General features: G+C 41.4%; 55 protein-coding genes, 3 pseudogenes and 1 riboswitch. Of the genes and pseudogenes, 43 read left to right on the top strand and 15 right to left on the bottom strand.

Features of this window, described 5'->3' with window-relative positions; all coding sequences use genetic code 11:
- Positions 1-731: 731 nt before the first annotated feature.
- Together AACQ83_RS15980 and AACQ83_RS15985 are read left to right on the top strand one after the other, a co-directional pair.
- Positions 732-2,282 carry a phosphoethanolamine transferase gene (locus tag AACQ83_RS15980; RefSeq protein WP_112878617.1) on the top strand — a complete coding sequence of 517 codons (1,551 nt, stop codon included), beginning with the start codon at positions 732-734 and terminating at the stop codon, positions 2,280-2,282.
- Between the two features lie 99 nt (positions 2,283-2,381).
- A complete protein-coding gene (locus tag AACQ83_RS15985; protein ID WP_112878618.1) occupies positions 2,382-3,287 on the top strand; it encodes a GNAT family N-acetyltransferase in 906 nt (301 codons plus the stop codon).
- A gap of 122 nt (positions 3,288-3,409) precedes the next feature.
- Here AACQ83_RS15985 and AACQ83_RS15990 read toward each other — a convergent pair whose 3' ends face one another.
- The 4 genes from AACQ83_RS15990 to AACQ83_RS16005 form a co-directional block, all read right to left on the bottom strand.
- Positions 3,410-4,036 (bottom strand): tail fiber assembly protein, encoded by a 627-nt coding sequence (locus AACQ83_RS15990; protein WP_112878619.1) that lies wholly within the window; start codon positions 4,034-4,036, stop codon positions 3,410-3,412.
- Positions 4,036-5,052: a phage tail protein gene (locus tag AACQ83_RS15995; protein ID WP_240000832.1), complete on the bottom strand. Its 1,017-nt coding sequence runs from the start codon at positions 5,050-5,052 to the stop codon at positions 4,036-4,038. The genes AACQ83_RS15990 and AACQ83_RS15995 overlap by 1 nt, the downstream gene beginning before the upstream one ends.
- A gap of 434 nt (positions 5,053-5,486) precedes the next feature.
- Positions 5,487-7,001, bottom strand: a complete 1,515-nt coding sequence (locus AACQ83_RS16000) for a trypsin-like serine peptidase (protein WP_112878620.1) — start codon at positions 6,999-7,001, stop codon at positions 5,487-5,489.
- Between the two features lie 422 nt (positions 7,002-7,423).
- Complete coding sequence (locus tag AACQ83_RS16005) at positions 7,424-8,020, bottom strand: TorD/DmsD family molecular chaperone (RefSeq protein ID WP_112878621.1); 597 nt, start codon at positions 8,018-8,020, stop codon at positions 7,424-7,426.
- Between the two features lie 461 nt (positions 8,021-8,481).
- Positions 8,482-8,667: riboswitch (cobalamin riboswitch) on the top strand.
- A 101-nt stretch (positions 8,668-8,768) separates the two neighbouring features.
- Here AACQ83_RS16005 and AACQ83_RS16010 point away from each other — a divergent pair.
- The 15 genes from AACQ83_RS16010 to cobS all read left to right on the top strand — a co-directional run bounded on the left by AACQ83_RS16010 (position 8,769) and on the right by cobS (position 21,802).
- On the top strand, positions 8,769-10,151 hold the full coding sequence (locus AACQ83_RS16010) for a cobyrinate a,c-diamide synthase (protein WP_112878622.1): 1,383 nt from the start codon (positions 8,769-8,771) through the stop codon (positions 10,149-10,151).
- Positions 10,148-11,107 (top strand): adenosylcobinamide-phosphate synthase CbiB, encoded by a 960-nt coding sequence (gene cbiB, locus AACQ83_RS16015; protein ID WP_112878623.1) that lies wholly within the window; start codon positions 10,148-10,150, stop codon positions 11,105-11,107. The genes AACQ83_RS16010 and cbiB overlap by 4 nt, the downstream gene beginning before the upstream one ends.
- Before the next feature lie 14 nt (positions 11,108-11,121).
- Positions 11,122-11,754, top strand: coding sequence for a cobalt-precorrin-8 methylmutase (locus tag AACQ83_RS16020; protein WP_112878624.1), 633 nt, complete (start codon positions 11,122-11,124; stop codon positions 11,752-11,754).
- Complete coding sequence (cbiD, locus tag AACQ83_RS16025; protein ID WP_112878625.1) at positions 11,751-12,887, top strand: cobalt-precorrin-5B (C(1))-methyltransferase CbiD; 1,137 nt, start codon at positions 11,751-11,753, stop codon at positions 12,885-12,887. The genes AACQ83_RS16020 and cbiD overlap by 4 nt, the downstream gene beginning before the upstream one ends.
- Entirely contained in the window at positions 12,884-13,486 is a 603-nt protein-coding gene (locus AACQ83_RS16030) for a cobalt-precorrin-7 (C(5))-methyltransferase (RefSeq protein ID WP_112878626.1), read from the top strand. The genes cbiD and AACQ83_RS16030 overlap by 4 nt, the downstream gene beginning before the upstream one ends.
- A complete protein-coding gene (locus AACQ83_RS16035; protein ID WP_112878627.1) occupies positions 13,476-14,045 on the top strand; it encodes a decarboxylating cobalt-precorrin-6B (C(15))-methyltransferase in 570 nt (189 codons plus the stop codon). Before AACQ83_RS16030 ends, AACQ83_RS16035 begins: the two co-directional genes overlap by 11 nt.
- Positions 14,038-14,811: a cobalt-precorrin-4 methyltransferase gene (locus tag AACQ83_RS16040; RefSeq protein ID WP_112878628.1), complete on the top strand. Its 774-nt coding sequence runs from the start codon at positions 14,038-14,040 to the stop codon at positions 14,809-14,811. Before AACQ83_RS16035 ends, AACQ83_RS16040 begins: the two co-directional genes overlap by 8 nt.
- Positions 14,792-15,853, top strand: coding sequence for a cobalt-precorrin 5A hydrolase (gene cbiG / locus AACQ83_RS16045; protein WP_112878629.1), 1,062 nt, complete (start codon positions 14,792-14,794; stop codon positions 15,851-15,853). Before AACQ83_RS16040 ends, cbiG begins: the two co-directional genes overlap by 20 nt.
- The gene (locus AACQ83_RS16050; RefSeq protein WP_112878630.1) at positions 15,847-16,572 is read left to right on the top strand and encodes a precorrin-3B C(17)-methyltransferase; all 726 of its coding nucleotides are present in this window, start codon (positions 15,847-15,849) and stop codon (positions 16,570-16,572) included. Before cbiG ends, AACQ83_RS16050 begins: the two co-directional genes overlap by 7 nt.
- Positions 16,569-17,354: a cobalt-precorrin-6A reductase gene (locus AACQ83_RS16055; RefSeq protein ID WP_112878631.1), complete on the top strand. Its 786-nt coding sequence runs from the start codon at positions 16,569-16,571 to the stop codon at positions 17,352-17,354. Before AACQ83_RS16050 ends, AACQ83_RS16055 begins: the two co-directional genes overlap by 4 nt.
- Before the next feature lie 13 nt (positions 17,355-17,367).
- Positions 17,368-18,162 (top strand): sirohydrochlorin cobaltochelatase, encoded by a 795-nt coding sequence (gene cbiK / locus AACQ83_RS16060; RefSeq protein ID WP_112878632.1) that lies wholly within the window; start codon positions 17,368-17,370, stop codon positions 18,160-18,162.
- Positions 18,162-18,875 (top strand): cobalt-factor II C(20)-methyltransferase, encoded by a 714-nt coding sequence (locus tag AACQ83_RS16065; RefSeq protein ID WP_112878633.1) that lies wholly within the window; start codon positions 18,162-18,164, stop codon positions 18,873-18,875. Before cbiK ends, AACQ83_RS16065 begins: the two co-directional genes overlap by 1 nt.
- A 103-nt stretch (positions 18,876-18,978) precedes the next feature.
- Positions 18,979-20,517, top strand: coding sequence for a cobyric acid synthase (locus AACQ83_RS16070; protein WP_112878670.1), 1,539 nt, complete (start codon positions 18,979-18,981; stop codon positions 20,515-20,517).
- Complete coding sequence (cobU, locus tag AACQ83_RS16075) at positions 20,514-21,059, top strand: bifunctional adenosylcobinamide kinase/adenosylcobinamide-phosphate guanylyltransferase (protein WP_112878634.1); 546 nt, start codon at positions 20,514-20,516, stop codon at positions 21,057-21,059. The genes AACQ83_RS16070 and cobU overlap by 4 nt, the downstream gene beginning before the upstream one ends.
- Entirely contained in the window at positions 21,056-21,802 is a 747-nt protein-coding gene (cobS, locus tag AACQ83_RS16080; protein WP_112878635.1) for an adenosylcobinamide-GDP ribazoletransferase, read from the top strand. Before cobU ends, cobS begins: the two co-directional genes overlap by 4 nt.
- Before the next feature lie 46 nt (positions 21,803-21,848).
- Here cobS and AACQ83_RS16085 read toward each other — a convergent pair whose 3' ends face one another.
- Positions 21,849-22,154, bottom strand: coding sequence for a HigA family addiction module antitoxin (locus tag AACQ83_RS16085; protein WP_015833758.1), 306 nt, complete (start codon positions 22,152-22,154; stop codon positions 21,849-21,851).
- Between the two features lie 323 nt (positions 22,155-22,477).
- On the opposite strand from AACQ83_RS16085, the gene AACQ83_RS16090 reads away from it, so the two are divergent.
- The 8 genes from AACQ83_RS16090 (at position 22,478) to AACQ83_RS16130 (ending at position 27,693) form a co-directional block, all read left to right on the top strand.
- On the top strand, positions 22,478-22,657 hold the full coding sequence (locus AACQ83_RS16090) for a helix-turn-helix domain-containing protein (protein ID WP_112878636.1): 180 nt from the start codon (positions 22,478-22,480) through the stop codon (positions 22,655-22,657).
- 43 nt (positions 22,658-22,700) lie between these two features.
- Positions 22,701-23,051 (top strand): hypothetical protein, encoded by a 351-nt coding sequence (locus AACQ83_RS16095; protein WP_112878637.1) that lies wholly within the window; start codon positions 22,701-22,703, stop codon positions 23,049-23,051.
- Positions 23,044-23,334, top strand: coding sequence for a hypothetical protein (locus tag AACQ83_RS16100; protein ID WP_052105928.1), 291 nt, complete (start codon positions 23,044-23,046; stop codon positions 23,332-23,334). The genes AACQ83_RS16095 and AACQ83_RS16100 overlap by 8 nt, the downstream gene beginning before the upstream one ends.
- A 323-nt stretch (positions 23,335-23,657) precedes the next feature.
- Positions 23,658-24,275 carry an adenosylcobalamin/alpha-ribazole phosphatase gene (locus tag AACQ83_RS16110; RefSeq protein WP_112878638.1) on the top strand — a complete coding sequence of 206 codons (618 nt, stop codon included), beginning with the start codon at positions 23,658-23,660 and terminating at the stop codon, positions 24,273-24,275.
- Between the two features lie 4 nt (positions 24,276-24,279).
- Complete coding sequence (cobT, locus tag AACQ83_RS16115; protein ID WP_112878639.1) at positions 24,280-25,329, top strand: nicotinate-nucleotide--dimethylbenzimidazole phosphoribosyltransferase; 1,050 nt, start codon at positions 24,280-24,282, stop codon at positions 25,327-25,329.
- A 255-nt stretch (positions 25,330-25,584) separates the two neighbouring features.
- Positions 25,585-25,899 (top strand): hypothetical protein, encoded by a 315-nt coding sequence (locus AACQ83_RS16120; RefSeq protein ID WP_112878640.1) that lies wholly within the window; start codon positions 25,585-25,587, stop codon positions 25,897-25,899.
- Positions 25,900-26,438: 539 nt separating this feature from the next.
- The gene (locus AACQ83_RS16125; protein WP_112878641.1) at positions 26,439-26,900 is read left to right on the top strand and encodes an Hcp family type VI secretion system effector; all 462 of its coding nucleotides are present in this window, start codon (positions 26,439-26,441) and stop codon (positions 26,898-26,900) included.
- Between the two features lie 7 nt (positions 26,901-26,907).
- On the top strand, positions 26,908-27,693 hold the full coding sequence (locus AACQ83_RS16130) for a DUF4225 domain-containing protein (protein ID WP_112878642.1): 786 nt from the start codon (positions 26,908-26,910) through the stop codon (positions 27,691-27,693).
- Here AACQ83_RS16130 and AACQ83_RS16135 read toward each other — a convergent pair.
- The 4 genes and pseudogenes from AACQ83_RS16135 to AACQ83_RS16150 form a co-directional block, all read right to left on the bottom strand.
- On the bottom strand, positions 27,681-28,085 hold the full coding sequence (locus AACQ83_RS16135; protein ID WP_112878643.1) for a hypothetical protein: 405 nt from the start codon (positions 28,083-28,085) through the stop codon (positions 27,681-27,683). The two genes, AACQ83_RS16130 and AACQ83_RS16135, sit on opposite strands and share 13 nt — an antisense overlap.
- A gap of 59 nt (positions 28,086-28,144) precedes the next feature.
- Complete coding sequence (locus AACQ83_RS16140; protein WP_112878644.1) at positions 28,145-28,540, bottom strand: hypothetical protein; 396 nt, start codon at positions 28,538-28,540, stop codon at positions 28,145-28,147.
- Positions 28,541-28,556: 16 nt separating this feature from the next.
- Complete coding sequence (locus AACQ83_RS16145) at positions 28,557-29,006, bottom strand: hypothetical protein (RefSeq protein WP_112878645.1); 450 nt, start codon at positions 29,004-29,006, stop codon at positions 28,557-28,559.
- 1,094 nt (positions 29,007-30,100) lie between these two features.
- Positions 30,101-30,482, bottom strand: a pseudogene (locus AACQ83_RS16150) (helix-turn-helix domain-containing protein).
- Positions 30,483-31,246: 764 nt separating this feature from the next.
- On the opposite strand from AACQ83_RS16150, the gene AACQ83_RS16155 reads away from it, so the two are divergent.
- On the top strand, positions 31,247-31,897 hold the full coding sequence (locus AACQ83_RS16155; RefSeq protein WP_112878647.1) for a hypothetical protein: 651 nt from the start codon (positions 31,247-31,249) through the stop codon (positions 31,895-31,897).
- Positions 31,898-32,114: 217 nt separating this feature from the next.
- Here the strand turns inward: AACQ83_RS16155 and eutC are convergent, their stop codons facing one another.
- From eutC to eutA, 3 genes are read right to left on the bottom strand one after another with little or no spacing between them, the layout of a single operon-like run.
- Positions 32,115-32,969 carry an ethanolamine ammonia-lyase subunit EutC gene (gene eutC / locus AACQ83_RS16160; protein ID WP_112878648.1) on the bottom strand — a complete coding sequence of 285 codons (855 nt, stop codon included), beginning with the start codon at positions 32,967-32,969 and terminating at the stop codon, positions 32,115-32,117.
- A gap of 22 nt (positions 32,970-32,991) precedes the next feature.
- Positions 32,992-34,353 (bottom strand): ethanolamine ammonia-lyase subunit EutB, encoded by a 1,362-nt coding sequence (locus AACQ83_RS16165; RefSeq protein ID WP_112878649.1) that lies wholly within the window; start codon positions 34,351-34,353, stop codon positions 32,992-32,994.
- A gap of 12 nt (positions 34,354-34,365) precedes the next feature.
- Positions 34,366-35,778, bottom strand: coding sequence for an ethanolamine ammonia-lyase reactivating factor EutA (gene eutA / locus AACQ83_RS16170; protein WP_112878650.1), 1,413 nt, complete (start codon positions 35,776-35,778; stop codon positions 34,366-34,368).
- A gap of 436 nt (positions 35,779-36,214) precedes the next feature.
- Here eutA and cobA point away from each other — a divergent pair, with 436 nt between their 5' ends.
- The 17 genes and pseudogenes from cobA to AACQ83_RS16255 all read left to right on the top strand — a co-directional run bounded on the left by cobA (position 36,215) and on the right by AACQ83_RS16255 (position 55,400).
- Positions 36,215-36,997: a uroporphyrinogen-III C-methyltransferase gene (gene cobA / locus AACQ83_RS16175; protein WP_112878671.1), complete on the top strand. Its 783-nt coding sequence runs from the start codon at positions 36,215-36,217 to the stop codon at positions 36,995-36,997.
- 31 nt (positions 36,998-37,028) lie between these two features.
- On the top strand, positions 37,029-38,102 hold the full coding sequence (gene cobD / locus AACQ83_RS16180) for a threonine-phosphate decarboxylase CobD (RefSeq protein ID WP_112878651.1): 1,074 nt from the start codon (positions 37,029-37,031) through the stop codon (positions 38,100-38,102).
- Positions 38,095-38,955 carry a GHMP family kinase ATP-binding protein gene (locus AACQ83_RS16185; protein ID WP_146747910.1) on the top strand — a complete coding sequence of 287 codons (861 nt, stop codon included), beginning with the start codon at positions 38,095-38,097 and terminating at the stop codon, positions 38,953-38,955. The genes cobD and AACQ83_RS16185 overlap by 8 nt, the downstream gene beginning before the upstream one ends.
- A gap of 19 nt (positions 38,956-38,974) precedes the next feature.
- A pseudogene (locus AACQ83_RS16190) lies at positions 38,975-39,604 on the top strand (NAD(P)-dependent oxidoreductase); the annotation flags it as partial.
- 69 nt (positions 39,605-39,673) lie between these two features.
- Positions 39,674-40,231, top strand: a complete 558-nt coding sequence (cobO, locus tag AACQ83_RS16195) for a cob(I)yrinic acid a,c-diamide adenosyltransferase (RefSeq protein ID WP_112878654.1) — start codon at positions 39,674-39,676, stop codon at positions 40,229-40,231.
- A 698-nt stretch (positions 40,232-40,929) separates the two neighbouring features.
- Complete coding sequence (locus AACQ83_RS16200; protein WP_112878655.1) at positions 40,930-41,568, top strand: hypothetical protein; 639 nt, start codon at positions 40,930-40,932, stop codon at positions 41,566-41,568.
- A 553-nt stretch (positions 41,569-42,121) separates the two neighbouring features.
- Positions 42,122-43,144 (top strand): hypothetical protein, encoded by a 1,023-nt coding sequence (locus AACQ83_RS16205; protein ID WP_240000833.1) that lies wholly within the window; start codon positions 42,122-42,124, stop codon positions 43,142-43,144.
- A gap of 810 nt (positions 43,145-43,954) precedes the next feature.
- The gene (locus AACQ83_RS16210) at positions 43,955-44,788 is read left to right on the top strand and encodes a gp53-like domain-containing protein (protein ID WP_240000834.1); all 834 of its coding nucleotides are present in this window, start codon (positions 43,955-43,957) and stop codon (positions 44,786-44,788) included.
- A gap of 468 nt (positions 44,789-45,256) precedes the next feature.
- Complete coding sequence (locus AACQ83_RS16215) at positions 45,257-46,171, top strand: tail fiber protein (protein WP_112878656.1); 915 nt, start codon at positions 45,257-45,259, stop codon at positions 46,169-46,171.
- A 4-nt stretch (positions 46,172-46,175) separates the two neighbouring features.
- Positions 46,176-46,727, top strand: a complete 552-nt coding sequence (locus AACQ83_RS16220) for a tail fiber assembly protein (RefSeq protein WP_112878657.1) — start codon at positions 46,176-46,178, stop codon at positions 46,725-46,727.
- A 440-nt stretch (positions 46,728-47,167) separates the two neighbouring features.
- Entirely contained in the window at positions 47,168-48,652 is a 1,485-nt protein-coding gene (locus AACQ83_RS16225; RefSeq protein WP_112878658.1) for a pyocin knob domain-containing protein, read from the top strand.
- A gap of 81 nt (positions 48,653-48,733) precedes the next feature.
- Positions 48,734-50,149 carry a tail fiber assembly protein gene (locus AACQ83_RS16230; protein ID WP_112878659.1) on the top strand — a complete coding sequence of 472 codons (1,416 nt, stop codon included), beginning with the start codon at positions 48,734-48,736 and terminating at the stop codon, positions 50,147-50,149.
- A 254-nt stretch (positions 50,150-50,403) separates the two neighbouring features.
- Complete coding sequence (locus AACQ83_RS16235) at positions 50,404-50,991, top strand: gp53-like domain-containing protein (RefSeq protein WP_112878660.1); 588 nt, start codon at positions 50,404-50,406, stop codon at positions 50,989-50,991.
- 2 nt (positions 50,992-50,993) lie between these two features.
- A complete protein-coding gene (locus tag AACQ83_RS16240; RefSeq protein ID WP_112878661.1) occupies positions 50,994-51,416 on the top strand; it encodes a tail fiber assembly protein in 423 nt (140 codons plus the stop codon).
- 539 nt (positions 51,417-51,955) lie between these two features.
- Entirely contained in the window at positions 51,956-52,618 is a 663-nt protein-coding gene (locus AACQ83_RS16245; RefSeq protein WP_112878662.1) for a DUF4431 domain-containing protein, read from the top strand.
- A 217-nt stretch (positions 52,619-52,835) separates the two neighbouring features.
- A pseudogene (locus AACQ83_RS16250) lies at positions 52,836-53,180 on the top strand (BRO-N domain-containing protein); the annotation flags it as partial.
- Between the two features lie 1,137 nt (positions 53,181-54,317).
- Positions 54,318-55,400 (top strand): tail fiber protein, encoded by a 1,083-nt coding sequence (locus AACQ83_RS16255; protein WP_112878664.1) that lies wholly within the window; start codon positions 54,318-54,320, stop codon positions 55,398-55,400.
- 572 nt (positions 55,401-55,972) lie between these two features.
- Here the strand turns inward: AACQ83_RS16255 and AACQ83_RS16260 are convergent.
- From AACQ83_RS16260 to AACQ83_RS16270, 3 genes are read right to left on the bottom strand one after another with little or no spacing between them, the layout of a single operon-like run.
- On the bottom strand, positions 55,973-57,151 hold the full coding sequence (locus AACQ83_RS16260) for a tyrosine-type recombinase/integrase (RefSeq protein WP_112878666.1): 1,179 nt from the start codon (positions 57,149-57,151) through the stop codon (positions 55,973-55,975).
- A 1-nt stretch (position 57,152) separates the two neighbouring features.
- Positions 57,153-57,371: a hypothetical protein gene (locus tag AACQ83_RS16265; RefSeq protein WP_112878667.1), complete on the bottom strand. Its 219-nt coding sequence runs from the start codon at positions 57,369-57,371 to the stop codon at positions 57,153-57,155.
- A 4-nt stretch (positions 57,372-57,375) separates the two neighbouring features.
- Positions 57,376-57,639: a hypothetical protein gene (locus AACQ83_RS16270; RefSeq protein ID WP_112878668.1), complete on the bottom strand. Its 264-nt coding sequence runs from the start codon at positions 57,637-57,639 to the stop codon at positions 57,376-57,378.
- Positions 57,640-57,671 lie beyond the last annotated feature (32 nt).

The raw sequence follows: 57,671 nt of genomic DNA on the forward strand, positions 1-57,671 counted from the left end.
TATTAGCTTGAACATCTATATCGTAACGGAAAGGTGTTTTTCTTGGTATAACCCTTGGCCTCCACCCGCATAGCGGGGGGTTTTATGTTTAAGAAGCTTACGCTACTTAAACTGGCTAAAGCCATAATCTAAATGGCCTGTATAAACAGGCCATCTCAGAATGTTAATAAGCTTTATACTTTCCCATTAACAATTTTTCATAGTATGAAATTTACTTGGGAATTTTATCTTATTTCACTGGACAGTTATGTGTATTTCATAATGTAATTTTCTTTGGTGAGAAAAATCCTGCTGTTTTTCTATTGAAAAATGCACAATTTAAATCACAGGCTCGATTATAACTCATCAACCCTCATCGATCTTTGGTAAACCAGTTTTTCAAAGTATTCAATAGGAATAAATACGGTAAAATTTAGTTACTCATATATTTAAGAACTATTTTATTTACTTTCTATTGCTACTATGATTTATTAGCATACGGTATTATGCGTACTTTTTCATACTGGGAGGTTGTAGTGATGCTTCTATGCTGTACGGGTCCATTTATATTATGGATAAAGTATTCAGGTTTAATCTGTAGCTAAGATTTATTTTATTCACATGATAAAAAATACATAGTATAGTATTGATAGAAAATTCGGTTGGATGAAGAAATTGAATCTTTGTTTTTCCTACTTTTCGAAAGCCAAACTGCGTTTTACCACTACACGATGTACTATTGATAGATAAATATGAAACTTACAAAAAACCACTTAATCAAACTATTACCAGTTGTTGCGCTCTTCATTTTTTGCCTTTTAGCTCATATAGCTTTAGGCTATCGCTTAAAAATAGCGTATGTGTTCGCTATGTTCTCTATTTTTCTATTGTTAAATAAAGTCACAATAGTTTATAGGCCCCTGCTTATCGTTCTTGGCATAGCAACTCTCGTTTATGCCCCTATCGGGATTACATATGGATCACCAAACTTCAACTCAATTCTTTCGTTATTCTATACAAATGAACAAGAGGCTAGTGAATTTATCTCTTCTATTCCAACTGAACACTATCTTTTTAGTGCGTTTATCTTGATCTTTTGTTTGTTCTCTCTAAAAGTAAGCATTAATTTACATAGAAATGTTAATGTTTTTCTGTTCTCTTTTGCATTAATTACGGTAATACACCACCCTTTAAAAGCTTTTATACAGGGTGAGGAATTTAATATCCTTGACTCTGGACTTCCTGAAATTAGAGTAGTCAAAGATGTCACTATCAACTTTATAAGGGTAAAAAGTGAATATAAAAAAATGCGACAAATACTAAGTGAGAAGGATACGTGGGGAACGGTATCGGCAAAATCAAAATATAGCACCTATATTGTTGTGATTGGAGAAAGTGTACGTAGAGATTTTATGAATGCCTATGGATTCCCGATACATAATACACCTTTTATGAGCACTGCCAATGGGACACTTTTTACGAATTATATCTCAGTAGGTCCATCAACCCAAATATCACTGGCAAACTCACTAGCAATGGTCAAAGATGGTAAAAATATTTTAAGCAATAATATTGTTACATTAGCAAAAAAAGCTGGCTTTTATACTTATTGGATATCAAATCAAGGTTCTATGGGGGTATTTGATACTCCGGTTGCCAGTATGGGAGCAAGGGCTGATTCTCCATTATTTATTAAAAAAGGTGAATCCAGTTCTGGTCTTAACAGAAATATGCCTGACACAAATATAATACCAATTGTGAAAAAAGCCTTAGAAGATAAGAGAGAAAAGAAGCTAATTGTTATCCATTTAATGGGGTCTCACTCCCCTGCTTGTATCAGAACAAATTATGAATACAAGGTGTTTTTTAAGTCAGAGCAGGTTTCTTGCTATATACAGAGTATTGAAAACACGGATGACTTGCTATCAATAATTACTGATGAAGCACAGAAAAATGAGAAGAGTTGGTCTTTGATGTATTTTGCTGATCACGGAGTATCTTTCTTTGAGAAAGATACTAAGAAGACGAGGCTTGCTCATAATGATAAATATAAGCAAAATTATCAGGTCCCTATGTTTATTACATCTTACGATGATACATCTCGTAATATTATTAACGCTCAACGCAATTCAATGAACTTCTTGACACTACTTTCAGAGTGGACAGGTATTAAAGAGTCTACAATCTCTGAAAATTGTAAAATGTTGTCTAATGAAATATGTAAAAACCAAGATGATGTCCTGGACTTTAATAATAAGGTCATGAAATATAGCTCATTACCAGAAGATAAAATTCCTAAATGAATTTTCATACTATGAAAAATATAAACAGGATATGTGTTGTACCTGATTTATAGATATGTCAATGCTCTATTATGAACTCTTTAAAGGATAAAAATTTAGATGAAAACATTACTACCTCTATTTGGATGGGAAGAAGCTAGTATTGACGATTATCGTGAATGTTACCGTATGTATGGTGGAGGATTGGCAACACACCCGATTGTTTTAGATTTCATTCATAAACATTTCAAATGTGGTGAAAAGTACTATGTGCGGAGGAATTCTGACAGATTATTGACTGCGGCCATATGCGTGTGGAGAGGGAAGTTCCTTGCAAATGATCCCTGTACTCCATTATCAAAATATATCCGTATAGCTATTCCTAATGATGAATTAATTATCTCTGCTGCTCGGGAATGCAGATTTATATTGCCTATCAAATCAAAATTTATATCTCCTTTAAATATAAAAAATGTGATTAATTCAACATATATATTTAACGCTAATAGAAGAGTGTGCATTGCTAAAGAGTTAGGTAACGAAGGAATATCAATAAAATCTCAAAATAAATATAAAGATCGATTGAAACGCTTCCTAAAGGCTGGAGGAAAAATTGTTGATTGTGAATCTTTCAGTCCAAGAGAAATAGCAGACATTTATTTTTCTCTTACTGAGAAAAGATGGGGTTCTTGTTGTGTGGATAGGGAACTAACTCAAGAATTGTTTGAACTAATCCAACCTCTCATATGGGGTAATATATTATTTTACAAAGATAAACCCTGCGCATTTCATTTTATTACAAAGACATTTACTTCTGAACACACTATATTTGAATTTATCCAAGCAGGAATGGATATATCAGATGAGTTGAGGAAACATTCTATTGGCTCCTTGCTAATTTGGAGCAATATAGAGAAGGCTCATTCTCAATATGAAAATGCCAGGTATTCCTTCGGCTGTCCATCTAGAGAATACAAACTCAGATGGTGTAACCTACAACCCATTGGCAGAATATTGAGTCTGTAAAATTAAAAAGATCTATCCCGGTGGATTACAAAATAACAATAACAGTATAATAGACCGAAGACAGACGAAATAAAACGCTTTACGATTGTCATTGGGCTGCGTATAAGCAGCCCCTATTGTTGTTATTCTGGAATCTCAGGCCATTTAATATCAGGAGCTATTGAAGTATCTACACGGCTTAATAATACTAAGTACTTTTTCCATTCAAGTAACAGTGCTTGTTCTTCTTCCGAAGCCAATTCAGCATCAATAGCATATTGGAGCAACGTAATGGTTTCATTAGCTTGTGTGCACAGTATACCGCGTAGTAGCTCTGCCTGCTCAATCTCACTGTCCTTTATTGCCGCTTTATCAGTCACCCACTTTGAGCCGTCCCATCTATCAAAATGAGTAGCAGGTTGTTTGAATGTCAATGTTTCCGGTAATTCACCCAGTTCAGTAATTCCTTGTGGCAGGCGAGTTTGTATGTTGTAAGCTGTTTTTCCACGGTAATCGGGTACAACTTCCCAGTGATCTCCGTTTACTGTGCGCCTAACAGCCATGGAATCGGATTCAGGAAGTGTCGGAGCATCTATATAGGAACTGGCCGGTATTCCTATCCCCTTCATCAGATATTCCGGTGTCGTGCCTATAAATTCCCCTGAATGAGGCGCTGCATGGTAGATTGTTAGCCAGCCGGCTTTTTCTGCCAACCCATCTTTACCCAATATCGCTGTTTCCGGTTCTAAAGAGTATTTTTGTTCTGTCATTATGCTGCCCTTACTATGTAGTTAAATGCAATGTTGCGAGGTCTGTTCTCTGAAGCAACAGGCACAACTCGTGAAGCATCAAATAGAATCCGTTTTTGCCAGACATCTGTATATTCATTTCCTGGAGCATTTTCACCTGAAAGAGAAAAACATCCTCCATAACTATTATTTCCACGTAAAATTGTACCTGGGGTATAACCAGTGATATTACGAATTGCGTCCCCTTGATAAGTTAAAACCCTACGACCACGATCAACACCGCGCCCATCATCCCAACCACGGATAAATTCACCACGCAAATCAGGAAGTACACCGGATGGATAAGCTATAGCTAATTGTGGATATAAAGTTTTATTAAATGATTGACCATTGCATGCGAGATATCCAGCAGGCACATTCGGTAACGGCCACGGAATTGGAGCACCAACTGGATAGATATCGCTTTCTTTTCCAGATAATAAATAAGAGTAGACTTTCCCCTTAACTGCCCCTTTAGGGATTTCTGATAACTCTGCCATCTTAATTAATTGATTAACAGTCGCATTATCTGACACAAAAGCATTTAAAATTATGTTTTGAGCAAAAGGGCCAATGAATATATAAATGTCATAGTTATCACCAGATGTATTAATGGTTGCTAAGTCAGTAGGTGCACTGGTATTAACTGTGTACATCACCGCATTGATTCCGGCAGGCGATCCATTTCCAGTTCTTAAAATTATATTAGCAATAGCGCATTGTTCAAAACTGCCCACGTTGTACCCGGAACCGCCAGCGATATTAATATTGATAGTGCTCATCACTTTCATTGTTACTTCAGCAATTTTTACCCAAGCTGATGTTTGTACTGTCAGGCTACTAATATATTGCTTACCCGGTAGGGCATTAGCCGCGCTATCAATAGTTTCTTTTAAACCCAAGTTCTTCACAAACTCACTTTTATTGGGAATGTCTGAGCCGTTCTGGTTCTTGGACAGTTTTTCATTCAGGGCATCAGTAACGACCAATTGACTCATCACCGTAGTTGTTGATGAGCCCGTTTGCTGTTCTATAAAACCAAGGTTTTTTATAATTCATTAATAGGTAGTAATCTTTGCCAAGACAGCTTCCTGGAGCATTGAACGAGGCTAAGATACAGTAAAAACTGGGCAGATTTGCGTATCAATAAATAACCAAAATGACGATTGAGTAGAAGAATATTGTGAGTGGCGAAAATGCAATCACATTTGGTTCATAAAACAGCCATTTGAAAGGTTAAATGCACTGGTAAAATACACAGCATTTCAAGTCTGTTAATTTATACAGTACACTTTTTCAAATTACGGAGCTTATTACATCGGGGAAAATTTATTGGTTAAGAAATATCAACAAACAAATTGTACTTATTAAATTTTCCATCAACCAAGATAAACACGAAAAAGGCCAGCAAATGCTGGCCAGTTTTAAAGATTTATTTGTTAACTTTAAAATCATTAAAAGATATTGGGCTTCTGTTACCCGCTTGATCTAAGCCATATACACAAAAGCGTACTGGAGAATCTTTCTTTTTAAGAGAAATTGGGATTCGTCTATAAATAGAGTAACCTGTGTCATCATCGCATTTTGTGGATTTTAATGGGCCTGATTTTACACGTAAGTCAACAATTTCATAGACGTTAAAAATAGGATCAACAATCCAACTATCTTCTGTTTCAAAAACTAATCTTGTTGTTGGTTTTATTGTCGGAGGTGTGTCATCAATTTCACGTAATTTTATTGATGCGTTAGACGTATTCTGCCAGTGTTTATTGGCAGAATGTTGTCCAATGACACACATAGCGTAAATCCCTTCTTTGGAAGGAACGGTAAGTTTATCCAGCGGTTGTGTAGTGACTGGAATAGGTTTGCTGTATCCTTCAGGATCTGAACAATCAATATTACTCGCAAGTCCTCCTTTATAGCGAATATTATCAAAACCCTGCTCCTCAAGATGTAAATTCCAAGTAGCAGGCTTGTTGTTAACTGTGCTCTTAGTAATCAGTGGGCCACCAGCGTTAATAGTGATCCCTTTTCCATCATCAAATTGACTTAAATCCAGTTTTCCATCAGGAGTAAATGCACGTGCAATTTTATCAATAGGAATGTAATAACTGGCACCTTCACGTGAAAAACCCTGATCCTTAATCAGTTCACAAGGTCGATTAAGACCACAACCCGTGTAATTTCGATCGACGGTGGTATTTAATACACCAATTATCTTGGATTGATCTTTCAATATAACCGGCGAACCAGATGTTCCTCCCGCAACACCGGCGCAATTAACCGAAACGGCCGGAGACCAAGCCCATGCACTTTCATACAAAAGCGAGGTTTTTCCTGTAATCGAGCAAGCCGAATAGCGTAGATAGCGTTTATCACCCGCTATGCCATTGGCCGGAATGTGAGCAAGTTCAATCGGCTGACTTACGGATGGTGCATAATCTTTTTGTAAAGTTACCGGCAGTATTCCGCGATTTGCCAACTCACCATAAGTTGCTTTAAGTCTGAAAACCGCAAGGTCACCACCTTTCATGGTTGCGTATAAAACCCTATCAACACCAACAGGTTGGTGTTTATTGATTAAGTCAATAAAGTAATTTGGTGTGTATGTCCAACCAGGACCTACAGGTTGATCAATCACGACTTCATTAGTATCTAATGAAGAGTCAAAACAATGGCCTGCGGAAAGAATAAGGGCTTGTTGATTGGCATCAGGGGTTTCTGAACCGGCAATAAGTGTCGCGGTACACAGACCACGACCGCTTAGTTTTCCCACATGCTTAAATCGCTCAGCGTCCGGATCGGTAGATTTTAATAGCGGAGCTTCGGTGCTGGTATTGTCTTGCAGATCAGCAATATGTTTGCTGTTATTTTCGGGAAGTGCTTGTACAAAACAACTTGTTGACATAATCCCTGTAATAAGTGTAGCTAAAAAGGTTTTTCTCATGTTTTTACCTCATGTTGTTTACATTTTTAATCTTTCCATGTAATGGAAACAGACATTCAATGAAGAAAAAATTATCGCTAAGTGTTTTTTAAAACTTTAATAAATCCTCTATATGAGTATTTAATGTTTACTAATTTATGAATTAATAGACAGTTTTTTTAGCGCATAAGATCATTCTATTGAGTGCCTGTTATCCATAGCCAATAATAAATAACATAAAAATCAGCTAAATAGTTTTATATACTGCAATAGAGCTATAACGTTCAATGGAACGAGAATTGGCTATAAAGGTTTTTCTGGTATAAATTCGTTGTTATAAAGGATGAGTTGATTAAATGAGAGTTGAACTCCAGGAGAATGTATATTTATTCGTTGTTACTAAATTTATCACCCGGAGCATTTGTTATGGAATAATAAAAGTGTTAGTAAAATAATTCTAGTCTTGCCGGAATGAGTTTTAATTCAGTTTGCAGTGTTTTTAAATAGTCAATAGCAATAGTGGCTAAAATGGGATAAAAATCATTTTCTAGTTTGGTTGTCTGCATCAATTCCAGATAACGGTAAGCCCAAGGTAGTAAGTGCTGTTCTAACAATGTACGTGCAGCAGGTTTATGCCCTTGTTCTAAAATATAAACTAAGGCCAGCAGCATCAGACCGAATTGATCTTCGGGTTCCCGTTGTTTACTGGACATGGCGATATTCTGTTTTGTCAGAAATTCCCGGTAAGCCAGCGTGCTTTCACCTGATAACGAGTTTTCTCGGTCCAGATAAACCGATCCCCAAGGTGGGGCTGGCATAACACCTTGCCCTTCGAACAAGATGGAGTAGTCATATTGTAGAGATTCGACTGAGAAGATAGAGAGCTTTTTCGTCAGATTTTCTATTGTGCGGTTATTTGACCAGGGAAATAATTTATCAATATCGATAAGTAAGGGAATTAGTGGACGGACTTGTTCTGATTTCGGTGAGTAATAAAAACAGGCGCCAATAATGCGAGGTACAGCAGTATCTAATAACATGGAAAGTTCTCATTATGATTGGGTTATACCGATGGTGTAAGCAGCATAAACACATCATAAGCTTATATGTTATGAATAGATAGTTGATTATGATCAACGATTAATCTGTTGTGGTGTTGCTACTATCTTTATCACCAGATTGACGGTGGATTTTGTTATAAATCGTATAAGTTTATCGCCGAAAATAATAAAATTAGCCGCTTTATTGGTATGGGAAATATATATTTAATCTGCATTTTAATTTAATGAATTTAATAAGGTTATTATGGTAAAAGTGAATATATATCATTAGTTATCTAATAATTTAATAACTTGAAAAGTAGACCACGTTAAAAATAAATAAACCCTATGGATTTCAAGATGCGTCTCGGCGGCAAGGGAGCGAATCCCCGGGAGCATAGGTAACTATGTGACTGGGGTGAGTGAGTGCAGCCAACAAAGAGGCAACTTGAAAGATGACGGGTATAAACCGCCGTTAGGTTAATACCGCACCTTAATGGTGTGGTTGGGAAGGAGGTGAAAATCCTCCGCAGCCCCCGCTGCTGTGATGCTGACAACTCCGCTGATGCCACTGGTCGGAAAGACTGGGAAGGTTGCGGGGAAGGATGACGCTAAGCCAGAAGACCGACCTGACAGGCACGAGACATTAACTCCTTCGGTGGGAAGCGAGTTGTCATCCAAGTGGTGTGCGCAGTGTTGGCACGTCTTATGGGCGCTCCTTTTCCGATCGACATATCGGGAATTTTCTATGCAATGGTCAGGTAGGAAGGCATTTGTTATCGCGGGTACGGGTAGTGGCTGTGGTAAGACTACGGTTACCCTTGGCATTTTGCGGGCATTGATGTTGAGAGGGTTGACTGTCCAGCCGTTTAAAGTGGGGCCCGATTATCTGGACAGCGGCTGGCACAGCTCTGTGTGTGGCGTAGCATCGCGTAATCTTGATGCATTTATGCTGCCAACAGCAACGCTTAATGGTCTTTATAATCAGCATATGCGTCATGCTGATGTCGCGGTCATCGAAGGTGTGATGGGGTTGTATGATGGTTATGGTACCAACCCAAACTATTGCAGTAGCGCTGCAATGGCTAAGCAGTTGGGATGTCCAGTGATTTTGTTGGTAGACGGTAAGGCTGTATCGACTTCTGTTGCCGCAACGGTTCTGGGTTTTTGTCGTTTTGATCCCTCTCTAACGATTGCGGGCGTCATTGTTAACCGCGTCAATTCTGAAAATCATTTCGAACTTATTCGTCATGCGATTGAACATTATTGCGGTGTTCCTGTTCTAGGGCGTTTACCCGTGATGAAAGATGTGTCGTTACCGTCTCGTCATCTTGGCCTTATTCCTGCTCAAGAGCAGGTGGACAATGATGCTCGCTGGCAGCGGCTGGCTCAACAGGTGGAGGCGCATATCAATCTTGACCGTCTGTTGGCGCTTTGTGACTGTCCTGTTTTACCCCCAGGTGAGGCACCATCATTGCCTAATCCCGCACTGGCTGATGGCTTGACGCTAGCGTTGGCAGATGATGAGGCCTTTAATTTTTATTACCCCGATAATCTGGAGATGTTGGAACGGGTGGGGGTACGTATTCACCGTTTTAGTCCACTGCATGATCGCCGTTTACCCGATTGTCAGATGATTTATCTCGGTGGGGGCTACCCGGAAATCTATGCCGCTAAGTTGGCCGCCAATAGTGCCATGCGGGAAGCTTTACAGGATGCGCATTGTCGTCAAGTTCCCATTTATGCTGAATGCGGTGGCCTGATGTACCTTGGTAAATCGTTAATCGATGGCGAGGGGGCGAGCCACCAGATGGCCGGTATTCTGCCGGGGGAAAGCCATATGGGTACGCGGTTGATGCGCTTTGGTTACTGTCAGGCACAGGCCCGTTTTGACACTTTGCTGGCCGCAGAAGGTGAGATTTTACGAGGTCACGAGTTTCATTATTCTGATTTTATCAGCTCAGTGCCCTCAGTCTTTGACTGTACTAAATGGCGTGACGGGATGGCAATACAGCAATGGGCCGGAGGCTATCAGGTACAGCAGACACTGGCCAGTTATCTTCATATCCATTTTGCTCAGCGTCCTAGCCTGCTTGATCGCTGGTTGAGGTCTGCAAGGAGGCTGTTGTGACACTTGCTGCCTGGTTTGCTGCTTTCTTGCTCGATAGCTGGTTAGGCGATCCGCCGCATTGGCCTCATCCGGTGCGTTGGATTGGTAAGCTGATCTCTCTGGTACAGCGGGCGGTTCGGCGCTGTTGTCACAGTGAACGTGCATTGAAAGTTGGTGGAGCAGGGCTATGGATAGTGGTTGTGGGGCTGACTTGGTTGGTGAGTTGGGGGTGTCTATGGCTGATGAACCTTATTCATCCTTGGGTCGGCTGGCTGGTTGAAGTGTGGATGATTTATACCCTGTTGGCTGGCCGTTGTCTGAGTGACGCCGCGCTAGAGGTACATGAGGTATTACAACAAGGCTCATTGGATGAGAGTCGTCAGCAATTGTCACGGATTGTTGGGCGCGATACTTCCCAACTAGATGCACCGCAAATCACCCGAGCGGTGGTGGAGACGGTGGCGGAAAACAGCGTTGATGGGGTTATTGCTCCACTGTTTTTTCTAATGATTGGTGGTGCGCCGTTGGCAATGGCTTATAAAGCGGTTAACACCCTTGATTCAATGGTGGGGTACAAAACGCCGGAATACCGCGCCATTGGGTATGTTTCCGCTCGCATGGATGATCTGGCGAATTGGTTACCGGCGCGGTTGAGTTGGCTGTTATTGAGTGCGGCAGCTTGGTTCATCCGGCTTGATTTTCGTCAGGCTCTGCGTATTGGCTGGCGTGATCGTTATCAGCATAGCAGTCCTAACTGTGGCTGGCCGGAAGCGACGGTTGCGGGAGCCTTGGGTATCCGCCTTGGTGGTTCAAATTGTTATTTTGGTGAACGAGTAGATAAACCTTGGATTGGTGATGAACGCCGTAAAATCGCGCTGATGGATATCCCGCGCAGTATCCATTTGATGATGATAGCTTCGCAACTGGCCTTACTGTTGTTTGCGCTGTTGCGTTTACTGTTGGTCGGAATGGCTTAGAAAAGGGCAACAATATGAACTACCTCCAGAAACCTCAGCAAATTGAACAGAATAGCTTTGCAATCATTGGCGATATTATTGCCAGTGAGCGCCCTGATTATCGTTTTGTTGATGAGATGCAAGAAGCGGTAATTAAACGGGTGATCCACACCACTGCAGATTTTGACTGGTTGGATATTTTATGGTTCTCGCCGGGTGTGCTGGCCCGCATGACAGAGGCATTGAGCCGGGGATGTACCTTGTATACCGATACTACGATGGCTCAGTCCGGTATCAACAAAGCACTGTTACATCAGATGGGGTGTGAATGCCGCTGCTATATCAGTGATCCGCGTGTAGTAGCGATGGCGAAAGCGCAGGGTATTACGCGTTCTATGGCCGCGGTAGATGTCGCATTGGCGGAAGAAGGCGACAAAATCTTCGTGTTTGGTAACGCCCCAACCGCGCTGTTCCGTTTGCTGGAAAGGCAGGCTTTGCCATTGGCGGTGGTTGGGGTGCCTGTTGGTTTTGTCGGTGCGGCGGAATCGAAAGCCGCTTTGATGCAAAGTGAACTGCCTTGTATCGCTGCCTCAGGTCGTAAAGGGGGAAGTAATATCGCGGCGGCGATTATCAATGCCATTCTGTACCGATTGCGGGAGGCACAATGAGTGACACCATGCAACTAGACAGCATCTGGCATAACGGTAAGCAGTATCGCAAAGGTTATACCACGGGTTCTTGTGCTACCGCTGCCGCCAAGGTTGCCGCATTAATGGTGCTGCGTCAGCAAGTTATTGATCATGTTTCTATTGTGACACCTTCTGGTGTGACATTACGCCTTAACGTTGAACAGCCACTGATTGAAGGCCAGCAGGCGACTGCTGCTATCCGTAAAGATGGTGGCGATGATGTAGATGCCACTCATGGCATGTTGATTTTTGCCCGCGTCACTTTATGTGATCACGGTGAGATCCATCTGCGTGGTGGGGAAGGTGTGGGTACGGTTACCCGCAAAGGTGTCGGATTAGCGGTAGGCAGCGCTGCGATTAATCGTACACCGCGTCAGACTATTGAGGCAGCGGTACGGGAGGCTATTGGTCCTTTACGGGGCGCGGAGGTGGAAATTTTCGCGCCGGAAGGTGAAGAGCGGGCAAAGAAAACTTACAACGGGCGCTTGGGGATACTTGGCGGCATTTCCATCATTGGTACCACCGGCATTGTCACGCCAATGTCGGAAGAGAGTTGGAAACGCTCACTGGCGATAGAGCTGGAAATGAAACGTTCGGCGGGTGCTGAAAAGGTCATTCTGGTGCCCGGCAATCATGGTGAACGTTTTGTACGTGAACAATTGGGGCTTGATGGTCAGTTAGTGGTAACCATGAGTAACTTCGTGGGCTACATGTTGCAGGAAGCGGTACGGCTTGGGTTCCGCCATATCATGTTGGTGGGACACCCCGGCAAGTTGGTGAAAGTGGCCGCAGGAATTTTCCATACCCACAGTCATATTGCTGATGGCCGTATGGAAACGTTGATTGCTTATCTGGCACTGATGGGGGCGTCGCAGGAACTGCTGTTAGAGGTGAGTCGTTGCGATACCACGGAAGCGGCAATGGAACTGATCACAGAACACGGCTTGCAAGAGGTTTATGACCGTATTGCCGAACGCATTTGTGAACGAATGAGTGAAATGTTGCGTTTTGCGGTTAACCCACCGCGCTGTGATGCCATCATGTTCTCCTTTGATAATCAAATACTTGGCACCAGTCGCCCATTAAATGACATTTTGGAGGCAATGCGATGATCACCGTAGTGGGAATTGGTCCCGGCGATACTGCGTATCTGATACCGCAGGCACAGCACTATATCACTGAGGCGGAGGTATTGGTTGGTGGTAGACGTCACCTGGAGATATTTAGCGGTGTCACCCACGAAACCCGCGTACTGGACGCTGATCTTGCCAGTTTGCTTGCTTGGCTACAGAGCAACAGTACACGCCGGATTGTGGTATTAGCGTCTGGTGACCCGTTGTTATATGGCATTGGCAAATTATTGTCTGAATATTTTACCGCAGATGATCTGCGCATCATTCCGGGTATCAGTTCAATTCAGTATTTGTGTGCCAAAGCTGCACTGGATATGAACGATATCTATCTGACCAGCAGTCACGGGCGTACCCCGGATTTTAGCTGGCTTCTGCAACACGACAAAGTAGGCATGGTAACTGATGGGCGCGTCGGCCCGCGGGCAATTGCGGAGGCCATTATTGAGCGTGGCCTGAGCCGTACATTGATTATTGGTGAAAACCTCTCTTTGCCTAATGAGCGTATTCACCGTCTGCGGCCGGAAGCGGTGGCGACTGACTATGACATGAATGTGGTGGTGATCCTAAATGAGAGATGATGAATTTTTACGCGGACAGAAAGTGCCGATGACCAAAGAACCCGTACGTGCATTGGCGCTGGAGCGGCTGGAACTGAATGATGCTAGCCAATTGATTGATGTGGGGGCGGGTACGGGCAGTGTGGCATTGGAGGCGGCGTTACGCTTCCCGGCGTTAACCGTTACTGCCATTGAACGTAACCCGGCGGCACTGGCCTTGATTGAGGAGAATCGTCAACGACTAGGTTGTCATAATGTGGAGATTATTGCAGGAGAAGCTCCGTTAGCATCGGATGTGATGGCGGATGCCGTATTTATTGGTGGCAGTGGCGGGCAATTGACCGCTTTGATCGATTGGGCACTGGATCACATGTACCCCGGTGGCCGCTTGGTACTGACTTTCATTTTGTTGAATAACCTAAATGATGCACTGGAACATTTGCGGACCTGTCAGATCAGTAATTTGGAGTGTATACAGCTACAAGCATCTACTCTGGCGTCCCTTGGTAATGGTCACTATTTCAAACCGAATAATCCGACTTATCTAATTTCCTGTTACAAGGAGAAGATCGATGTCTGAATATTTTGATCCTCGAAAAGTGTGGTTTGTCGGGGCCGGACCGGGTGATAAGGAGTTGATCACCTTAAAAGGTTACCGTTTGCTGCAACAGGCACAGGTGGTGATTTATGCCGGTTCGCTGATTAATACCGAACTGTTGGATTATTGCCCGCCAGAGGCTGAGTGTCATGACAGCGCCGGCCTGACGTTGGAACAGATTGTTGCACTGATGGTCGATGGTGTACGTGCGGGTAAACTGGTAGTGCGACTGCAAACCGGCGATCTCTCGTTGTACGGTTCCATACGCGAACAAGGGGAAGCTTTGACCGATGCGGGCATTAGTTTTGTCTCAATACCGGGTGTCAGTGCTTTTCTTGGGGCAGCAGCGCAATTAGGGGTGGAGTACACCGTACCGGAAGTGGCGCAAAGCTTGATCATTACCCGAATTGAAGGGCGCACACCGGTGCCGCCGCTCGAACAGTTAGAATCCTTCGCTGCTCATCAAACGTCAATGGCGATTTATCTTTCTGTACAGAAGATGAGGCATGTGGCCGCGCGTCTTCAAGCCGGCGGCTATCCGGCAACGACGCCGGTCGCGGTGGTATACAAAGCGACCTGGGATGAAAGCCTAACTGTGCGCGGGACGTTGGCGGATATCGCTGAAAAAGTACAGGCTGCGGGTATTCGTAAAACCGCTTTGATTTTGGTCGGTGCTTTTTTGGGAGAGGAGTACCACTATTCCAAGCTTTATGATGCGGGGTTTAGCCATGAATATCGCCGGGCATGAGTCGATTGCGGTGTTCTGTCTGACTCCGGGAGGGGTCAGACTGGTACGTCGGTTGAAAACTCATCTTCCTCTGACCTGTTTTACCAGCGAAAAGTTGTTGGAGCCGGGGTTTACGCCTTTTAATGGCAGCTTTGGCGACACGTTGCGCGAGGCATTTAAACACTATTCAGCGTTGGTAGTAGTAGCGGCGCTTGGCATCACGGTGCGCATGCTTGCGCCACTGATAAACGACAAAATGCATGATCCCGCCGTAGTGGTGATTGATGAAGGTGGTCAGCATGTTATCAGCTTGTTATCCGGTCATGTGGGTGGCGCTAATGCATTGACTCACCATTTGGCGGAGTTATTAGGCGCTGATCCGGTGATTACAACCGCCACGGATGTTAACGGGATGGCGGCGCTGGACACCCTTGCCACTCAATTAGATGCCGATATGCAGGATTTTCGCCACGTGGTGAAGGTGATAAATCAAATGCTGGTCAGTGGTCAGAAAGTAGGGCTGTGGTGGGATGAGCGACTACTTAGTGAACGCGAGCGGTGTGATACCCGGGGTTTTGTCCCGGTAGCGTGTCTGGATACATTACCAGCGCTGGATGCGCTGGTGTGTATCACATTGCGAGATTCATTGCCGGAATTGTCTCTACCGGTTTACAAACTGGTGCCGAAGCGTGTTGTGGCCGGGATCGGTTGTCGCCGGGATACGCCATTGCAAACAGTGATTGAGCTATTGCAGCAGCAGATGGTGGAAAACCATTTCGATCTGATGGCGTTACGTGCCATCGGCAGTGTTGTGATTAAAAAGGATGAACCGGCGCTCAATCAGCTTGCACAGCGTTGGCGTGTACCGTTTGAGTTGTTCAGTGTTAATGAGTTAAGTCTTCATGAACAACGTTTTCCTGCTTCCGATTTTGTCCGCCAGACGGTAGGGGTTGGCAGTGTTTCACAACCTGTCGCCTGGTTGATGAGCGAAGGAAAATTGGTTGGTCGGACCTTGCGTCAGCAGGGCGTCACTATCACTTTGGGGGTATCACAATCATGTTAACAGTAATCGGTATTGGGCCAGGCAATGAATCTATGATGACACAGGAGGCCATTGAGGCGATCCGCGAAGCTGAAATTATTGTCGGCTATAAAACCTACACCCATTTAGTTAAGTATCTGACGATGGATAAAGAAGTGATTAAGACCGGTATGTGCAAGGAGATTGAACGCTGCCAGAAGGCGATCGATTTGGCACTGTCCGGCCGTAAAGTCGCTTTGATCAGCAGCGGTGATGCGGGAATCTATGGCATGGCGGGTTTAGTGCTGGAATTGGTTTGCCAGCAACAGTGTGATCTTGAAGTTAAGTTGGTCGCCGGGATCACCGCCAGTATTGCTGCTGCGTCGTTGTTGGGCGCACCGTTGATGCACGATTTTTGTCATATCAGTTTAAGTGATCTGTTAACGCCGTGGCCGATGATTGAAAAACGTATTATTGCCGCCGCACAAGCCGATTTTGTTATTTGTTTTTATAACCCACGTAGTCGTGGCCGGGAAGGGCATCTTGCCAAAGCGTTTGAACTTATGCGGCCGTGGAAAGCGGCGCAAACACCGGTTGGCGTAGTAAAAGCGGCGGGACGTAAAAAACAGGATAAATGGATTACCACGTTTGGCGAAATGGATTTCTCCCCGGTGGATATGACCAGTCTGGTAATCGTTGGCAATCAAACGACCTATTGCCGTGATGGATTGATGATCACGCCACGGGGGTATGAATTATGAGCCATCCGGCTATCCATGTTTTTGGCGGTACCAGCGATGCCCGGTTGCTCTGTCAGGCACTAGACGCAGCAGGAGCACGTTATCGTCTCTCTGTTGCTACTGATGCAGGGAAACAACTGGCGGGTGATATTCAGGGAGAGGTAGTGGTGGGGCGAATGGATGCCGAGGCGATGGTGGATTACTTTGATCAGCATAAGGTACGTTGGGTGATTGATGCTTCTCATCCTTATGCAGATGCACTAAGCCAAAATGTGCTCACAGCTTGTCGTCGTTTATCACTGCGGCTTACTCGTTATCAGCGTCCCAGTGAGATTGACTTACTGAGCCATCCATTGTTGCACAAAGTAAATAGTATCGAGGCGGCTTGCGACGTTGCCCGGACACTAGGGCAACGGATCTTGCTCACCACCGGCAGTAAGCAATTGGAGCTGTATCAGCGTTTACTACCGGGAAAAACGTTGTTGGTGCGGGTATTGCCGACCGCCGAGGTATTGATTCAGTGTGAAGCGTTAGGATTGGGGGTCGATCATATTATCGCGTTGCGTGGGCCATTTACGGCTGAATTCAATCATGCAGTGTATGAATTTTGTCACCCTGATGTGGTGATCACAAAAGAGTCTGGGGCCGAGGGGGGATATCAACAGAAAGTGGCTCCCTGTCTGGCACTCAATATTCCCTGTATTGTGGTGTGCCGTCCTACACAGACTTTACAGGGAGATGACGGAGAGCAGATTAGTTCGCTGGATGAGTTTGTTCAACACCTCGCCAATTGGCAGGAATAATGAGGGCAATAAAATGAAAAAAGCATTATTAATCATCAGCTTTGGTACCAGCTATCATCAAACCCGACAAAAGAATATTGATGTCTGTGAACAACAACTGGCAGCAGCTTACCGTGATCGCGATCTATATCGTGCATTCACCTCAGAGATGATCATCCGTAAATTAAAAAAACGTGATGGTTTACAGGTAGATAACCCACGTCAGGCGTTGGAGCGTTTGGTCAATGAGGGGTATCAGGATGTGGCTATTCAATCCCTCCATGTCATCAACGGTGATGAATATGAAAAGATTGTCAGTGAAGTGCGTACCTTTAGTGATCATTTCCAACGATTAGTAGTAGGCACACCGCTGCTTAACAGTTTTGCCGATTATCAACAACTGCTTATTGCCCTGAAAAGTCAGATGCCGCTATTAGCCGAGGATGAGCGGGTGGTGTTTATGGGACATGGTGCAACCCATCATGCCTTTTCTGCTTACGCGTGTCTTGATCACCTGATGAATTCACATAATTTCCCGGCGTTGGTTGGCGCGGTGGAGAGCTACCCGGAAATCGATAATATCATTATCCGCTTGCGGCGACAGGCGGTGCGTAAAGTACATTTGATGCCATTAATGATGGTGGCTGGCGATCATGCGATTAACGATATGGCATCGGATGAGCCGGATTCGTGGCGTTCTCAATTAGAAGCGGTTGGGATCAAAACGCAATCTTGGTTACAGGGATTAGGTGAAAATCCATTAATTCGCCAGATGTTCGTTCAACACTTGACAGACGCATTACAGGCAGATCAGCGGGAGGTGGTGTGATGAATGGAAAACTTTATGCTATAGGTGTTGGTCCGGGAGCGAGTGACTTGGTGACCGTGCGTGCAGCGCGAATACTCGCTGGCCTTGATGTGCTTTATGCCCCTGCCGGGCGTAAAGGAGGAGATAGTCTGGCGCTCTCCATCGTGCGTGAATACCTGCTACCTCACACGGAAATTCGTACCTGCCATTTTCCGATGAACAGTAATGGCGAAGAGAAACAGGCGGTATGGGATGAAGTCGCGCAACAGTTACAAGATGAAGTAGCGCAAGGGCGGCAAGTGGGTTTTATCACGTTGGGTGATGCCATGTTGTTCAGTACTTGGGTCTTTTTGCTGGCGCGAATTGGTCGGCAAGAGTGGTTGGAAATTGTCCCTGGCATCACCTCTTTTGCTGCGATTGCCGCGCGTACCGTATTACCACTGGCGATGGAACAGCAATCAATGGCGATAATGTCTTGTACTGCGCCGGAAGCCGAGCTGGAGCAGGCACTGCAAACGCATGATTGTGTGGTGCTGATGAAAGTTTATAACCGTTTTACCACCGTGAGTGCGTTGTTGGCGCGCCTGAATTTGTTTGAACATGCTTTATTGATGGCGGATGCTACATTGCCAAGTGAACAGTGCTGGCGCCGTTTAGATCAGATAGACGCCGAACAAAAATTACCTTATTTCTCCACCATTCTGGTGAATAAACAGTGGCATACTGAGAAATAAGCGTCGGAAAGGCAGCTAAAGCTGCATGGCGAATGGAATCGCGGCGGTAAAAACTGAGGAGCAGCTTTTTGCTCTGCTACACCAATATAAAGGAGATAGCATGATGGGCTTGTCTTTAATGTTGCAGGGTACAGCATCCGATGTTGGGAAAAGTGTACTGGTTGCAGGATTGTGCCGTATCTTTGTTCAGGATGGTTATCGCTGTGCGCCGTTTAAATCACAGAATATGGCGTTGAATTCTGGTATCACTAGTAACGGTGAAGAGATGGGCAGGGCGCAGATTTTTCAGGCAGAGGCGGCGGGTATCGAGCCTGATGTGCGGATGAACCCGGTATTGCTTAAACCCACCAGTGAGCGTAAGGCGCAAGTTGTGTTGATGGGAAAAGTAGCCTGTAGCATGAATGCGGTGGAATATCACCAATACAAGCCCAGTTTACAGCAGCAAATTTGTGAGGTTTTTCACAGTCTGGCGAGTGAATATGACGTCATTGTGCTGGAAGGGGCTGGCAGTCCGGCGGAGATTAACCTGCGAGATCGAGATATTGTTAACATGGGAATGGCGGAGATGGTGGATGCCCCTGTGTTGTTGGTAGCGGATATCGATCGCGGCGGCGTATTTGCGGCCATCTATGGCACATTGGCACTGTTGCGCCCGGAGGAGAAAGCGCGGGTAAAAGGGGTGATCATCAATAAATTCCGAGGTGATGTCAGCCTGCTCCAGCCGGGTATTGAACAGATTGAAGCTTTAACTGGCGTGCCTGTATTGGGTGTCATGCCTTGGTTGAATATTGATCTGGAAGATGAAGACGGCGTAGCGCTACAAACGGGCAAATATGATGGCGCAACAGAAAAGGCGCTGGATATTGCGGTGATTCGTTTGCCTCATATTGCTAATTTTACTGACTTTAACGCGCTGGCGGTGCAACCGGATGTTCGCTTGCGTTATGTGACTCAACCATCCGCGTTGCAGCCGTCGGATCTGATTATCTTGCCCGGTAGCAAAAACACATTGGGAGATTTGCAATGGCTGAGACAGAATGGGTTAGCGGATGCTTTGTTAACCGCACATCAGTCGGGTGTTCCTGTTATCGGTATCTGCGGTGGTTATCAAATGTTGGGGAAACGGATCATTGATGGTGTGGAATCGGGCATTGAACAGATGGATGGCCTTGGACTGCTGGATATGGAAACCCGCTTTGCCGATGAAAAAGTGACAACCAGAGTAAATGGTAAGTGCTTGTCGGCATTGCCGGGCCTGCTATCAGACTGCATTGAGCAGCCTATTCGGGGTTATGAAATTCATATGGGCAATTCGTTATTAGGGGCGGATGCAATACCGTTTGCCTGTATTACTGAGCGTAACGGCCGGTTGGGTAGCTGGTGCGATGGTGCGATTAATCGAGAGGGTAGCGTGATGGGCAGTTATATTCATGGCTTATTTGATAGCGCTAATTTTACCCGCGCTCTACTTAATGCTCTGCGTCAGCGCAAAGGATTGGCGGCTTATCAAGGGGAAACACTGGATTATACCCACTACAAACAGACGCAGTTTGACCTGCTGGCGAAAGCCATGCGTGAACATCTGGATATAGAACGGATTTATCAGTGCATGAAAACCCATCGACAAGGTTCGGCTCCGTGATCTTAATCACTGGGGGGGCTAGAAGTGGTAAAAGTGCGCTGGCAGAGAGGCTGGTGGCACAAGCGAGTGAACAGGTATTGTATATTGCGACTGCCGTAGTGACAGACAGTGAAATGGCTGAACGTATACAACTGCACCGCGAAAATCGGCCGGCTCATTGGCGTACATGGGAAGGCTATCGCGATCTCGGTGCAGTTATCACGACGCAAACCCGACCGGGAGAAGCGGTTATCTTGGAATGTATCACCACCTTAATTACCAACCTATTATTTGAGCAAGCTGGAGAGACGCCACCTGAACACATGGACTTTGCTGTATTGGAGGTGGGAATTCAGCAGCAAATTAGCGATCTGTTAGCGGCTTGTACTTGCATGACTTCCCCGATATATCTGGTCACTAACGAATTAGGCATGGGCATTGTGCCGGAGAACCGTCTGGCCCGCCATTTCCGCGATATTGCCGGAAGGGTTAACCAGCGGCTGGCGGCGGCTGCCAGTGAAGTATTTTTGATGGTATCGGGAATTGAGGTAAAAATTAAATGAATCTGCGCTTGTTTCTTGCCACCTTACAATTTATGACTCGCATCCCGGTACCATCGCGCTGGACACGGGGATTAGAAATCGATCAGTACGTGCGTGGCATAGCGAGTTTCCCATTGGTTGGATTGATTGTCGGTATGCTTTCGGCGGTGGTTTTTACCTTGCTGGCGCCTTGGTGTGGCGCGCCCTTGGCGGCGCTGGGTTACGTATTAGCGCTGGCGCTATTAACCGGGGCTCTTCATCTTGATGGTTTAGCGGATACCTGTGATGGCGTGTTTTCTGCCCGTAAGCGGGAAAGAATGTTAGAGATTATGCGTGATAGCCGTTTGGGAACAAATGGTGGGTTGGCATTGATCTTGCTTATTTTGGCGAAAGTGCTGGTGGTAAGCGAATTATCTTTGCGTGGTGCTCCTATGTTAATGGCTTTGACTGCCGCATCTATTGCGGGTAGGAGTGCGATTATCTTGTTAATGTACCGCCAGCGTTGTGCTCGTGAAGGAATTGGGTTGGGGAATCTCTATATCGGTCGGGTTAATGGTTATCAGACACTGTTGACATTGTTAGGTGGGGCAATGTTGATTGCTCTACTGATGCGCTGGTTTGGTGTGTTGGCATTGGCGATTACGTTGTTGGTTATCGGGTTGCTGGCGGTGTATCTGCATCGACGATTAGGCGGTCAGACCGGTGATACCCTTGGAGCGTCAGTGGAAGTTGGGGAGTTGGTGTTTTTACTGGCGTTACTGTGAGTAACTTCCTAACAGAATGTCCAACTCCCTATTCTTACGCCAATCATTAGCTGGCTGAGAGAATAACAGTAATAGGTGCGTAATGCTTACGGGCGGAAATCTGGCGACTTTCCCAGCGATCATGAGCTGCTTGGAGGTTAATCCAAAAATCCTCGTCCGTTTCAAATAAACCGGCTAATTGTGTGGCCTCTTCGACGGACAGGCGCCGGGAATTATTCACAATCTGACCGATAACTTTACGAGAAACACCCATCGCATTCGCCAACTGCTGTTGAGTTATTTTCAAGGGTTTCAAAAACTCTTCAGTCAACATCTCGCCTACAGTAGTAGGTTCTGCTGTTCTGGTATCCATAAAGTTTCCTGTGAAATCCAAGAGGAATAATAAAACCGTATTTACTTCACGTTTTCTGTCTTTCTTCTTTTTTGTCAGTATCAATCTTTGCTCATTGGCTTGTTGTTGGAGGTTCTGACCGTTTGATCTGTAACCTCCGCATATGCTGAAAGCGTTAGCTTTGAGTGGTATGGCAGGCAGAAAACAACAAGGCAATCGGGCATTTTTATAACAATAGGTTTAGGTCTTTTAGCTGGCATAGTTTATTCTTCCCAAGTCCTTATCCGAATTTCGTCGTACTTTAAGGTCTCCAGGTGGAGGCTTCAACATGAGGATGATCTCCTATGGGAGTCTTGTCAAACAGTTATGCGGAAAAACTTAAACTCATTAGAAAAGCAGAGGGGCTAACGCAAGTCGCATTTGCAAAAGAATTAGGATTGGGTTTGCGTACTGTAAAAAATTATGAAACGGGGCATAAAGATATACATACGTTGGGGGTGTGGTGGGTTCCCCTTTGTTTATAAGTTAAGAAACTCATTAAACGAAAACATTTATGATAGTGATTAAATGAAAGACAAAAACAAACTTATTAAGAAGTTGGAAACAATAAATGCTGATACTTTCTTCAAGTTCTTGGACGCGAAGAAAGTAACTCGAATATGCCCGATGTGCCACAGTATTGGTGAGCAAGTTATTGCTGAGACAAGCAAAGCTGTGGTTGCTGACTTGCTTCATGGGCAATCGGTTAGCAAAACATTTGTTACTTTTTTCAGACACGCACCAGAACAACCTACCGACAGTGATGCTAATTATTATTATAAACTCAGTTGTGATAATTGTGGCTATATTACCACTCATGAGGTCAGATCTGTGCTTCATTGGTTGAGTCAGCAAGAGAAAGGATCACATGATGAGTAATATATCTTATATGAATAGTACTAAACGTAAAGGGGGTGATGATATGGATACTACCCGTAATGATGGCGGTGATGGTGGCAGTTTAGAGCCAAGAGTGGCGCGTCTTGAATCAGATGTCATGCAAATAAAGATAGAGTTAACCAAGCTAACAACTCGATCTGAAGAGTTTGCGACAAAAGGCGATCTACATAAAGAAATCAGTGCACAGACGAAGTGGTTAGCTGCAACCATAATTGGTACCGCTGGGTTGGCATTAGCTGTGGCTCGTTATTTGTTTGGGTGAAATTTTTGGTAGGTATTTTGTGAGTGTATCCAAACTGGGTAGCGGGCAGTACCTTGCTGATGTTCGCCCGCAAGGGCAAGCATATTCGTAAGCGCTTCGGCACAAAGTCCGAAGTGCAACATATGAACGTTGGGTAATCGCTACCCAAAACGGTATTAAATCAATGATTCCCAATCTAGCAAAAAGGCTGGCGGGACATGTACTACGATACACATTCGCAAGTCATTTTATGATGAATGGGGGTAACATGCTAAAAAACGAGTCTGAATCTACGTGTTTCTGAATTAACCGCTCTTAAACACATCTGAGGTTGAGTAACGACGATGCGACTATTTTTGGTTCGGCACGGTCAAACAGAAGCGAATCTGAGCGGTGTTTTCTGTGGTATGACGGATGTGGAGTTGACTGAAACGGGAATCAATCAGGCTCGGCAAGTTGCTCACTATCTATCGGCAGTGACATTTTCACAAGCGATAAGCAGCACGTTACGGCGGGCGCGCCATACTGCGGAGATTATTCTGGCCGATCATTCGCTATCAGCTAGCATTGATGCTCAACTCAATGAGATGCATTTCGGCGCATGGGAAATGCGCCATCACCGTGATTTACAACATGAAGACGCTCAAGCTTGGGCTGCCTGGTTAGCAGATTGGCAACAGGCATCCCCGACCGGGGGTGAAACTTTTCCGACATTTGCGGCCCGGATAGAACATGTGGTTCAGCAACTGCTGATACAAGAAAGTCAGGATAATCTGTTATTAGTCGCGCATCAGGGGGTATTGGGCTTGTTACTGGCGCGTCTGCTAGCTATGCCGCCTGCGGCTATGTGGCATTTTCATTTTGAACAGGGAGCATACAGTGTCGTGGAAATCCAACATGGATTTACGACATTGCGCACATTTAATAGCCGGACTGACTGGCTGCCTGAGATACGGAAATAACACCATGCAAACATTGTCATCGATCATCAATACTATTGTGCCATTGGATAACGTTGCGATGGCGCGTACTGCTACCCGATTGGATGGGCTGGTTAAACCGACAGGTAGTTTCGGACGTCTGGAACATCTGGCGATTCAGCTTGCCGGAATGTGGGGACTATCGGGCCATCATATTGATCGTAAACAGATTATTGTGATGGTTGCTGATCATGGGGTTTATGACGAAGGCGTGACCATATCGCCTAAGTCAGCGACGGCTATTCATGCGCAGAATATGATGAAAGGGTGCACCGGTGTTTGCGTGCTGGCGGCAAATGCGGGTGCTGATGTGAAAGTTGTGGACGTAGGCATTGATAGTGATCCGTTGCCGGGATTAGTGAACATGAAGATGGGGCGTGGCAGTGGCAACATTGCTCAAGGGCCGGCGATGAGCCGTCAGCAAGCAGAAGATCTATTGCTGGCAAGCGCACACCTGACGCTGGAACAGGTTGCAAATGGCGTGAAACTGTTTGGTGTGGGCGAATTGGGCATGGCGAATACCACACCGGCGGCTGCTGTGATCTGTGTCCTTACGGACAACCATCCACAACAGATCGTAGGCATTGGAGCTAACTTCCCCAGAGAACGCCTGCATCACAAAGTGGCGGTTGTGCAACAAGCGATTGAAATCAATCGACCTGATGCCAGAGATAGCATTGATGTATTGGCGAAAGTCGGTGGTTATGATTTGGTGGGGATGACGGGAGTCATGTTAGGTGCGGCCTCTGCCGGGCTGCCGGTGATTCTGGATGGATTCCCTTCTTACGCGGCGGCGTTGGCTGCTTGTCGAATTGCACCTGATGTACGTCATTATCTAATCCCTTCGCACTTATCGGCAGAGAAAGGCTCCATTATTGCGTTGCAGCATTTGCAATTGGAACCTTATTTACATTTGGACATGCGTTTGGGGGAAGGCAGCGGTGCTGCGTTGGCTATGCATCTGGTGGATGCGGCTTGTGCTATGTATAACAATATGGGGCTACTTGCTGAAAGTAATATTGTGTTACCGTTTTAATTGTCAGGACAATTTAATAACCAGCATTAATAAGAAAATAAAAGAGTTTGTTGCTGGCAGGTTTGAAATGCTGTCAATTCCACTGTTTCATTGAATGATGACTTATATACGATGAATTCGTATATCGTATTCCTTTTACTTCACTGATAAATTTCAGTGTTTAACTGTTCATGGAAAATGTTAAGTTAAATTTCACAAGTAAAATCACTTGTTATATATGCCGCCAAATAACAGTAATAATAAGGAAGAGATAAAATGTCATCAAAACTTATATATATAAATCCTAATCAATCCTTTGAGATTTTTAAGCATGGAAATATAATATTTCCCAATCACTACCCTGAAGCAATTATAAAAAACAACAGCTCGGCACCTATTAGGGCGATAAATTACTGGGCTCCTCCAATTGGAGATTATAATCAATATGGCTATATTGATGTCTACCCCGGTGAGACGAAAACATTTCTCGCACCTGTTAACGCTGTTTATTTCTATAAAATTATAGTCACCAATCTCAGCACTATTTACAACGCAGAAATTGAAGTTACATCGCAGTTTTGGAATTGGTAATTGAACTTTTATGGTCATATTTTAAGAATTTAATTATCTAGCAAACCGATAAGGAGGCAGGTTTTAACCTGCCATCCTTTATTTGATATTAAATTTCACTCTTTTGGGGTTGGCTATTCTATTAAACAATAACTTTAAGTGTTTCCAGTAAATATATCTCGTGATATTTAGTTGTTAATGGCTTTCATTATAATTAGTCGTTTTGGGTTTCAAGGTTGATTTAAGTGGAATATTTATAGCAATTAAATTCTATTTCTAACACCAAAGGATTAATGAAATTTTTCTTGTCATGAGGTTTATCACACTCTTTGGAAATGAAACCAACACCTATATTACATTTCTTATCAATATACTATATATTCATATTTTTGAATGTTAACTAATTGATGATTTTTTATGGCAAATATAATCTATTTGGAAATTAAGGGTGATATACCCTATGGATTTCAAGATGCATCGCGACGGCAAGGGAGTGAATCCCCGGGAGCATAGATAACTATGTGACTGGGGTGAGCGAGTGCCGCCAACAAAGAGGCAACTTGAAAGATGACGGATATAAACAAGGTTTGATATCACAAGGATGTTCAACGGTTGATTCTATTGGTAACACATGTCAGCTTGGTCATGAAGACCATATATTTGTTTATGAATTGACTTCCAATATAACCAGAGGTCAACATGTTAACCATCAACCGGTTGAGATAAGAAAACCAATAGATAAGTCTTCTCCTCTTTTGGGATTAGCCATAACCAATAAAGAATCGCTGCAATGTATTTTTTATTTTTACAGAACGTCAACTAAAGGTGGTTTAGAACTCTATTATAAGATAAAACTCACTGGCGCGTATATATGTGGATTGAATGGCTTTTATCCAAATTCATCTACGCATAATGAATGCCAGCCACAGGAAAGTTTATCTTTGATGTATAAATCAATAACGTGGGAACATGTGATGTCTGGCACCAGTGCATATAGCATATGGGAAGACAACGTTTATTGAGGCTTTTATGAAAGGGATATCTCATCTTTCTTATGATTTAAATAATTACGCTTCGTCATTGAAGCGTAAAGCACACTTGGCTGCCAGCTTTTTTATAGAAGATAGCCAGTTGAGAATGTCATATTTAAAAGAAATTGATGACTTTGTTAATATAAAAACACGTGAGTTCAAAAATACCTTTGATGTAAGTGAAAAAAAGAGATTGGTTTATGAAGTAAAAGATGAATATGAAATAACGGAAAAAGAATATCAGGCTTTAAGGCGTAAGGATTATACCAAATATATTGTAACCGATATATTTGAAGATCACGGTGTGGTTAAATACGCAAAAATAGGCGGTGGGGTTGTTGCTGGTATTGTTCAGTCAGCTGCTGGTATTGCAATTTTTAATTCAAGTAAATTGCTAAAATCTAAAAAGGTTAAGTCTATGGGGGTTGTTTTGTTGGCACATGGGATTAATAATGCTTATGAATCTATTACTCCGATTCTTTATGAGAATCAAGATATAGGCTGGGTTAGGGAAGGATATAGGCATATCTCTCATGCTTTAGGTTATGGTGATGATGTAGCTGATGTTGCTTATAGTTCGGTTGATTTAGTGGCAAGTTTATATGGAACGTATGGAATGCTCAAGCTTAAACCGGGAACGGGGAAATTGTTCAGATATATTAATTCGGATTTTACTAGAAAATGGCGGTTAACACCAAATCCTATTTTAACCATTCAAATATCTGGTAGTATATATAAAGTCAAACTTTTAGTAGAGGACATATATAAGCTTTATGATGATTGAAATCTGTTTTTTATTTTAAAACGAATATAGAGTGTTGTTAACTTTAATCCTGTGATAGGATTACAGCTAACGGAAAGGCTATAATAGATTGAGAATGAGGTAAAAAAGAGTAAGTAAATAAATGACATTAATGAAATACTATATTCCTTTTCACTGAAAAGCATACCTGATATTATAAATAAACAAACTGAAGTTAAAAGTATTAATGGTGTGGCGACTTCTTCAGCTATAAATAACAGATAATGACAAAAACAATCTGTTTTGCTTTGGTATTTATGATAAATATCAGGATCATCTTTGTGTAGAATAATAAAGCTTCTCTTTATCTTAAGTAATTCTTTTAAGGTGAATCCGCTATTTAATATTAATTTTCTCAAGTCGGTTAGGTTCATTTATTTAGTCTCGATTTATTTTATTATATGGTTATTTTTATCATGTTTTATTGATGAACTCAAGGGTTGAATTTATTTTTTATTTTAAATCGGAAATAAAGTATTGATAATTTCAATTCTGTAATAAGATTAATGGAATGACCAAATAAAAATAAAAAAGATACTGTTGTTAATAAATAAACAAAAAACATTAATGGAATCCCATATGCTTTTCCACTAAAAAGCATGCCTAACATTATAAATGAAGAAATCAGTGTCGAATATATTATTGGCATGGATACTTCTTCACCTCTAAATAGCAGATAATGACAAAAACAATCTGTTTTGCTTTGGTATTTATGATAAATATCAGGAGCATCTTTGTGTAGAATAATAAAGCTTCTCTTTATCTTAAGTAATTCTTTTAAGGTGAATCCGCTATTTAATATTAATTTTCTCAAATCGGTTAGGTTCATTTATTTAGGCTCAATTTTATTTGGTTTTATAATTGGTTATTTTTATCAATGTTTTATTGATGAATTTAAGAGTTGGGCTTGTTTTTATTTTAAAACGAATATAGAAAATTAACAATTTTGAACCTGTGATTAAATTACAGCTAACTGAGAGGCTGTAATAAATAAAAGCAGAAATGGCAAAAAATAAATAAATAGATGACATTAATGGAATTCCATATGCCATATCACTGAAAAACATAACTGATATTATAAATAAACAAACTGAAGTAGAAAATGTTAATGGTAAAGAGACTTCATCAGCTATAAATAACAGATAATGACAAAAACAATCTGTTCTGCTTTGGTATTTATGATAAATACCAGGGGCATCTTTGTGTAGAATAATAAAGCTTCTCTTTATCTTAAGCAATTCTTTTAAGGTGAATCCACTATTTAATATTAATTTTCTTAAGTCAATTAAATCCATTTTTTTAAACTCGTTTTTTAATTATATAAATTTTTTACCGTAACATGCTTATTTCTTATAGCTGTTTGAGTTGTTCTTTTATTTTGAGGCGAATATAGAAAATGACTAATTTTACACATGTGCAAAAATTATAACGATAGCGGTGATAAAAAGATTTATAGCATATGCATATAATGGTTGAAATGATATAAAGAATCGATACTAATGATAAATAGGATACTGTATTTTCGTTGTGAAGGAAAATTTCCATTATTATGATGCCTATATACATGAGAGAAAAAAATAACACTGGATCGCCGGCATCTTCAGCAAGCACTATTATGACATTATAAATATTATCGCTTTTTGTATAATACTTTATTACATATCTTCTTTCGTCATCGTCAAGATTTTTAAAAGTCCTTTGCAACATAAGAAGCTCTTTAAATGTGAATCCACTACTGAGGGTTAATTTTCTTAATTTTTCCAAATCCATCTATTCAATCTCATAATATTTTGTTGATATAATGAATTATCATAACATAATTATGATTTTATTATACCTAATAAATGCTGATTTTAACCCTGTATTTTGCGGATTAGTTGGATTTCTGTATTAACACTTTTGTGAAAAATATTGGTTATAATATAAAAGTGAATAAGTTTTTAATAAAAACACGTAAAATATTGTGTTTTTTTATGGATTAAAGATTTTTATTTTATTACTTGCTATACATTAAATTGTATAAAATTATTTACAGGAATATTATTTCTAATATTACTTAATGATTATTCTATTATATTTTTTTTGATTTTTTTAACTTTAGCATGGTTGGAAAGTTATTTAAGTGGTGGTTAAATTATTCGATATTTCCTATAAATTTAATTCTTGTTTTACTGATCAATAATGTTTTTTTCGCTAAATTATCTGGTAATAATGAAATTAAGATTACATTTTCTATTTTACAGTGAACTTATGAATGCCGTTTATATTGCTATTACTGAATGGATTTTGAGTAAATATAATTGGTAGAATAAGCAAGATTTCCGAGGCGCCAAATCTGATGCCTCTGTAAATTATGCCAGTCGTATCTGTAATTTTTTACCAACTTTAATCAGTCGAGCACTAGTTGATTTACTCGGCAATCATATAAAGCCGCTAATTTTTCAATCGTTGCTTTGCGTGGGCGATCTGATTTCTCAAACTGAGAAACAGCAGCTTGTTTTATACCCAGTTTTTCCGCTACCTCAGCTTGTGATAGTCCACGATAAATGCGCCAAGCGGCTTGTAGTGAAACTTCATCGTCTACCATGATAGAAACTGACTTCATGAGGAATAGTTTCATCGTCATTTGGCCCCGCTGTATAGGGAATAATTTGATAATCTTTATCATGATCCGCATCCGCGGCTGCCAACAGTCTTTCGTACTCGTCCATTGGCAAAATAACGGCTTGTTTTTTGCCATGTTCGTCTGTAATAAATTGAATACTAGCCATATTCTTTTGCTCCGTATATTTACGTAGTCACGTAGCCCTTAGGGGTAAATGGTTAGATGGAAAAACTCACCTACTTGTTAATAGGTTTTTGTCTGGCGTCGCCTAATTTCCTGAATTTCTAGGATTTTAGGTTCTCCATCCAGTAATTTAAACAAAACCCGATAATCGCCAACTCTGAGTCTATATACCCGTTATCTTTCAAGTTGCCTCTTTGTTGGCTGCACTCACTCACCCCGGTCACATAGTTTGCTATGCTCCCGGGGATTCGCTCCCTTGCCGTCGCGATGCATCTTGAAATCCATAGGGTATATAGCATATTCATATTATTGTTGAAATGATATAGAAGAACGATACTAATGATAGAAAGGATTGCAAAATCCATTTATTTAATCTCATAATGTTTTCGTTGATATAATGACTTAGTGTAACATAACTATTTTTTTATTATACCTAATAAATGTATTCTTTAGATCTGTTTTTCAAAAGTTTGTTGTACTTAGTAATATGGTGATGTCCTTGTAAGAGAAATTAGAGGAAAAAGTGTTATCAGAATAGATAACGTGGAAAAAATATCTTATTTCAGTTGTTACGTATTACACGGTTGAATGACAAATTATATACAATGAATTCGTTGACTGTATTTTTTCACTGTGCTGACAAATTTCAACATTTAACTATTTGTGGAAAGTGTTAAGTTAAATTTTACAGGTAAAACTACCGGTTATATATGTTACTAAATAACAGAAATAATGAGGAAAAGAATAATGTCATTGAAAAAAACTATATCTATAGCTCCTCTTGGAACCGTTGAGATTTATAGTAATAGCAATATTGTAATGCCAAGTGCTGTCCCAACGGCAATTATAAAAAACAAGAGTATGGTACCAATTAGGGCTATCAATTACTGGGCTGGTTTGATTGGAGATTATCAGCAGTATAGTCATATTGATGTTCATCCTAGCGAACTTAAAATATTCGTAGGACCAAGTAGCCTTCTTTACCGCTATAAAATTGTAGTCTCCAATCTTAGCAATACCGAAAATGCAGAAATTGAATTTGTAATGGACCCTTTGTGGAAAAAAGATGGAATGCCATCAAAAATGGTATATATGACCTCTAACGAGCCATTTGAAATTTATAGTAAGGGTAATGCAATATTCCCCACTGATTTCACTGACGCAATTATAAAAAACAATAGCTTGGCAAATATTAGGGCTGTAAATTTTTGGGCTGGTCCACTTGGGAATTATAATATGTATAGCTATGTTGATATTTACCCCGGTAAGACTGAAATACTTGCATCACCTCCTAATATTCTTAATTACTATAAAATTGTATTCACCAACATGAGTATCCTTGTTCAAAATGTAGAACTTGAAGTTATATCGCATTTATGGTTCGGCTATAATGAATAAATCAGGGGGCAGGTTCTGGCCTGCCATCCTATTTTTTATCTTTATATTGATGATTTTCTTAACGAGGTAAAAGGGGTATATACCCTATGGATTTCAAGATGCATCGCAACGGCAAGGGAGCGAATCCCCGGGAGCATAGGTAACTATGTGACCGGGGTGAGCGAGTGCAGCCAACAAAGAGGTAACTTGAAAGATGACGGATATAGCTACCATTCCATCAACGACTAAGAGCAATGCCGGAAGCTTGCTGTTCCAGCATGTTTTTAGCTAAATCGACAATAATTGCCGCGGCTTCGATTGGTGGTGTGCCGCCATGATGAATATTAGAGATACAAGTGCGGTCAGCTTCAACCGTTTTTTCTACAGTCGGTTGGTAAACGGCATAGCAGGAGAGACTTTCCGATTGCCCTAATCCGGGGCGTTCTCCAATCAGTAAAACAACCACTTTAGCTTTTAGTAACTCGCCAATTTGATCTTCGATTTTGACGCGACCATAGCGCACAAAAAACGGTGTGCCGATGCACATTCCTGTTTGTTCCAACCCTTTTAACAGTGGTGGCACAAGATCTTCGTAGTTGGTGATAATGGCATCAGTAGACAAGCCATCGGAGATAACAACTTGTACATCAGGCGCTGTTTTACACTGTGTCAGTAAAGTTTCTACCGCATTCGCACTGAGTTTTCGCCCTAAATCCGGGCGAGTCAGATAGAGATTTTTGTCGCTGACTTGAGATTGCACTTCTAGCAATCCTTGTTTCTCTATCCATTCAACCGGGACTTCTTTTAACACCGTATCTTTAGAACGGGAGTGATCAGCCTGAAAACGCAGCAATGCCTGAGTACGTGGGCGTGGGCCGCTGCGGCCGGTACCGACTCTTGCTACAGTGCTGCGGCGTAATTCCTGTAATACTTCTATCCGGTTCGGGTTTTGGACACCGATCCATTGTTTGGCTTCTAAGGAGCCTAAATCCGGCGTACAGCTTTCAGTTTCGTTAGTGATTTCAGGGGATGCATGGGGTTTCAGGTTAGATACCCGCTCGCTTACATTCTCTTCAATTGTTTTTTGGTTCATGATGATTTATCTCAGCAAAGAATCAGAAAAAGAACGATGCATCGCCCGCACGTGATGTTAAGCGGCCATTTGCCATCAGCCCCATCTGTTCCAGCCAGCGTTCAAACTCCGGTGACGGGCGCAGATTGAGCAGATGGCGGATAGTGGCGGTATCGTGGAAAGCGGATGTCTGGTAATTGAGCATAATGTCATCACCGAGCGGCATTCCCATGATGAAATTACATCCTGCGGTTGCCAGCAGGATCATCAGGTTTTCATTCTGGTTTTGATCGGAATCTGCGTGGTTGGTATAGCAGCAGTCACATCCCATTGAAACGCCGCTGAGTTTTCCCATAAAGTGATCTTCTAATCCGGCACGGATAATCTGGCGATCATTGTAGAGGTATTCTGGCCCGATGAAACCGACAACAGTATTCACCAGAAATGGGTCATAGTGGCGCGCTAAACCGTAGTTTCGTGCCTCCATTGTCACTTGATCAGCGCCAAAGTGAGCACCGGCGGAGAGGGCGGAGCCTTGTCCGGTCTCAAGATAGAGACAGTTATCGCCAGCAAGACGGCAATATTCCGCGCCAACGGCACGGGCTTCATCTAACATAGCCAATTCTACGCCAAACTCTTTTAGCCCTTTTTCACTACCGCAAATACTTTGGAAAATCAAACCACCCGGTGCACCACGCTTAATGGCTTCTATCTGGGTCGTGACATGGGCTAAGACACAGCCCTGTGTTGGGATGGAGAATTTGTCGATTACCTCATAGATGGTATCTAGTACGCGGGTGAGGTTTTCTACATCGTCGGTTACCGGGTTGACGCCGATGACTGCATCACCAACGCCAAATGATAGCCCTTCGTAAATCTGGGCCAGAATGCTTTGTACATCGTCGCGGGTATCGTTAGGTTGCAGCCGGGCGCTGAACGTTCCCGGCGTCCCAATGGTGGTGTTGGCTTTTTTGATCACGGGCATTTTTTTCGCGCCATAGATCAGGTCCGCATTGGAGCTGATTTTTGCCACGGCGGCAACGACTTCGGAGCTGATTCCTTTACGTAAAAAGGCGATATCATCCACGCTGGTATCATCGCTTAGTATGTATTCACGCAGTTCACCAATGCTCCAGTTTTTTATGCGGGCGTAGGCAATTTCATTAATGTCATCCTGAATAATGCGAGTCACGCAATCCTCTTCATAAGGAATGATCGGATTCATGCGAATATCCGCAATCGTCATTTCCGAGAGGATATGTTTAGCCGCTACGCGTTGTTGGGAACTTTCGGCAGCCACCCCGGCTAGCACATCCCCGGAACGCAATTCGTTAGCCATTGCCAGCACCTGTTTGACATCTTTAAACTGATAGGTCTTACCAAAAAGCTGAGTTTTCAATTTCATGTTTACGCTCTCTCAGGAAGGAAAAGCCAGTGATTTGATAGTGACGGGAACCACAGTGCCATTAAATAGTGGCGTGCCAATGTCGATATAATCCCCGGTGCGGGTGATAACTTCATCAATAACCGCCAGCGGCCGTTCTCCCATCAGAGGATGTAACAGCATACCTAATGCCTTACCAAAGTCTTGACCTGCAACGATGAGCAGCGGGTGAGAAGAGGGATAGCGTCTGGCAAAGTTCTGTAAAGCGGTAATGCATGTCTGCACGGCGGCATAATTCACCGGCAAGGCGTCGGGTAGGGCCAATGCATATAGATCCTGCTCGGCATTCAGATCCATTTGTGTGAGTGCATGTTGCCAGGCTTCTGCCAGTGATTCAGTGGCTTCTGTGTCAGGATGGACGACGGGAATATTGCGCAGTGGTAGCGATAGTGCATCGAGCCAGATAGTGCTGCCGGATAACGATAATGTATGAGCGCCGGCACCAATGACGGTAGCGCGCACGGTTTGTTTTGGCATTTGCAGCGGCAGTTTGGCGAAATCATTATCACGATGGATAGCTTGTGCCAGCAATGGCCCTAAATCGTGAAAACGGAATAGGTCATGATCCGATGTTTCACGATAACATTCTCCTACCCCGCCGGAGAGGGTGACGGCGTAGAGTTGATCACAGTTTGGCAGCGGCTCGGTCATCAGTAATTGTTGCGCCAGAGGTGTGAGTTGCCCGGTGACGACTTCCCACAACAATTGCGACATCCGCGTAGCAATTTGCTGTAATTGCGTGGCTGTCAGATGTTGAATATCTGTGTTTTCGCCAAACAGTGAATCAACGATGAGTGCTCCGGGCGGATGTGCCCGTAAAACGTACCCTTGAAGATCGGTCTCCAATAAGCGGCCGCCGACATTTAAGCAAGCGGAGGCGATAAGTCGCCCGGCATCGAATAGCGCGTAGTTGGCTGTACCGCCGCCGATGTCAATATTGAGCACTCTGGTCATTTTCTGCTGTGAAAGAGCTTGAGCGCCGGAGCCCAAACCGGCAATCACCGATTCCAAATGGGGTCCCGCTGTTGCGACAACAAAATCCCCTAATTTTTGTGCCAGCGTCATAATTACAGGGCGTGCATTGCATGTTTTCGCGGTTTCACCGGTAATGATCACTGCACCGGAATCGACACTTTCCGGTGCGATGTTTGCCGCCTGATATTGTGCTTGGATCAGACTGAACAGTTCGTCTTCCCGCAATTGCCCGGCGAAATCTACGGGGGTAAATAATACCGGGCTTTGCCAGATAATCTCGCGGCTAACAAACTCGTAGCGTGGCACTTGTGATACCGCTGCACGGTTCACCAGTGACAGACGCGAAAAGATCACTTGTGTGGTGGTGGTGCCGATGTCAATACCGACACTAAATAACTCCTTGGCTTCCATCGCTACGCCTCTTGTCTGCAATAAGGCGTATGTTGGCATTTTTTTTTATTAATCAGTATTAAATATCAGCAATTTGGTTAGAAAGACAACTGTAATCACAGAAACATTAGGGATTATAATAAAAATGGCGTATACCCGTCATCTTTCAAGTTGCCTCTTTGTTGGCTGCACTCACTCACCCCGGTCACATAGTTCTCTATGCTCCCGGGGATTCGCTCCCTTGCCGCCGCGATACATCTTGAAATCCATAGGGTATAGATACAAGATGCAGGAGTTACTAAGAGAAACAAGCAGATAAGGCTCCAAGATGTCAGGACAGATGGTTATCATCAATACATTAACAAAAATGAAGAATTATTGATCTTACACCAGATCGCGTTGCTGGCTATCGGTTATATATCTTCCAACAGACTTTCGTTACGGGGTGAGAAAAATGATGAATAGCGGAAAAGTTTGGTTGGTCGGTGCCGGTCCCGGCGATGCGGCGCTAATTACTGTCAGAGGATTACATTGTATCCGTCAGGCTGAGGCGCTGGTGTATGATCGATTAGTCAGCCCGGAGCTGTTATCCGAAGCACCTGATGATTGTAAAATGATTAATGTCGGCAAAACGCCGAACTATCACCCAGTGCCGCAACGGCAAATTAATCAAATCTTGGTAGAGTGTGCGCAACAAGGGTTAAATGTCGTCCGGCTGAAAGGGGGAGATCCCTATGTGTTTGGCCGTGGTGGTGAAGAAGCGGAAGCTTTGGCACTGGCGAAAATCCCTTTTGAAGTGGTACCGGGCATCAGTTCATCCATTGGTGGTCTGGCTTGTGCCGGGATCCCGGTCACCCATCGTGATTATGCATCAGGTTTTCATGTTATTACCGGCCATCTGCGTCAGGGAAATGAATCACAGGATTGGGCGACGCTGGCAAAGCTGGAAGGTACGTTGGTGATCTTAATGGGAATGACTCAACTGGCGAGTATCTGTGAGCAATTGATCGCAGGCGGTAAAGCGCCGACAACGCCGGCGGCGGTTGTGATGTATGCTAGCCATCAGCAACAGCAGGTTGCCAGCGCAACCCTGCTCACTTTGGCTCAGCGGGTAGCCGCTCAGGGATTGACTGCACCAGCATTGATTGTGATTGGTGATGTGGTGCGTTTGCGGGAAACACTGGCTTTTAGCCGGGATCATCTATTGTTGTCTTCTGTTCCATCACTGATGGCACTCTGATTCTCTGTTTAACATTTGGGGATACTATTTGATGAGCGAACATGGCGGTAATGTGCTGGAAATGGCGCTGAAAATCGGTGTTACAGTCGAAGAGATGATTGATTTCAGCGCGAATATCAATCCGTTAGGAATGCCGGAATCCCTGAAAACGGCCATTATCGACCAATTGCAATGCGCAGAGTACTATCCTGATACAGAATATTGCCGGTTACATGCTGCGTTAGCGCAGGCTCATCATTGCGCTGTCGAAAACCTGATGGCGGGTAATGGTTCTACTGAATTGATTTATTCTGTGGTGAATTATCTTAAGCCGCGCCGAGCCATGTTGTTGATACCGGGATTTGCTGAATATCGACGCGCCTTGCAGCGAGTGGCTTGCCAGATTGATGAATATGTGATGAGTGAAGCTGATAGCTATCAACCTGATGAACGCTTGTTGATGGCATTAGAGCGCCATCGGCCTGACTGTTTGTTTCTTGCGACACCGAACAATCCGACGGGGTTGATGCCAGATGCTGCGCTATTGCAGGCGATATTTGAACGTTGTCGTCAGCATAATATTGCGTTGATTGTTGATGAGGCGTTTATCGATTTTCTCCCGGATATTGCTGGATTTATTCCTCAGATAGCGCATTTTCCTCGTCTTTATATTCTGCGTTCACTAACGAAATTTTTTGCTATTCCGGGGTTGCGTCTTGGTTATCTGGTCAGCAGTGATGTAACGGGGATTCGGGCAATGAAGCGCTGGCGGGAGCCGTGGACCATTAATGCTTTCGCGGCGTTGGCTGGTGAAATTGTTCTTAATGATAACGCTTACATTCAAGCAACACACCGCTGGTTAGCTGAGCAACAACGTTGGCTTTATCAGGCATTGGCTGCATTACCGGCATTACGTGTTTGGCCTCCCGCGGCAAATTATATCTTCCTGCGTTGCCTGCGCCCAGAAATCGATCTTCAACAAGTATTGCTGAAACAGAGAATATTAATTCGCCATTGTGCTAATTATCCGGGCTTGAACGCAGCTCATTATCGGGTCGCCATCAAGGGCGAGCATGATAATCGCCGTCTGGTATCGGCGTTACGTCAGGTATTCGGCTATGGCTGAAGCGCGTTGTCCTGCATCGTGTGGTGAACTTATCCAAGGGTGGATTCTTGGTAGCGAGAAATTGATCTCTTGTCCGGTGAATTGGTTCAGCGAGGTGTCTGTTACAGATGGCGTGCCGGGAAAAGATGAACGTCCCCGTATGCGCCAAGTGATGAAAACCGTCCTGGCGTATTTTGGTTTGTCGGTGGAGATGGCGCGAGGTTTACGGATCGCCTTGACTTCTACGATCCCGATGGCAAAAGGGCTGGCAAGTAGTACCGCTGATATTGCCGCTACAGCGCTGGCGACGGCGCGTTATTTGGGGAAAACACTTGATGAAACGACACTGGCTAGCTTTTGCGTACAGCTTGAGCCTACGGATAGCACGTTGTTCAGCCGGCTTACCTTGTTCGATCATCAAACAGGTACCACTCAAATTGCTTGTGACTGGCAGCCATCTATAGACATTTTGTTATTGGAAAGCCCGGAAACCCTGATCACGGCTGATTATCACCGTTTAGATCGCCATCCGGTATTATTGGAAAATGCCGCAGTGCTAGAGCATGCTTGGAAACTATTTTGTCAGGCTGTGACGACTCGGAATTACTGGCGGTTGGGAGAAGCCACGACGCTCAGTGCACTGGCCAGTCAAAAGTTGTTGGTAAAACCGGCGTTTGACAGTTTGTTGGAATTGGTAGAGCGGAGTGGGATCTATGGGCTGAATGTTGCTCATAGTGGCAGTGTCGTCGGGTTATTGTGTGATCGTCACCATCATGATGTTGAGTACCTATGCTGGTGGCTGAAACAGAAGGACATAATTCGTTTTTATCCTCGTCAGCACTTGCTGACCATGATACCGGGTGGTGTGCGTTAACTGTAGGAGGAGACTTATGTTGGATTATTTGCCGATGTTTTGCCAGATCCGGGATAAAACCTGTCTGCTGGTTGGAGGCGGTCAGGTAGCCGAGCGTAAAGCGCGTCTGTTATTAGATGCTGGCGCACATCTATTAGTTAACGCACGGGAATTTACCCCGCAATTTGAGATATGGGGGGATAATGGCCAAGTGACACTCATTCGCGGTGAGTTTGAGCCTCACTGGCTTGAACATTGTTGGCTGGTTATTGCTGCTACTAATGATGCGGCGGTGAATGGCTATGTGTGTGATTGTGCAACGGAGCGCCGCATTTTTTGTAATGTGGTGGATGAGCCACAGCAAGCCAGTTTTATCACACCGTCAGTGATTGATCGCTCACCCTTGGTGATAGCTATCTCCTCCGGGGGTAATGCGCCGGTATTGGTCAGATTATGGCGCGAAAAACTCGAACGGTTGTTACCGATGCATCTTGGTCGTCTGGCCGCTTACGGTGGAACACTTCGCCAGCGGGTAAAACGACATTTTCATCATTTGGCTGCACGTCGTCACTTTTGGGAGCGGTTTTTCACTAATGAGCGATTAATGCAATCGTTGGTCAGTCAAGATCGTCAACAAGTTGATCGGGTGGTAGAAACATTATTCTCTGAGTCATCTCAAGCGAATACAAACAAAACAAACAGTTGTTCTGTGACTGACTAATATATTGGAGCCGGACAAATGAGTGAGGAGCGATATAAACAGAGAAAACAGCGGCAAAAAGAGAGATTTATGGCACAAGTTGCAGCGGCTCAGGAAAACCGGGGAATTGCCATTATCTATACCGGTAATGGCAGGGGGAGAACCACCGCAGCAATGGGAACGGTTACACGAGCATTGGGTCATGGATTAAAGGCTGGCGTTATCCAATTTATTAGGGATGAATGGTTAGCCGGTGAGCGTGTTTTGTTGCAGCCGCATGGGGTAGAATTTCAACTAATATCAATGAACTTGACTGGAGAAATGCAAAGTCGTGCTAAGGATATTGCCGCTTGTACTGGGGTTTGGCAGCATGCGTTGCGCATGATGCGTGATCCTGAATTATCATTGGTAGTGCTGAGTGAATTGGCTTGCGCGATAAATAACGGTTATCTATTACTTGATGAAATTATCAAGGCATTAAACGGACGGCCAATTAATCAGACAGTGATTATTACCGGACAAGATTACCCTGCTGAATTAATTGAACTGGCTGATACGGTTAGTGAAATGCGATCTGTAAGACATGCTTTCACTTAAATTATGTGTTTTACAGTCATCACATCAGATAAAGAGTGATTCACGTTTTTATCTTGTTTAACCAGTACGTTAATTTTTTTCATAGTTATATTTGATACTGTGCCAGATTTGTGAAAACGCTCTGCCATTGATATTAAGAAAATTTTTGACCAATAGATTATAAACTTTCAACAGCTTATTGGGAATTTCTTTGGTTAGTGAATTATCATCCATGAAGGCTGCGAAATCATCAGTGGTAAAAATTTTCATTGAGAGTATTTATTATTAAAATTATAATTAATCAAATTTGATTATATTTTTATAGTTGTAGTGTTGAACATATACTGGATAATTATTTTTTAAATAATTGAAAATCAACAATGAAATTTTCTTCTGTATTTACTTAGGTTAAATATATAAAAATCAATTAATATTGTGGTGACTAATTAATTGGTTATGATGAACTTTATCGAATATATATTCTATAAAGCTTGATAATACATGAAATAAATTCCATGAAATGTATTCCACCATCCAATAATTTTAATTTATTTACAAGTTGGAATTTACATCTAATATTGTCGGCGGAATAAGTATAACGTTAATTTAAGTTTTGATATGTGAAATGCGTTCACGTAATCAATATCACATTCTGTTGCACATTTTATTAAGTTTCAAACAACGCATGGTTATTTAATTTATAAATTAAGAGGTTTAATATGTCTATTGAAAATACCAATGTAGCTGAACAAACAACTGGCAAGGATTCAGTTGTACTTGGACATGCAGAAGCGCCAGCAGTACATTCTATCGCAATTGGTGCTTCACCCCGAAATTCTAAAACAATCAGTGAAGCGGCTATTGCGATTGGGCAAAATCAAATTGCGGGTAAACAAGGTGATGCGAAAGTCGTTTGGCCTATTGCGATTGGTGCTGACTCTGTATCCAACGGCCTGGCTTCTATCGCTTTGGGACAAAAGGTGACTGCTAGTGCGGCTCAGGCCGTGGCGATTGGTCAACACTCCTCTGCAACAGAAAAAGGGAGCATTGCATTAGGTGCAGATTCTATTGCTAATAAACCGAATGTTGTTTCTGTAGGAAAAACCGGCCATGAACGTAAAATTATACATGTTGCGGCCGGGGAGATTTCAAATCACAGTAATGAGGCGGTTAATGGTCAGCAGTTATATGCTGAATCGGCAAGGATTGACATATTATTAGATGCAAAGAATAAGGAATTGGAAGAGAAGATTCAATCTCTGGAAAGTGATATAGCTAATCTTACTCTGTTGGTTCAGAATAGCGTGGATGATGTTGCATCATTGAAGAAACGGCTTCTCGATGCATTGAATTATTAATATCTGTTGGTTGTTATTTCATATATTCTTGGCTATTAGACTGAGAATATATGATGAATTATTTGGTGGTAGGATTATTGTTTGATAATGATTTATGGGATATATCTCAGTGAATAATAGAATAATTTCCCTGCTCGATTTAACATATTAACTTCATTTTCTTGGGTAAATCATATAAATAGTTGTGTTGAGAGCAATGAAAAAATATACAAGTAACATAGTGTCGGTTTGTATTTAATGGGTTAGATAAGTTATTATATTTGGTGAAGCCATATGATACATTAAATAAACCTATGAAATATATTTCATAACCGTATGGCTTTAATTTATTTATAAGTTTATTTTTTTTGTATAATATTTCATTTTGACGATGGTGTTATTAATTTTGGTTCGTGTAAAAAGTGGGTGAGGATAATAATATGTTAAAATTTCGTCAAGCTTTTTTAATATTTCATAATAACAAACTTGAAAAGAAATTATTATGTATTATTGGATTGTTATTGATGAAAAATACCAAGTGATAATAATTTAATTCCTGAATTAAGAGGTATATATGTCTACAGAGGATATGAATATAACTGATCAGAAAGTTGGTAAAGATTCCGTTGTTGTTGGGAATGCAGAAGCACCAGCAATATATGCTATAGCGATTGGTGCTTCACCACTAATTTCTAAATCAATTAGTGAGGGTGCTATTGCTATTGGGCAAAATCAACTGGCGGGTAGAGAAGAGAAAGAGAATAAGGATGATAAAGTCAAATGGCCCATTGCGATTGGCGCTGATTCTGTATCCAGTGGTTCAGCTTCTATTGCCCTGGGGCAAAAGGTTGTTGCTAGTGGGACTCAGGCAGTAGCGATTAGTCAAAACTCCACGTCAACAGGAAGTTCGAGTGTTGCAGTGGGATCAGGCTCTATATCCAGTGGTTCAGCTTCTATTGCTCTGGGGGGAAAAGCGATTGCCAGGGGGAATCAGGCAGTTGCAATTAGTCAAAATTCCTCTGCAACAGGAAGTGCTAGCGTTGCATTAGGAGACAGTTCTGTATCCAGCGGCTCGTCTTCTATTGCTCTGGGGCAAAAGGTTTCTGCCAGTGGGTCTCAGGCAATTGTGATTGGTCAAAACTCTTCTGTAACAGGAAGTAGGGGTATTGTATTAGGATCAGACTCTAAATCCAGCTCTCCGTCTTCTATTATCGTGGGGCAAAAGGTGAGTATTAGTGCGTCTCAGGGAATTGCGATTGGTCAAAACGCCTCTGTAACAGCAAGCGGGGGCATTGCATTAGGCGCAAATTCTGTTGCCAGCAAATCGAATGTTGTTTCTGTAGGAAGACCGGGTAATCAACGTAAGATTGTGAATGTTGCTGCTGGGGATATTTCCAATAACAGTACGGAGGCGGTGAATGGCCAGCAATTATATGCTGAATTGGCAAGAATGAATGCATTGGATATAAAAAATAAGCAACTGGAAATGGATATTAAAAAGCTGGAGAGTACTATAGATAATCTTACCCGTTCTATTACTCATCTTACTCTGTTGTGCCAGAAAAATGCGGATGAAGTTGCTTTGTTGAAGAAGTGAATTTTTAACGCATTGGATTATTAATAACAAATGGATTCGGCGAAACTAATAAGTGCATTTTCAGGAGGGAAGGTGAGTTGCTATTACCTTAACATCTTTCCTTTTCCAAAGGAAAATGCACTGAAGTCCATCAACCATTATCAGAATGTTGAAACGAAATCAGGAAATAAAAAAATGGATTAGCCGGTTAATTTGGCTGGGGGTTAAGTCCTGCACATAAAAGCCAGCTTGGAAACTGGCCTTACATGTATCGGTTAAAAAGCAGACTTACAGAAAGCAAGGTGTTGACAAGTAGACAACAACACGATGAACACTTGATATGAAAGATGTAACAGATTTCATGATGAACTCTCTTTTATTGGTAAAGTGTGATTTGTTTCACGAAAATCTAAATTGTGGCTGTGATTTTAATCAGAAAAACTTCATAGTCAAGCAGTTTTTAAAAATTATTTTAAATATTAAAATAATTTTGTATCGATGTTTTAGGTGATGAAGTGAGCGTATCTTGCAGAGGAAGATACTGAGCAGTATGGCTGACAGTTATCTTTAAGATTTTACATTAATTGTATAACTCATCAGTTGTTACATGAGGAAGGATAGAACATATAGCTGAACAGTTGAAATCAAGCGACCTACCAGTTTGATACAAATCTGGCAAGACAAAACTGTGCTTAAAGGGTTTATTAACTTTACGTTTTTATTATTATTTTTACGCGTTGGATTATTGTTGCAATGAATTGATAAAAGTCACGTTTACAATAATTTAATATTTTTCTTATGAGATAATATTATTCAATTCAAGGAGTGTATATGAGTCCTAAAAATGATTTTAAAGCTTTTTCTACTAATAGTAATGCTAATGTAATAAATCAGCAAGAATATGAAGGGAGCACGGAGTTGCAAACTGGGTTTCCACCATATTCTATGACGCCTCACATATTAAATAAGGTATTACGTCAATCGTCAACCATATCATCTGTTGTGGCTAATTTCATTGCGACACAATCTGGCGATGATGTTATGGATAATGGTGATATAGTCAAACTTGCTGAGCAATTAAATAAGGCATTAAAACAAAAGATCACAACAGAAATTCCCAGTGCTTCATTAACCCAATCAGGTGTTGTTCAGCTTACTGATGTCGTTGGCAATAGTGACATATTGGCAGTGACACAAAAGCTTGCTCAGGAAATAGTAAATTCATTACGTGAAGATATTAATACCAGAGTACCTAATAGCCGCAAAGTGAATGGGAAAGTGCTGTCGAATGATATTAGCCTGAATTCTGGGGATGTGGGAAGTTATACTAAATCTGAATCTGATGCTCGATATAGCAATAAAAATACAGCCTTAAAATCTGCAAATGGCTGGTGGAAATGTGGTGATACAGGAATAATTTATCAGTGGGGTATTTTACTAGGTAATGATAATTATTTGGCTAACTTTCCTATTAGCTTTCCTAATGCATGTACAACTGTGGTTGCGACAACTGACGGTAGAAGAAAACCTTCGTCTTCGATCTTCGATCGTTGTTTTGTTGAAGTTGGTAATATTACACCGGTATCTTTTACAGCAACAACTATTGGTGCGCTAAACACTGATTACCGGGCACGAGCGGTCCATTGGATTGCTATTGGATACTAATATCGAATGGCCGGAACAGCCAAAATAACGAAAATGGCCTGAATAAACAGGCCATTTATACTGTGGTTTTATTTGTTCTGGAGTTTAAATATAAAAATAAGTAATGACGTATTGAAACAATTTATATGTTGAATATGAATGAATCGAATATATTTACAGTTGAAATTTGTTGGTTTTTTTCTTGCCGCTAATGATGTAAAAATAATTATTCTTCTAAGTTAGAAGAACATTTTATTATTATTTTTATGAATTAAACTATGGCTGCTTTAAATTATTAATGATTACTTTAATAATAATTCAATATATTTATTATATATCCTATTGATTTCAAGATGCATCGCGACGGCAAGGGAGGGAATCCCCGGGAGCATAGCAAACTATGTGACCGGGGTGAGCGAGTGCAGCCAACAAAGAGGCAACTTGAAAGATGATGGGTATAGATGATGCTATTTAATCTAAGGGGTGTATATGAGTACTAATAATGATTTTAAGGCTTTTTCTATTAGTAATAATGCTAATGTAGTGAGTCAAGATAAATATGAGAAAGATCAGAGTTTGCAGGCTGGGTTTCCACCAAATGATGTTCCCACTCATTTACTAAATAAAGTATTACGTCAATCGTCAACCATATCATCTGTTGTAGCTAGTTTCATTGCGACACAATCTGACGATGATGTTCTGGATGATGGTAATGTAGACAAACTTGCTGATCAATTAAATAAGGCTTTAAAACAAAAAATCACAACAGAAATTCCTAATGCTTCATTAACACAAAAAGGTGTTGTTCAACTTACCGATGTAATTGGTGATAGCGATACATTGGCTGTTACGCAAAAGTTAGTTAAGGAAATAGTCAATTCATTGTTTGAAGAAATCAATAGTAGAACATCTAATAGACCGGGAAATATTTATTTATCTGCATATCCGGCATCAGCTCTGGCTAAAGGTGAGTACATTGCAAACGGTGATGTTTACGCGATTGATTCAAATGTCGGTAGGGTGTTAAATAGTTTACCAGTGGAATATAAGAAGGTATGGAGAATTAAAAAGAGTGATGGAAATATAAACCTCCCTAATCTGTTTTTTAATGGGCGCGGAGTATTTATGCGTGCTGGTTTGCAGCCTGGTGTTATACAGGAAGATGCGATTAGAAATATTCAAGGTGATGTAGGATGGTGGGCGACTGGACTATTTTCTCGTGTCAGCAGAGCATTTTATGGCGTTAAAGCAAGTAATAATGCAAGTGCTCATCATAAGAATGTGCCTGATCAATATTCGATATTCTCATATGCAACTTTTGATGCATCACAAGTAGTACCGACGGCAGATGAAAATCGCCCACTAAACGTCAGTATGATACCTATAATTTATTTGGGAGTATAAGGCAATGATAAATTATTATTTTGATAATACTAAACTACATCGGCCATTTATTGGCGCGGTTGATGCTAATCTGGATAGTGAACCTCCAGTGAATGCTTTACGAATACAACCACTATTTAAAGATGGATTTTGGCCGTGTGAAAAGTCAGGACAATGGGAACTCGTTGAAAATAAAAAAGGAATCATGATTTATGATATTGAATCAGGGCAATCACAGGAAAATAGAGAAGTCATTATTCCTGATGGTTTTACAGAACAGTCAAGGCCGTCGCAATATCATAGGTGGAATGGAGAATGGTCAATTTCGAAAGATGATGAAGAAAGATGGAAAAATGATATTCAGCAAGTCGTCATTAATGACGCAGAAAATAAGAGACAACAACTTTTATTCATTGTAAATAAGAAGATAACACCACTGCAAGATGCTGTTGATTTAGATATTGCTACAGAAGCTGAAAAAGATGCTTTATTAACATGGAAGAAATACAGAGTCATGCTGAACAGGATAGATACTTCACAGGCTCCCAATATCGAATGGCCAGAACAGCCAAAATAACGAAAATGGCCTGAATAAACAGGCCATTTATACTGTGGTTTTATTTGGTCTGAAGTTGAAATATAAAAATAAGTAATGACGGATTGAAATAATTTATATATTGAATATGAATGACTTGAATATATTTACAGATGAAAGCTGTTGGGGTTTTTCTTACCGCTAATGATATAAAAATAATTATTCTTCTAAGTTAGAAGAACGTTTTATTATTATTTTTATGAATTAAACTATGGCTGCTTTAAATTATGAATGATTACTTTAATAATAATTCAATATATTGATTATATACCCTATGGATTTCAAGATGGATCGCGACGGCAAGGGAGCGAATCCCCGGGAGCATAGATAACGATGTGACCGGGGTGAGTGAGTGCAGCCAACAAAAAGGCAACTTGAAAGATGACGGGTATAGATGATGCTATTTAATCTAAGGGGTGTATATGAGTACTAAGAATGATTTTAAGGCTTTTTCTATTAGTAATAATGCTAATGTAGTGAGTCAAGAGAAATATGAGAAAGATCAGAATTTGCAGGTTGGGTTTCCACCAGATAATATTACGAGTAATCTGCTAAACAAAGTATTACGTCAATCGTCAACAATCGCATCTGTCGTGGCTAATTTTATTGCGACACAATCTGGCGGTGATGTTCTGGATGATGGCGATGTAGCTAAACTTACCGAGCAATTAAATAAGGCTTTAAAACAAAAAATCACAACAGAAGTTCCAAATGCCTCATTAGCACAAAAGGGCGTTGTTCAGCTTACTAATGTGCTGGGCGATAGTGACACATTAGCTGTTACGCAAAAGCTTGCTCAGGAAATAGTAAATTCATTGCGTGAAAGTATTAATGCTAAGGTATCCAATAACCGAAAAATTAATGGAAAATCATTGTCTGAGGATATCACTATTACTTCTCAGGATATTTTGGGTGGGCAGGCGATTAGTTTAGGTGATAAGGCAGATTTAAATAGCTATAAAACACCGGGAATTTATCATCAAGAGTATGATGCTCATGCCAAAAATGGCCTTAATTATCCTGAATTCCTCGCCGGCGCCCTTGTTGTATTGAAATCGGCAGGGACCGTTCAACGTTATTTTGTCTATAATAGTAGTCGAGTATATACACGTAGTCAGTTTCATGATAATCCGTGGACACCTTGGACTAGAGAATATAATACGCTGAATAAACCGACTGCTGATGAGATTGGTGCATATACAAAAATAGAATCTGATTCTCGATATATTGCGGGAATTCGCAGGGTGAATGGAAAATCTTTAGTTACGGATGTCACTATTACTTCTCAGGATATTTTGAATGGGCAGGCAATTAGTTTAGGTGATAATGTAAATTTAGATCACTGTAAAACACCAGGAATTTATTATCAGGATTATAATGCTCATGCTAAAAATGGCGTTAATTACCCTGAAGCGCTTTCTGGTTCGCTTATTGTGTTGAAAGCGGCAGGCGTTATTCAACGTTATTTTGTTTACAACAGCAGTAGAGTATATACGCGTAGCCAATTTCACGATAATCCGTGGACGCCTTGGGCGCAAGAATATAACTCGTTGAATAAACCTGCTGACAAGGTTATTAGCGGGTATACAAAAGCAGAAGTAGATAACTTGGTTAATGCTAAAGGAAATAAAAATACAGCTTTGAAATCAGTAAATGGTTGGTGGAAATGTGGGGATACAGGGGTGATTTATCAGTGGGGAACTTTGAACTGGGCAGCATATGATACACCAGTTAATTTTCCTATTCAGTTTCCTAATGCTTGTGTAAATGTTTCGTTGACATTAGGTGATAAATCTAACCTAGAGTCATCATATAATGTTGTTGCAAGACAATTGTCTGTAACAGGATTTAGTTATTGGGCATACGAGACTGAAAGCTCTGCGTTTTGGTTTGCAATAGGATATTGATATGTAATTTACAATGCAAAATAGATGTTTTTATTTTTGAATTTCCTCTCAAAATAATATTATTCAATTTGAGGATTGTATATGAGTGCCAAAAATGATTTTAAGGCTTTTTCTATTAGTGATAATGCTAATGTAGTGAGTCAAGTAAAGTATGAAGAAAACCAGAGCTTACAGATTGGATTTCCACCAGATAATATTCCTGTTAATTTATTAAATAAGGTATTACGTCAATCATCAACAATATCATCTGTGGTAGCTAATTTTATCGCGACACAATCTGGAAATGATATTTTGGATGATGGTAATATAGCTAAACTTACCGATCAACTAAATAGAGCCTTAGAACAAAAAATTACAACAGAAGTTCCAAATGCCTCATTAACACGAAAAGGTGTTGTTCAGCTTACCGATGTAGTGGGCAACAGTGATACATTAGCGGTTACGCAAAAATTGGCTCAGGAAATAATAAATTCATTACGTGAAAGTATTAATACCAGAATACCAAATGTCCGAAAAGTTAATGGGAAAGTATTAACTGAGGATATTAATATTACTTCTCAGGATATCCTTGCTGGACAGGCGCATAATTTAGGTGACAATGCGAATTTGGATAATTATAAAATACCGGGGATTTATCACCAAGAGTATAATGCTCATGCCAAAAATGGTAATAATTACCCTGAGCCGTTCGCTGGTTCGCTGGTTGTGTTGAAAGCGGCCGGGGTTGTTCAACGTTATTTTGTCTATAACAGCAGTCGGGTATATACACGTAGTCAATTTCATGAAAGCCCATGGACGCCTTGGACGAGAGAATATAACACACTGAATAGACCTACTGCAGGAGAGGTTGGAGCGTATGCAAAAGCAGAGTCTGATTCTCGATATATCACAGGGCTCCGCAAGATTAATGGAAAAGCTTTGGCTGCGGATATCAATATTACTTCTCAAGATATCTTCGCCGGGCAGTCGATTAATTTAGGTGATAACGCGGATTTAAATAGTTATAAAACTCCAGGGATTTATTATCAAGAATATAATGCTCATGCTAAAAATGGCGCGAATTACCCTGAGCCGTTCGCTGGTTCGCTTATTGTGTTGAAAGCGGCAGGCGTTATTCAGCGTTATTTTGTTTATAACAGCAGTCGGGTATATACACGTAGCCAATTTCACGATAGTCCGTGGACGCCTTGGGCGCAAGAATATAATTCGTTGAATAAACCTTCTGACAAGGTTGTTGGGGAGAATACGGCAGTAGGATCTGATAGTATTTATGCTGCAACCAAAGAGGAGTTAATACAGCAAGCAGAATATGATAAGTCTCAGTTATTGACTAAAGTTAACAATCTTGTCGCGCCACTACAAGACGCTGTTGATTTGGACGTTGCTTCCGAAGCAGAAAAAGCAGTTCTATTGGAATGGAAGAAATATAGAGTAATGTTGAGCAAAGTTGATGTTTTACAGGCTCCAGATATTGAATGGCCGGATCAGCCGGAATAATGAAAAATGATCTGAATAAACAGATTATGTAGGATTGTGGAATGATGGACTTATTTTTCGTGCCAGAGGGGTATATATCGGCTTGTTTATTGTTGCTAATTATATGAAAACAGTTATCCCTTTTAGTGATAAAAATATTTCGTTATTCTTTTTCTAAGCTAAATTATTATTGATGTGAATTATGAAAGATCATCTTTATTAATAATTCAATCTGTTTATTATGAAATAATGTCATTTAATTTAAGGAGATGTATATGAGTGCCAAAAATGATTTTAAAGCTTTTGCTATCAGTGGTAACGCTAATGTGCCCAGTCAACAAAGCTATGAAACATATCCGAATTTGTTGGTTGGGTTTCCAGACAATCAGTATATTCCTAATCACGTATTAAATAAGATATTACGTCAAGCATCAACCATATCATCTGCTGTAGCTGATTTTATTGCGACAGAATCTGGCACTGATGTTGTGGATGATGGCAATGTAACCAAAATTACCGCACAATTAAAAAACGTGTTAGAACAAAAAATTGCGAAATGTTGTAATCTTAATGTAAATACTGCTAATAAGGTTGTAAACGGTTGGTGGAAATGTGGTGATACGGGAATAATTATTCAATGGGGGCAAGCAAGCGGCTCTATGAATATAAATGATTACAGAAATTTCACCATCCCATTTCCTAATGCTTGTTTTCAGATTGTTGCAACATATCCTGATTTTGGTAATTATGGATCTGGGGTTGCTGCTATGCCTATTTCTGCAAGTCAATTTATTGTGACGTGCAGAAATTCTATACACGAACTATCAAATAATTTAGTGAGATATTTGGCGATAGGATATTAATTATGTATTTTTATAGTGCAAAGACAAATGCATTCTACCCAATAGAATTGAAACAAAATTATATTGCTTCTGGTTCACTGCCTGATGATATTATGGAAGTTAGTATTGATATTTATCAAGAATACGCTGCGAATAATGTACCAGAAGGAAAGTATCGTATAGCAGGTCAAAATGGTTTACCGGAATGGGCCGATATTCCTCCACCAACAAAAGAAGAGTTGCAGCAATATATTGAAAGTAAAAAACAACAATTTATTGTGGAAGCTAGCCAGCAGATAGCACCATTACAAGATGCTGTTGATTTAGGAATTGCGACTAAAGAAGAGGAAGCGGCTCTGTTGGTATGGAAGAAGTATAGAGTAATGTTGAACAGGATTGATACTTCACAGGCTGCCGATATTGAATGGCCGGAACAGCCAAAATAATGACATTGACCTGAATAAACAGATTATTCTTATAATGGTTTTGTTAACATTGAGTAATAAATCTGACTTGAAATTAGCACATAATATTGTTGCAAGATAATTGCTTGTAACAGAGTTTGATTATTGAACTTACTCGATAAAAATCTTTTCGTTTTGGTTTGTAACAGGATATTGAACAGTGCAAAAGTAAACACTTCTTATCTCTAATTGATACCAAAAACGGGATGTTTTAAGTCAAGCTGCTATTAAAGTCTGAGTTCTGTATTTAACAGGACTCGGATTTTTTAATCTCAATATCGAATTAGCGATGCTTGAAGAACTTATCCAATTCCGCAGCGCGGGGCTAAATAGATGTGCTCAGATTATTCACAGTTGTGTAGCATCGGGCTGAATATTCCCTGATGACTTCGAGGAAATCAAGAGTTGAAAACATAATTAGTCTCCTGATGAGGGAATTGCAAATTAGAAAAAATTCAGGTTGTAATTTTAACTTTAATGTATTTAGAATAATGCTGAAAAATCACCAATAGGAGTAGTGTATGAGAACACTAATAGGTTTTTTGGCATTAATACTGTATGGTGTGTCATTCCTATCATTCGGTGCGAGCTTTGATTGCGCAAAAGCCACCAGTAAGGCTGAAAAATTAATCTGCTCGACCCCGGCATTATCCCAAGCTGATGACAACCTATATATTAATTACCTTCAGGCCAAACTGGCTACAGACAACAATGCGGATTTTAAAGCTCTGGTAAAACAGAATTGGGAACTTCGCGAAAAATGCGTGGCAGTTGAATGTCTTCAAGACTGGTATCATCGGTCATCTGAAATGTACAGAAAGATTGCCGCAGATAAAGCAACAGAGAAGAACTGCTATAAAGAAAGGCAAAAAATTACGCTTGATGGCACATTGTTAAGGATTACCTATCCCGGCCCACCAAATTACGAAAGCGTGGAAAACGGGGATAGCCCTGAGACTTATTGGGTATTGCAACCGGATAAGGCAATAAAATGCGCTACAGGGGCACCAGAATTTGGGGATCGTAGTCTTATGCAACTGGTGGTTAAGGATGAGTTTTATACCGTGTATCGAAGCCTTATCGGACACCGTGTGCGCGTAACCGGAACCATTATGTACGCGGTTACTGGACATCACCATACACCGATAATGCTTGAAACCCAACGAATTGAAGCTGCTAAATAATTTGGAAGTAATTAACGCAGGTATTTTGCTGAACAATAGCTAAGAAGTGGCTCTATCGTCCATCGGGTAATAAAGAATTGGATTGGTTATCAAGGTAAACTTCAGCGAGGTTTACTTGAACGTAAAATTATAGTTGTTGTCAAAGGTAATGGTTCAAAGAGCATTTGTGAGCAAATTCTTGTGACTGAAAATATCAAGACTCTAGCGAGGTGACTACATGAGCACATTAGCTAAAATTAATTCTGAGAGTAATTTCACTATATTCAAATTCGGGTCTCATGAAATCCGCGTGATCAATAAAGATGGTGAGCCGTGGTTTGTTGCTCACGATGTTTGCTCTGCTCTGGAAATTCAAAATATCATGCAATCTATTGAAAGATTAGATGATGATGAGTGGTCTGTGTTTAATATAGGGCATCAGGATGATATTAATGTTGTTAGCGAATCAGGAATGTATACCTTAGTACTTCGTCGTCGTGATGCAATTAAGCAAGGATCTGTTCCTCATCAGTTCCGCAAGTGGGTAACTGGTGAAGTATTACCGGCAATTCGTAAGGCGGGAAGTGATCACAGTTCGATGATTTCTGGTTTATCATTTAATGGACGAATCTTAATGACAGTAGAAAATGGAACCGTAGCCAGTCAAAAGATATTACATTCTGATGAGAAGGTCTTAACCTTTGATACATTTATGGAGCTTGCTCAGAGAGCAGGCTATTTAATTATCCATAGGGAGAAATTTCTCAGCTTGCCTAACCAATGGTAGCTCTAAGCCAAGGATGGCTTAACTCTGTAACCCATTGAAACTGTTGGTGTTAGCTTTTGATAGTTTGTTGGAACCGAAATATTGCGATCATGTTCTTTACTGGGGATTGGAAGGATTTTCGCGGTTGCCATGTTAAGTCTGACTTGATATTGGTTCATTAAAAAAACGATGCAAGAACATTGCGCCTTGTCCGTCTTGGTTCTCACTCAAAACTTGGCTTATAGTAAACAATAAATCTCTTTGACAGATCAGAATCAATTAAAAAAATATAGCCCTGAGAAATGGGGTTATATTTTTGTATATGCACAGGATCGCAGTAAACCACATAAAAGGGGATTTTTTGAGTATTAAATTACTTTTTCATTAATGTAGCCCCATGTATGAGTTGCTATAAATTGGTATGGGAGATCATTCCTTTATAGATACTTCATTGTCAGCACTTATATCTACCTATATTTTCAGAATTGGAGACTCAAGTGCATTGATGAGATTGTGATATTCTTGAACACGGTAAATTAGGTGTTAGGGTAAAGATTTAGTATGGAACGTTAAGTAGGGAGAATTGTAGGAATATATAGAAGGAATAATAACTATACCCGTCATCTTTCAAGTTGCCTCTTTGTTGGCTGCACTCGCTCACCCCGGTCACATAGTTATCTATGCTCCCAGGGATTCACTCCCTTGCCGTCGCGATGCATCTTGAAATCCATAGGGTATAAATAATTTCCAGATGTATATTTTCGATCCTAAAATATTGGGATGCTTATTGCTGATAATGATACAAAAATATTTAACCTTAATAAGTAATAAGAATACTATATTATTATTTTTCTGAACTAGACTTTAATTTGTGTGAATTGCAAGGGGATTATTTTTACAATAATTTAATATATTGATTATAAAAGAATATTATTTAATTTAAGGAGAAAGTATATGAATCCTAAGAATGATTTTAAGGCTTTTTCTATTAATAATAATGCGAATGTAGTGAGTCAAGAAAGATATGAAGAAAGTAAGGATTTGCTGACTGGATTTCCACCAAATGATGCTCCTACTTATTTATTAAACAAAGTATTACGTCAATCATCAACGATATCATCTGTCGTGGCTGATTTTATTGCGACACAATCTGGTAATGATGTTCTGGATGATGGGAATATAGCTAAGCTCACCGCACAATTAGATAAAGCGTTAGAACAAAAAATTACAGCAGGCATTCCCGGTGCCTCATTAACACAAAAAGGTATTACTCAGCTTACAGATGTAACAGGTAACCGCAATACACTGGCAGCCACTCAGAAGTTAGTTACTGATGTAAATGATAACGCTAATAGTAAACTAGCCAAAAATCAAAACGGCGCAGACATTCCCGATAAAAATGCTTTTGTGAAAAACCTCAGCTTATTGGAAACGGTGCAAAAGGCAAATAATGCGGTACCGAGTAGCCGGAAAGTGAACGGGAAAGCGTTGACTGGGGATATCAATTTTAATGCGGGGGATATAGATACATATACCAAGGCAGAAGTGAATAATCTGATCAATGCAGTTAATAATATTCCTGTAGGTGTTCCTATGCCTTGGCCGACTGCCATACCGCCAACTGGGTGGCTGCAATGTAACGGTGCTGCCTTTGATAAGTCGAAATTTCCAGAATTAGCGAAGGCCTATCCTGATGGTAATTTACCAGATTTAAGAGGAGAGTTTATTCGTGGTTGGGATGATGGCCGAGGAGTTGATAAAGATCGCAAGCTCAACAGTAACCAGAGGTGTATGACAGAATATCACAAACATATGACTGCTTGGGGAGAGTCTGTCAACTATGATGGTTTTGGGATTTTTGGGGCTACAAATCAAAAAAATCACTCTGGAAATACAGGTGCAATGGACAGGGATAACTTCTGGTACCATACAAACGATGGATCGGACTATGAAGGTATAGTTAATTCCCCTGGTGTCATGGGATCAGAAACCAGACCTCGCAATGTCGCGTTTAACTACATAGTGAGAGCAGCATAATAACAAAATAGAAATATTCTTTAGAACTGGAAGTAAAGGCTGGGCTAACCGACTTTATGTTTATGACTGATTTACAGTATGTCGTTGTATACGATTTATACCCGTCATCTTTCAAGTTGCCTCTTTGTTGGCTGCACTCACTCACCCCGGTCACATAGTTATCTATGCTCCCGGGGATTCGCTCCCTTGCCGTCGCGATGCATCTTGAAATCCATTGGGTATATAAGTATTTTTTGATTAAATATTAAGTAATTTAATGTTTTTAGATGAGGGGGATGATTTACTAATGGCTGTAAATGCCAGATATAGGATTGGGTTTTTCCCCAGTTTTTCCCCAACCAAATCCCAGCCATAAAAAAACCAACCATAAGAGGTTGGTTTTTCTAGGGAAATTTGGTCGGCATGATAGGATTTGAACCTACGACCCCCGACACCCCATGACGACAGTATTATTTGGTTCAAAGCCTTGTATGGTGCGGGTTTAGAGGGTTTTGACTGTGAATGCAAACAGTGCATAATCTGCAAAATCTGCATTATATACATCAATAAGTTAAGTCGAGTTTTTCCACGCATCAGACGGCTATTTCTGCATGAGGAACCTCAACCCAATCGACATGATTTTGAGTATAAATTTTTGTGGATTTAGCATCGGTATGTGCCATTCGAGCCTGGGGATCTATACCTAATTGATCGAACAAATGGGCTGCTAATGCACGGATTTCATGAAATGTGGGTTTTTGTTCAATGGATAAATGGGCTGCTACGCCTACTTTATCTCTTAAGTCTGAAAAGGCTCTACTCAGATAATCTGGGGCTACTTGGGTGGGATGTTGAACTTCTGCGCTGATTTTGCGCGGCATTCTTTTCGGTAGCCTATGGACAACATACGGGCTAGCAACGGAATCTCGGCTATCATCGATAATCTGTTTTAGCTTTTCTCCGATAGGAATAGCAACATGTGACGCTTCTTTGTCGTGGACTTTTTGCCTGTGAATATAGAGTGTTCCATAAATACCCTTTTGTGGTTCTTGATGCCATACGCAACCACAAACACCTTCTTGCGGGGATTTGATATTGTATCGTATGCGACCGACCTCCAGTCTCGCCTGAGTTGTTTGTAATGCCAGATCCATTGCTGTTCTTAACCAGGGTTCTGCTGCATTACGTATAAGCATGAAATCATCAAATGAAAGCCTGCGACGTTTCTTTTTATCAGTACGTTTCATTTTCTTACGTTCTGCCGGGTTGTCGAGCATTAATGATTCATCCATTGCGTAGCTGAATACTTTTTTTAAGAAAGAGACTTTTCTATTTTGAACGTTTGCTGACGCATCATTATGATAATATTTGATATAATTATTAACGTGTTCCAGTGATATTTCTGACGCCGGTATATCAGTAAAAAACGTCTTCATTCGTTCTATGTCATTTCGCCAGTCCGCCAGGGTATTATCAGACGGATTTTCATCTTTAACAATGCGGGAGAAAAGATTGTCAATATGATGATGAAAGGGAAGAGATTCTCCATATTTACCGCCCGATTCTTTAACTAGTAAATTGACGGATATAGATGATTCCGGCCTCATTATATTGTTATATTCTCTCGCTATGGCAATAGCGACAGCCTTGTCGCTACCAACACACTTCCTTTTTCCATTAACGAGAGTCAATCGGTATTCATTAACAGATTTATCGTAATAAAGAAAATCAGGTAAGTGCCTAAACTCCCTTTTTCTTGGTCTTGATGCCATTTTATGAATCCCTAATTAACTGGCTAACACGAGAAGAAATAGAAGATTCAACACCCCATCTCTCAGATGAATTAACCCAGATTGAGCCATCAATAATTTTTCCTTTTAATTTACCCATCTCTATCCAGTGTTTAATTGTTCTATTGTCTGGAACCGAATCTTTCTCAAACTCACGCCTTCCCCACGCGCTAGCTTTCATTAATTTAGTATTATTAATCATAATCTTACATAGCCCCTTTTAATTTGCCTGCAAACTCCTTAGCAATCAATTCAACTCTATCACTGAGTTGTTGCAGCGTTTTAATATCAGCACGATTGACATCAAGCATCAATATTCTGTTTGTTAATTCTGAAATTGTTGTATATTGAGCGAAGTTGACTAGCCTTTCTTTCCCTTTATGTGGCCCATGAGTCCATACCTGCCTTATATTTAAATAATATCGGTTCCTGCTATAAGTGATAGCGTATTTTCCTAAATATATCTTCATATTTCTTTCCTTATATTTCTCACATAATAAGA

This window comes from Photorhabdus sp. S10-54 (assembly GCF_963878145.1).
Classification (GTDB): Bacteria; Pseudomonadota; Gammaproteobacteria; order Enterobacterales; family Enterobacteriaceae; genus Photorhabdus; species Photorhabdus kayaii.

Bases quoted from the DNA above. Each gene is read 5' to 3' on its own strand.
- AACQ83_RS15980 (WP_112878617.1), top strand. From the start codon at position 732: ATGAAACTTACAAAAAACCACTTAATCAAACTATTACCAGTTGTTGCG.
- AACQ83_RS16030 (WP_112878626.1), top strand. From the start codon at position 12,884: ATGATCACCGTAGTGGGAATTGGTCCCGGCGATACTGCGTATCTGATA.
- AACQ83_RS16225 (WP_112878658.1), top strand. From the start codon at position 47,168: ATGAGTACTAAGAATGATTTTAAGGCTTTTTCTATTAGTAATAATGCT.
- AACQ83_RS16130 (WP_112878642.1), top strand. From the start codon at position 26,908: ATGAAAGGGATATCTCATCTTTCTTATGATTTAAATAATTACGCTTCG.
- cobA (WP_112878671.1), top strand. From the start codon at position 36,215: ATGAATAGCGGAAAAGTTTGGTTGGTCGGTGCCGGTCCCGGCGATGCG.
- cobT (WP_112878639.1), top strand. From the start codon at position 24,280: ATGCAAACATTGTCATCGATCATCAATACTATTGTGCCATTGGATAAC.
- AACQ83_RS16265 (WP_112878667.1), bottom strand. From the start codon at position 57,371: ATGATTAATAATACTAAATTAATGAAAGCTAGCGCGTGGGGAAGGCGT.
- AACQ83_RS16235 (WP_112878660.1), top strand. From the start codon at position 50,404: ATGAGTGCCAAAAATGATTTTAAAGCTTTTGCTATCAGTGGTAACGCT.
- AACQ83_RS15985 (WP_112878618.1), top strand. From the start codon at position 2,382: ATGAAAACATTACTACCTCTATTTGGATGGGAAGAAGCTAGTATTGAC.
- AACQ83_RS16155 (WP_112878647.1), top strand. From the start codon at position 31,247: ATGTCATTGAAAAAAACTATATCTATAGCTCCTCTTGGAACCGTTGAG.
- AACQ83_RS16035 (WP_112878627.1), top strand. From the start codon at position 13,476: ATGAGAGATGATGAATTTTTACGCGGACAGAAAGTGCCGATGACCAAA.
- cbiK (WP_112878632.1), top strand. From the start codon at position 17,368: ATGAAAAAAGCATTATTAATCATCAGCTTTGGTACCAGCTATCATCAA.
- cobD (WP_112878651.1), top strand. From the start codon at position 37,029: ATGAGCGAACATGGCGGTAATGTGCTGGAAATGGCGCTGAAAATCGGT.
- AACQ83_RS16240 (WP_112878661.1), top strand. From the start codon at position 50,994: ATGTATTTTTATAGTGCAAAGACAAATGCATTCTACCCAATAGAATTG.
- AACQ83_RS16260 (WP_112878666.1), bottom strand. From the start codon at position 57,151: ATGGCATCAAGACCAAGAAAAAGGGAGTTTAGGCACTTACCTGATTTT.
- AACQ83_RS16120 (WP_112878640.1), top strand. From the start codon at position 25,585: ATGTCATCAAAACTTATATATATAAATCCTAATCAATCCTTTGAGATT.
- AACQ83_RS16215 (WP_112878656.1), top strand. From the start codon at position 45,257: ATGAGTACTAATAATGATTTTAAGGCTTTTTCTATTAGTAATAATGCT.
- AACQ83_RS16050 (WP_112878630.1), top strand. From the start codon at position 15,847: ATGTTAACAGTAATCGGTATTGGGCCAGGCAATGAATCTATGATGACA.
- AACQ83_RS16140 (WP_112878644.1), bottom strand. From the start codon at position 28,540: ATGAACCTAACCGATTTGAGAAAATTAATATTAAATAGCGGATTCACC.
- AACQ83_RS15990 (WP_112878619.1), bottom strand. From the start codon at position 4,036: ATGACAGAACAAAAATACTCTTTAGAACCGGAAACAGCGATATTGGGT.
- AACQ83_RS16230 (WP_112878659.1), top strand. From the start codon at position 48,734: ATGAGTGCCAAAAATGATTTTAAGGCTTTTTCTATTAGTGATAATGCT.
- cbiG (WP_112878629.1), top strand. From the start codon at position 14,792: ATGAATATCGCCGGGCATGAGTCGATTGCGGTGTTCTGTCTGACTCCG.
- AACQ83_RS16000 (WP_112878620.1), bottom strand. From the start codon at position 7,001: ATGAGAAAAACCTTTTTAGCTACACTTATTACAGGGATTATGTCAACA.
- AACQ83_RS16040 (WP_112878628.1), top strand. From the start codon at position 14,038: ATGTCTGAATATTTTGATCCTCGAAAAGTGTGGTTTGTCGGGGCCGGA.
- AACQ83_RS15995 (WP_240000832.1), bottom strand. From the start codon at position 5,052: ATGAGTCAATTGGTCGTTACTGATGCCCTGAATGAAAAACTGTCCAAG.
- AACQ83_RS16145 (WP_112878645.1), bottom strand. From the start codon at position 29,006: ATGGATTTAATTGACTTAAGAAAATTAATATTAAATAGTGGATTCACC.
- AACQ83_RS16065 (WP_112878633.1), top strand. From the start codon at position 18,162: ATGAATGGAAAACTTTATGCTATAGGTGTTGGTCCGGGAGCGAGTGAC.
- AACQ83_RS16165 (WP_112878649.1), bottom strand. From the start codon at position 34,353: ATGAAATTGAAAACTCAGCTTTTTGGTAAGACCTATCAGTTTAAAGAT.
- AACQ83_RS16200 (WP_112878655.1), top strand. From the start codon at position 40,930: ATGTCTATTGAAAATACCAATGTAGCTGAACAAACAACTGGCAAGGAT.
- eutC (WP_112878648.1), bottom strand. From the start codon at position 32,969: ATGAACCAAAAAACAATTGAAGAGAATGTAAGCGAGCGGGTATCTAAC.
- AACQ83_RS16270 (WP_112878668.1), bottom strand. From the start codon at position 57,639: ATGAAGATATATTTAGGAAAATACGCTATCACTTATAGCAGGAACCGA.
- AACQ83_RS16245 (WP_112878662.1), top strand. From the start codon at position 51,956: ATGAGAACACTAATAGGTTTTTTGGCATTAATACTGTATGGTGTGTCA.
- eutA (WP_112878650.1), bottom strand. From the start codon at position 35,778: ATGGAAGCCAAGGAGTTATTTAGTGTCGGTATTGACATCGGCACCACC.
- AACQ83_RS16135 (WP_112878643.1), bottom strand. From the start codon at position 28,085: ATGAACCTAACCGACTTGAGAAAATTAATATTAAATAGCGGATTCACC.
- cbiD (WP_112878625.1), top strand. From the start codon at position 11,751: ATGAGTGACACCATGCAACTAGACAGCATCTGGCATAACGGTAAGCAG.
- AACQ83_RS16090 (WP_112878636.1), top strand. From the start codon at position 22,478: ATGGGAGTCTTGTCAAACAGTTATGCGGAAAAACTTAAACTCATTAGA.
- AACQ83_RS16070 (WP_112878670.1), top strand. From the start codon at position 18,979: ATGGGCTTGTCTTTAATGTTGCAGGGTACAGCATCCGATGTTGGGAAA.
- AACQ83_RS16255 (WP_112878664.1), top strand. From the start codon at position 54,318: ATGAATCCTAAGAATGATTTTAAGGCTTTTTCTATTAATAATAATGCG.
- AACQ83_RS16210 (WP_240000834.1), top strand. From the start codon at position 43,955: ATGAGTCCTAAAAATGATTTTAAAGCTTTTTCTACTAATAGTAATGCT.
- cobO (WP_112878654.1), top strand. From the start codon at position 39,674: ATGAGTGAGGAGCGATATAAACAGAGAAAACAGCGGCAAAAAGAGAGA.
- AACQ83_RS16100 (WP_052105928.1), top strand. From the start codon at position 23,044: ATGAGTAATATATCTTATATGAATAGTACTAAACGTAAAGGGGGTGAT.
- AACQ83_RS16205 (WP_240000833.1), top strand. From the start codon at position 42,122: ATGTCTACAGAGGATATGAATATAACTGATCAGAAAGTTGGTAAAGAT.
- AACQ83_RS16005 (WP_112878621.1), bottom strand. From the start codon at position 8,020: ATGTTATTAGATACTGCTGTACCTCGCATTATTGGCGCCTGTTTTTAT.
- AACQ83_RS16220 (WP_112878657.1), top strand. From the start codon at position 46,176: ATGATAAATTATTATTTTGATAATACTAAACTACATCGGCCATTTATT.
- AACQ83_RS16055 (WP_112878631.1), top strand. From the start codon at position 16,569: ATGAGCCATCCGGCTATCCATGTTTTTGGCGGTACCAGCGATGCCCGG.
- AACQ83_RS16020 (WP_112878624.1), top strand. From the start codon at position 11,122: ATGAACTACCTCCAGAAACCTCAGCAAATTGAACAGAATAGCTTTGCA.
- AACQ83_RS16085 (WP_015833758.1), bottom strand. From the start codon at position 22,154: ATGGATACCAGAACAGCAGAACCTACTACTGTAGGCGAGATGTTGACT.
- cobS (WP_112878635.1), top strand. From the start codon at position 21,056: ATGAATCTGCGCTTGTTTCTTGCCACCTTACAATTTATGACTCGCATC.
- AACQ83_RS16010 (WP_112878622.1), top strand. From the start codon at position 8,769: ATGCAATGGTCAGGTAGGAAGGCATTTGTTATCGCGGGTACGGGTAGT.
- AACQ83_RS16110 (WP_112878638.1), top strand. From the start codon at position 23,658: ATGCGACTATTTTTGGTTCGGCACGGTCAAACAGAAGCGAATCTGAGC.
- AACQ83_RS16185 (WP_146747910.1), top strand. From the start codon at position 38,095: ATGGCTGAAGCGCGTTGTCCTGCATCGTGTGGTGAACTTATCCAAGGG.
- AACQ83_RS16095 (WP_112878637.1), top strand. From the start codon at position 22,701: ATGAAAGACAAAAACAAACTTATTAAGAAGTTGGAAACAATAAATGCT.